Below are 57,671 nucleotides of genomic sequence, written 5' to 3'. Positions count from 1 at the left end.
GCCAGCAACAGGAGTGTTGTTCATTCCCTGTTACTGGAAATCTCTCTTTATCTAGGTATGCCAATACCTGTAAAAGGAAAGTATCGGAATTTCACTTTCCCAATCACATCATCCTCATGGATAAAGCCAAAGAACCGGCTGTCTTTACTGTTCATGCGATTATCCCCTAATACAAACAGATTTTGATCTGGAACACTGGATTGGCCAGTCATCTCTTCTAAGGTAAAATCTGTCTTCCTTGTGATAGGAGAATCTTCCTCTTCCTCCGATTCAGCTATATACGGTTCTTGGATTGCTTCTCCATTCACATAGAGCACTTCCTCATCTATTTCAATCGTATCACCTGGCAGACCGATAACTCTTTTGACATAATAATCATCGGCATCAGGTGCGTGGAATACTACCATATCAAAACGTTCAATATCTGATATTTTACTAATAACCAATCGATCATTATGTTCAAACGTTGGTGACATGGATTCCCCCATCACAACAGATGATGATAATAAGAAACTCCGAACGAGAACAACAATTAACAAGGCTAACAATACCGATTTAATCCAAGTATAAACCTCTGATTTAGTTTCTGTCTTGTTCATCTGTGTCCCTCTCCTCCTTATTTTTTTTGCCAACTTCAGGAACAGGGCTAATATCATTATACTATATATCATCACCCAGATAAAAGGAAACCAAGCTAAATCGATCAAGGTGGATCCATTCCAAACCATTAATACTTCTTGAGGATAAACAGCAGGTGAAATCAGCCATGTAACTGGTTGCAAGGCAGTATATCATGTATACCGATAGCTGCTATGGATAAGACAATAGTAAGAGCAAACCCTCCATAAGTATTTACAGGGCTAAGCCAGATTACCTTCTTGAATAGACTACCAACACATACACCTAGCGTAAATAACAATATATGATGGATAAACGATATCAAGCCAATCGAAAAAGAAACAGGCTCTGAAAACATGTCAAAAACGATCGGATATACAAAAGCAAAAACGCTGTCCCTTGTTCCTTTAATTCCTTGATGAGAAGCAACAATTCTTGTTGTGCGGAAAAATCTAAACCAGATACCGGTTCATCCATGATTAACAACTCTGGTTGCTGTAGCACAGCTTGAATAATAGCTACTTTCTGAATATTTCCTTTAGATAGTTTATGGATGCGTTGATTACTGTATTTGTCTAATTGAAAACGGGCTAAAAGTGCAGGAAGTCGCCGATATAGGCAGGAGGAAGCCATTCCATTTATTTTCCCCACGCTTAAGTATTCCATAGGTGTAAAGCGAATATCTTTTGGAAAACGATCCGGTATATAACCTACTCTTAACTTTTTACAGCTATATCGAACCTTACCGCTGTCCGGCCGTTCCAACCCCGGTTCCATTTCCACCTAAAATGGCCATTATTTCCTTAGAATGTATTGTTAATGAAACATTTTGAATAAATTGTTTTATTCGAAAATCTCTTAGTAATATTATAAAGCTCCAATAGTTTTGCCATCTGATCCCCCTGATATGTTTACTGATGCTTTATATTGTTTAGTTAGCTAGTTGACGATACTTTTTAAGCTAAACAACTTATCCCCTAATGTTAATACCTATCTAAAAATTATAACTAAACTCCAATGAAAAGTCATGTTAACATGTATATAATTCTCGTTAAGATTTTAATAAATCCCATATCGGTTTACAATCCCATCTTATACAGATATAAGAAAATACAAATGCCGTTTCTGCATAAAAGTATACTTATAATAAAAGTTGGGACAATTTTAATGTCTCCTTCTCATCCATTTATGTATACATAAACTAATGGAGCGGGCAAGCACTGGCCCCGCTCCATCTATATATGTCTTATTTTTGCTAATAATTTGGGGTTGTATCTGCCTTTCCTTCTAATAAATCGGCGTTGTATCGCTAGAAATATTCTCCAGGATCGCCTTCACATGAGACATAAATGCACCACAGATCACACCATCCAAGACGCGGTGGTCTAATGAAAGACAGAGATTGACCATATCACGTGCGGCAAACATATCATCGATAATGACCGGGCGCTTAACAATAGATTCTACTTGCAGGATAGCTGCTTGCGGATAGTTAATAACCCCCATGGATTCTACCGAACCAAAGGAACCTGTGTTATTAACCGTAAACGTGCCACCTTCCATATCCTCTTGTGTTAAGGAATTAGTTCTTGCCTTTTTCGATAATTGAGCAATTTCTTTGGCAATTCCTTTGATACTCTTTTCATCCACATTCTTGATAACTGGGACATATAACTCATGTTCATGAGCTACCGCAATCGACAAGTTAATATCATTGCGCTGAATAATCTTATCTCCAGCCCAACAGCTGTTCAGTTCTGGAAATTTCTTCAAGGCTTTGGCTACTGCATTCAAAAAGAAAGCAAAATAAGATAAATTATAACCTTCGTTCTCCCTGAAACTGTCTTTTTCTGCATTCCGATAAGCTACAAGGTTAGTCACATCGACCTCGATCATCATCCATGCATGCGGGATTTCCGTTTTAGAACGAACCATATTCTGGGCAATGGTTTTCCGAAGTCCTGTAACTGGAATTTCACGATCACCTGGATTGACTTTCACTTGTCGTCTTCTAATAATAGGCGGGGTGAACTCTTCCGCTTCAGCCGGTTCTGAATGGGAAGTTTCACTTGCAGACACTGGCTCACTAACTGGCTTTGCTTCTGATTGGCCTTTGGCAATATAAGCCTCGATATCTTTCCGTGTAATTCTTCCGCCTTTTCCTGTACCGTTTACTTTGTTTAAATCAACCTGATGTTCTTGAGCTAAGCGCATAACGACTGGGGAATAGCGTTTCTTCATATCGGCCGCTCCCTCTGGAGCTGTTACATTAGTCTCAGAAGCGGCTTGTTGTTCTACAGCAGGTTCCGCTGCCAATCCTTCCACTTCTATGTAACACATCAATTGTCCGACCTCAATCGTTTCTCCCTCTACTGCCACTAATTCCGTAATCGTACCAGAAAAAGAGGAAGGCACTTCGGCATTGACCTTATCTGTCATCACCTCTGCGATCGGATCATATTTCTCTACCTTATCACCAGCCTTTACAAGCCATGTGCTTATAGTACCCTCTGTCACACTTTCACCTAATTGAGGCATTTTTATTCGTTGGACTGCCACGTTTCTCACTCCTTCTTCTTTAAAATTCTGCTAATTCTCTAATGGCTTGTTCGATTTTATCGGCATTCACCAGAAAGGCCTTTTCCAAAGGTGCAGCAAAAGGAGTTGCCGGTGTATCAGGACCTGCTAAACGCTTGACTGGTGCATCCAAATCATATAAACAATGCTCACTAATAATGGCGGCTACTTCTCCAAGTATACTGCCTTCCTTATTATCTTCCGTTACTAACAACACTTTGCCTGTCTTAGAGGCCGCCTCGATAATGGCTTGTTGATCCAGCGGGTAAACTGTCCGCAAATCCAATATTTCGGTACTGATGCCTTCCTGTTCTAGCTTCTCTGCCGCTTGTTTAGCAAAATGAACACACAAACCATACGTAATAACCGTTACATCTTCCCCGCTACGCTTGGTTTCCGCCTTGCCGATTGGCAGGGTGTAATCTTCTTCTGGCACTTCTTCCTTCAACAATCGATACGCACGCTTATGTTCCAAAAACAGAACAGGGTCCTCATCACGAATAGCTGATTTGAGCAAGCCTTTTGCATCATATGGACTAGAAGGCATCACAATTTTTAATCCAGGTTGATTAGCAAAGATTGCTTCAATCGATTGGGAATGATAAAGTCCACCATGTACTCCCGCACCATACGGAGCTCTAATTGTAATCGGACAGTTCCAGTCATTATTTGAACGATAACGAATGCGAGCTGCTTCTGAAATAATCTGGTTAATGGCAGGCATAATAAAATCGGCAAACTGCATTTCGGCTACTGGCTTCATCCCATACATGGCTGCACCAATACCTACTCCGGCAATAGCTGATTCTGCTAATGGTGTATCCAACACTCGCTCTTCGCCAAACTGTTCATAAAGACCATCCGTAGCTAAGAATACACCACCGCGTTGTCCGACATCCTCACCTAAGATAAATACCTTCTCATCTCGTTCTAATTCTTCTCTTAAAGCCTGATTGACGGCCTGTATATATGTTAAGACAGCCACTATTATTCCCCTCCTTGTCCATAGACATGATCTGTCAATGTTGACACACCGGCATATGGTGCATTTTCTGCATAGTCGGTTGCTTCATTTATTTCTTGTTTGATCTTCTCTTCTATTTCTTGATCTTCTGCTTCCGTTAAATAACCTTGTTCGATTAACATATCACGGAATTGGGCAATACCGTCCAGTGTTCGATGATCGGCTACCTCATCTTTTGTACGGTAGGTCATATCATCATCATCACTGGAATGTGGTGTAAGACGGTAGGAAATCGTTTCAATTAAAGTTGGTCCTTCCCCATTTAGTGCCCGCTCATGAGCTTCTTTCACTACACGATAGATTTCTAATGCATCGTTACCATCCACAGTTACACCAGGTATCCCATAGCCAATAGCCCGATCAGAGATGTTCTCACAAGCTACTTGTCGACTCAGCGGCACACTAATCGCGTATTTATTATTCTCTACCATCACAATCATCGGCAATTTATGCACCGCTGCAAAGTTCAAGCCTTCGTGGAAATCTCCTTGATTGGAGGAGCCTTCACCTAACGTCACAAAGGAAACAACGTTGCGCTTTTCCATTTTAGACGCCAGGGCAAACCCTGCTGCATGTGGTACTTGGGTTGTAACAGGTGAAGAGCCGGTTACAATGCGATTCTTCTTCTGTCCATAGTGGCTAGGCATTTGCCGTCCGCCAGAATTAGGGTCTTCTGCTTTCCCATATGCCTGTAAGAAGACTTCTTTCACTGTCATTCCGAAATGAAGGACAACACCTAAATCACGATAATAAGGTAAAACAAAATCTTCATCTTTATTTAAGGCGTAAGAGGCTGCAATTTGTGCTACTTCCTGTCCTTGACAAGAGACAACGAACGGAATACTGCCGGCACGATTTAACAGCCACATACGTTCATCAATTCTTCTTGCCAAGAGCATCTCTTGATACATCGCCACCAGTGTATCCTTACTTAATTCTGCTTGTTTTGTTTGATTAACCATGTAATTTCCTCCCCTCAGCTGCTAGAGCTGCTTCTCCAATAATTTCATTTAAAGATGGATGCGGATAGATTACCTCAGATAACTCTTGGACAGAACTGTCAAAATATTTTGCTAAACTGGCCTGTCCAATTAGCTCGGTCACTTGATCGCCTACCATATGAATACCTAAAAGATCATTTGTTTTACGGTCTTTGATTAATTTCGTAAATCCGTGGACATCACCATTCACATGCGCCTTGCCGATTGCCAGGCCAGAAACCTTTGTCACGGCATAGTCTATCCTTTGTGCCTTCGCCTCCGCTTCCGTAAGGCCTATAACAGCAATTTCTGGATTACTGTAGATACAAGCAGGGATTTCATTTTCTGTCAGCTTACTTGTCGCACTTCCTGTGATATGAGCAATAGCCTGCCTTGCCTCATAGGTTGCAACATGAGCCAGCTGTTTTCCGCCGATCACATCACCGATTGCATAGATATGCGCTTCTTTGGTCTGATAGTGTTGATTTACTCGAACAAAACCTTTGTCATCTAATTCAATATCTGAATTTTCAATACCTATTTTATACGTGTTCGCTTTTCTGCCAATAGCAATGAGCACCTTATCTGCCGTCATTTGTTTTTGACTATTTTGATGCTGGTAGGTAACCGTTACTTGGTCAGTTATTTTCGCTTCTTGCAGGAGGGCTTGTTCCACCACTTGAATCCCTTTTTTCTTTAGGACTTGTTTCATATGTTTGACAACATCTTGATCAAATCCTGGTAATATCTGTTCTTGTGCTTCGATAATCGATACCTGAACTCCTACATCATGCAAAAAGGAAGCCCATTCTAACCCAATTACTCCGCCGCCGACAATAATGATCGACTCCGGTAATTGTTCCATCTGTATTAAATCATCTGATGTTGTAATAAATTGATGGTCTACCTCCATGTTTGGAAGCAAGCTCGGTACAGAACCAGTTGCAATCATCACATTCTTAGGGACGAGAATATCATTCTCCTTATCCCCTTCATATTCCACAGAAATCGAGCCAGCAATCGGTGAGAAAATCGATGGTCCTAAAATCCTGCCATAGCCTGTGTATAAATCAATTTTATTGGAGGGAATTAATTGTTTAACCCCGCTATATAAAGATTGAATAATCTGATTTTTGCGTTCCATTGCTGCCGTTAAATGAAAGGTCGGATCGGTAGTTTCTACACCAAAATCTGCTGCTTGTTTAACTTGTTGGAAGACGGCAGCACTTTTCAATAATGCCTTAGTTGGTATACAGCCTTTATGGAGGCAAGTACCGCCTAATTTATCCTTTTCGACGATAGCCGTCTTTAATCCTGCTTGTGCTGCTTGAATTGCAGCTACATAACCGCCTGTGCCGCCGCCTAGTATTACGAGATCATAATTGATTGCCATTCGCTACATTCCTCTCATTCTTGATATTGCTTCACATCTTCTATACCATTTAATACTCGAAGTGTTCCTTGTGCCAAGGCCAGCATAATATTCTCACCTGGATAGCAGTAAACATCAGCAATCCAGCTCACTTGTCTCAAAATTTGCTCATATAGATAATCATACTCAGCCAAATAACCTGTTAAAACAATTGCCCTGACATCCCCTGCTAAAACAGTACTCATCTTGCCAATTTCCTTTGCCACTTGATAGGCTAATATATCAAATACTTCTTTTACCTTGGCGGTATCTGTACGCCATAGTAAAAATAAATCATTCTTTCTTTCAATACCCAAGTATTCTTTCATACCACTCTTATAAATAATCTGCTGTAAAACCCCTTCCTTCGTTGCACTCGGTTCAAAGCATAGATGAACTAAATCTTTGTTTGGTATACTGCCTGCTCGTTCAAAAGAGAACGGCCCATCTCCATCAAAGCCATTATTGACATCGATGACTTTACCTTGCCGATGTGCCCCGACTGTAACACCGCCGCCCAGATGGGCTACCACAAAATTACATTCCTCATAACGAAGATCCAAGGATTCGGCTAATGAGCGTGCGGCCGATTTCTGATTCAAGGCATGAAAGATACTTTTACGTTCAATAGAGGGTATTCCTGTCTTCTTAGCGATAGCTAGCATTTCATCTACTACAACTGGATCGACAATATAGGCAGATTTATTCCAATCAGAAGCAATTGCAGAGGCCAACAGTGCACCAAGATTAGACACATGTGCACCATAAATGGCTGTCCTTAGATCATCTAACATTTTATCATTCACTAAGTAGGTCCCGCCCTCAATCGGCCGAAGTAATCCCCCGATACCACAAACCGCAGCAATACTGGCGATATCTATTCCTAATGAGTAAACAGACTCTAAAATCAGTTGTTTCCGTTCCTCTAGTTGATCATCTAACTCTTTCTGAATCAATGCTTCTGGTAAGGGAATATTCTTCTCGAACAGACAATCCTCCTGTTCAAATAATGCGATTTGAGTCGTTTCTACCATGGGATTAATCACTAAAATCCGCTGCACATCCTTTTTCTTCATATAACACCTCAATCCATCTGATACTTCTCCATTTTATAATAAAGGTTTCTAATCGATACTCCGAGCGCTTTCGCTGTTTTGGTTTTGTTAAATTGGTGCTTTTTGAGCATTTCATAGATATAGTTCTTCTCATATTGGTCCATAGCAGCTTGTAAAGATAAGGTTTCATCTGCTGTTACGGCAGGAAGATCAAGAGGTTCTTGCTGAATATGTTCTATCCGGACGACCTTCTCTGTGATACTCATCTGCCAAATGATATGCTCCAGTGTTTGCTGTAACTGAGCAATATTCCCCGGCCATTCTAAGCTTTTCCAATAATCAATAACTTGTGGATCAACGGATCGAATATCGCGTTGTAATTGTCTATTATATTGTGCCACTATATCTGCCACTAAGTCATCGAGATCTTCGAGGCGTTCTTTTAACGGTGGTAAGACAATCTGAAAAGTCTGCAAACTTTCATACAGTGGCAAATACCATTCCCTCGGTGACCATATGCTCTCTGTTCCAAACAGTAACCGCACTTGAGTAGTTTCCTTCAAAAAGCGATATAACTCTTTTTGTCGTTCTATATCAGGAATTTCATCCACCTGTAAATACACCGTACCGTCCTTTGCTTCTTGTGTTAACTCGATAAATGTTGCTTCATTTAATTTGGAAACAAAAAAAGGGATAAACGGATGAGCAAAACGATCACTTTGTTGATGGATAGCTTGAGCCAACATCTGTTTACCAGTTCCTTTATCGCCGCGAATAATAATCGAATCGCTCATCTTGGCATAAAGCTTGGCCTGTTCCCTTGCTATATTAATCATATGGCTTGAACCTACTATATCTTCTATAGTTTCTGTTTTTTCCAGTTTTCGTACCAATCGCTTCATCATTTGCAATTCTGTAACAGTATCATGTGATGAATCAATGATCAAATATTGCAGGCAGCCCAGCAGCTTTCCATTGTTTTGCAAAGGCCGGCTGACTAGTTGGACACGTTCAGCTGTCATCGAGTTTGCTGGCAATAAGACTTGACTTTTCTCTCTTCTCGACTTTAATACATCTTTCGCCTGTTGATCAGCCAAATCAGCAAAATATATACTTGTTTGCTGATTTACTTCCTGCCAATGCTCACTCACTAACCATTCCGTCTGATCAGGAAGCAGCACACGAAATTCATGTTGATAGTTGACGAGTAAATGCTGAAATACTTCCTTTTCCAAATCAGAATTGTTAATCATTCTTTCTTGTTCCTGCACATGATCTGTCGTTTCAAACGTTAACATCATCCCTTGTAAGGTACCATTTTCATGTAAGTATGGGGCATACTCGATAATGATCGACTGCTGTGTTTGTTTTATTTTATCAACACGCTCTATGTGTTTATGTAATTGCTTAACCTCTACCATGCAAGGTTCTTCTATTACATCTGCAATTGACATATTCTCTAGCTCATGTAACTTCAATAAAGACTTGGCTTCCTCATTTGCAAATTGTATAAGGCCATCCTTATTAGTGATAATAACACCTACCGTTAGTCTCTCTAGTACATCTTGGTATTTAAAAAATATGTTTGCAGTTATATTCATCACACCTTGCATTTTTTTTCATACTTAAAGAATAAATCACCTTGCAAATAATTGCAAGGAATAGTTCATTCCTTTTATCGACGGTTTTTGCTATAATTTAAGTATTTCCAAGATATCTAGGAGGAAAACCATTGAGATTAATTGCATTAATTATGCTAGTGTTACCTGCATTATTAGCCACTTACGGTATTAAGCTAATGCGTGATGCCTTCTTCGGCGAACTAACGCCGATTTTCTTTCACATTGTCATCCAATTTATTGTCGGGTTAGGACTGTTTGGCGGCGGCCTTTATTTTATCGGCGGCTTTATCTTACATCGAGACCGCAAACGAAAACTTACCAAAGGCGAAAAAAATAACAGGTACTCCTCCTCATAAGCGGAATACCTGTTATTTTTTATGTTAAGAAGTTATTCAAAAAAGTCCGGCCAAAATGATCGTCCAAACACGCCTTTTATTATTCTGATTCGAAGAATATTTTATAAAGCTCTCGCACACATTCCTTTACCTTATCTGCTTTGATTCCGAACATCATCGATACTTCGGAAGAACCTTGATTCATCATTTTAATACTCACGTTGGCATGGGCAAAGGCATGGGTTGCTTTATCAGCGAGACCGATTCCACTGTCCATCCCTTCTCCTACTACCATAATTAACGCCAAGTCTCGTTCAACTGTGACTGTGTCCGGATCTAGTTCTTCCTTAATCCGAGCAATCACTCGCTCTTCTTTTTCCTTGGTCAATCTTGATTCACGGATAATAACCGAAATATCGTCAATTCCTGTTGGTGTATGTTCAAAAGAGATCTCTTCATCTTCTAAGATGGTTAACAACTTACGGCCGAATCCCAGCTCACGGTTCATCAAGTATTTACTTACATAAATACTAATAAAACCTGTATCACTAGCAATACCAACAACTGGATTAGGCTGTGGTTCTTTCTTAGAGACAATAATGGTTCCCATTGCCTGCGGATTATTAGTGTTCTTGATACAAACAGGGATATCTGCTTTAAAAGCAGGGATTAATGCCTCATCATGAAATACTGAAAAGCCTGCATAAGAAAGTTCTCGCATTTCTTTATAGGTTAATGACGTAATTTCCTTTGGATTCTTAACTATCATCGGATTCACACAGTAAACCGAATCTACATCCGTAAAATTCTCATAAAGACTTGCCTTCACTCCCGCTGCTACAATTGAACCGGTAATATCAGATCCGCCTCTTGAAAAAGTGATCAGTTTCCCATCTTTAGAATAACCAAAGAAACCAGGAATTACTACAATTTCTTCGCGATCATGCAATTTGTACAGGTGATCATAGCTTTCTTCAAGAATTTGGGCATTGCCAGGTGTATCACTGACCAAAATACCTGCAGCCTTAGGATTCAGATAGATCGCATTTAGACCAAGCGATTGTAAATAAGCACTTAATACTTTAGCTAATGAATCTTCTCCAGTTGCCTTCAAGGCATCCATCTTTAATTCCGGACTATTATCTGAGCCAAAGATATTTTCTATTCCTGATCTAATCTCCTCAATAATTTTCTCAGAGATATTTAATTCCGTTGTAATCTCTCTAAAACGGTCTAAAATTACCTCTAACTGTTTTTGATAAGGCTCATTTTTTAAATAAACTTCCCCTAATCCGATCAATAAATCAGTGACTTTCACATCATCTGAAAATCGCTTGCCTGGGGCGGAAACTACAATTACTTTTCTCTCTTTATCAGCCTGAATAATATTTGCTACTTTTCGTAATTGTTCTGCATTCGCTACTGAACTTCCACCAAATTTTGCTACTTTCATCTCGTTAACCTCTCCAATTAAAATTATTATATCGACCTGACAATTCCGCAGCCTGCAAAATGCCTCAATAAATAAAAAAGAAGACGAATTTTGTCAGAAGATTACGAAATTGACTCCAATTAAAATATTAACACAATTTCTGTGCAATTGTTAAACAATAAATGGAATCTTCACTAAATTAAACGCCGACTGCCCAGACATGGTATAGAGAATGGCCAGTCTATTTTCTCACTTATGATATTTACCTTAAATCGTTGGAATATATATATTATCTATGCTATCATTTTATAGCACAAGGACAAGAAACATATCTTCGTCACTTAGCTTATCATTCCAAGCAGGAGGAAAGCAGCAACCCGCTAAGTGAATCAGCCATTAACGACGATTTACGGGCGGTTCACTTCGTATCAAAAACAAGAGAATTAACAGCAATGTGTGGAGTGGGAGGTTATTTATTTGAACTTGAAATTTTGGGAAAGTATAACCGTCGATGACTATATAAACCTAGGTATTAGTATCGCTATCATATTAATAGCAGTACTGTTTAGGAAAATTTTCATCAAATATGTTTTTTACTTATTTATACGATTAACGAATAATAAAAAAACGGAATTTCTGAACACTGCCTTAAAGGCTTTTGAAACACCTTTACGCTTTTTATTTGTCTTTCTTGGTATTTACATTGCCATGGCGTATTTTCCGTTTATTAATCAAAAAGGTGAACTCGTTTCTAAGTTCCTAAGTGTATCGATTATTATTACTATCACTTGGTGGTTATGCAATTTATCGTCAAGTTCTTCTTACTTTTTTAAAAAATTAGGCGATACACTTAATTTTGAAGTAGATCAAATCCTGCTGCCCTTTTTATCTAAGGCGGTTCGATTTGTCATTATCGCCATTAGTTTAACTATTATTGCACAAGAATTCGGCTACGATGTCAGCGGCTTTATTGCTGGTTTAGGGCTGGGCGGCTTGGCATTTGCCTTAGCTGCTCAAGAAGTAATCAAGAATTTATTTGGCGGGGTTGTTATTATTACGGAAAAGCCATTCTCCATTGGTGATTGGATTATGACACCTAGTATTGAAGGAACTGTAGAAGATATTAATTTCCGCAGTACGATCATTCGTACATTTGAAGATTCCTTGGTTACCATACCCAATTCCACTTTATCGAATGAACCGATTACGAACTGGAGCCAGATGAACAAACGCCGCATTTCCTTTGATTTACGGTTAACATATGATACAACTCGAGAAGAATTAGATAGAGTCTTAAAAAGTATTGAAAGTTATTTAGAGCAAAATGAAGCCATTCATCCTGAAACCATTTTTGTAAAGTTTAATGAGTACGGAGAAAGCAGTATCGATGTCATGCTTTATTTCTTTACGAAGACTACAGTCTGGGAAGAACACTTAAACGTCAAAGAAGAAGTAAACTTCAAAATTTTGGAGATCTTAGAACAAGCAAATGTATCCATTGCCTACCCTGCTCGTTCCGTATATATGAATGAGCCAAAATATGGGCAGGAACCCTTTGGAGATCAGGATTAATCCATTCATCAACACCCCTTAAAGGACGGCAGTATACTTAGTAATTGGAATAAAAATGCAGCATGGGGGGCTTGTCAAGCTTAAGCATGACAAGCCCCTTTAATATAAAGTAAACCTAACTATTTAGTCCTCTCTAGATATCAACGGATATTTTACCAAAAGGAAGTCGAACAAAAAAGAACGTATTTATCTACTACTTACAGGACAAAAAGAGTTAACGGTTGGGCAACGCAAGTTAGAGGAAAGACAAGATAAATTAGTGGATGGGCAAGAAGAATTATACAAAGAAGTTAGAAACCTAACAGAAGGACAAGCCGATCTGCGCAAAGAAGTACGAGAGGTTAGACGGGATGTGCCGATCACTTCGCCAATCTTGTCGGGGGTATACAGCAAAGGTGGATCGCAATCTTGAGATTATCCGAAGCTAGACCGCCAAAATCTCAGAAAAAGCATAAGAAAGAAAGTAAACAAAGGAATACGCACAGTACTATGCATACTAGCGGAAGAGTTCCACAAAAAGGACGTCTCCTAGCGATAGCTAAGAGGCGTCCTTTTTTAAATTGTTAAGTTATTTAACGAAGCGTGTTTTCGAAAATGATTAAATAGCTCTCCATCTAGGAAATCTAAGAAGATTTTCTCTGTTACTTTTACAGACCCGAATATTGATGTCTTAATCCATTCACGAATTTAATTACCTTGATTGGCACTATCTGCCATATAATCGTCAACTTTAATTAAAAATCAAACAAAAATCTTCCTCCTTTTTTCTTAAGCAACCAACAAAAAAGTTTATGGTTTACGAAAAGAAGCTTATAAGCCTGATTTCTAAGTCCATAGAGTTATCGCTGTCATTTTACGATAAACTTATCGCTAAATATACCTGCTTCGTATCAGTATTAACTAGCTCTATGCTCCAAGCGCAGACGGTCAGCAACCATTGCAATAAATTCGGAATTGGTTGGCTTTGCCTTCGATACACTTACCGTATAACCAAATAAAGAAGAGATCGAATCCATATTCCCTCTGCTCCACGCCACTTCAATTGCATGCCTGATTGCTCGTTCCACTCGAGAAGCAGTTGTCTTATACTTGGAAGCGATATCTGGATAAAGTACTTTCGTTATGGAGCCAAGCAACTCAATATCATTGTAAACCATCGTAATGGCCTCTCTTAAATACATATATCCCTTAATATGAGCTGGTACACCAATCTCATGAATAATATGTGTAATATTTGCTTCTAAATCAAATTTTTTCCTTTGAGTGCTAGAAGATGAAGAACTTTCTGCTTGAACGGATGCTTTCGTGCCATGAACCTGTTTAATCTGTTCGGCAAGATACTCCAAATCAAATGGCTTTAAAATAAAATACGAAGCACCTAAATTTACTGCCTTTTTTGTTACTTCTTCTTGACCAAATGCAGTCAACATAATCACATTAATATGCTTTGTATTATTGTTTTGCTTGATCTTAGACAGCACAGCTAAACCATCTATATGCGGCATTATGATATCCAATACAATCACATCGGGTTGAATGTCTTCTAATTTATCCAGGCATTCCTTTCCATTATAAGCCGTTGCAACTACTTCTAAGTCAGCTTGATCCTCTAAGTATTCCTCCATTAACTCCACAAGTTCACGATTATCATCCACTAACATAACCTTTGTATTTCCCACAAAAAATCCTCCTTCAAAATCTGTTCTAAACATTATTTTTGTCATAAATAATACTTTCGACAGTCATTAGAAAAATCCTTCTTTTATTGTAAAAAACTTACTTCCATTTTTCGACACATGTGTTTGTCGAAAATTCTTTAATATCTTTAGGGTAACAAATTTTGTTAATTTTTTCAACATCTTTCTCATCTAAAGTGAAAATTTTACAAACACAACAAAAAGCCCGTTTCTTCATTCGAAACGAGCTTATCCGTCATTTTATTAACTGGCTTGCTGCTTTTCTTGTTTATAGATATCAATTCCTGCTTCATTTAACATCCACTCAATGTGTACACCATACCCACTTGTCGGATCATTAACAAAAACATGTGTAACGGCCCCAACTATTTTATCATTTTGAATAATGGGACTTCCACTCATCCCTTGTACAATTCCACCTGTTTTCTCTAATAAGCGCTGGTCGGTAATCTCAATAATAAGACCTTTTGTTGCAGGGGCTGTTTGATTTAAACTATTCACAATTTCTACATCAAAAGCTTCCACTTCTTCTCCTTCAATTACTGTTAGTATTTGAGCTGGGCCTTCTTCCACTTCATTTGGTAATGCAATGGACATTGGTTTTGACCACTTACTTTCTGAAGGAGTTTCATTTAAGGTTCCAAAGATACCGAATGGGGAATTCTTGGTAATGTTCCCTAACTGAGAATCCCTTAGAACAAAATCGGCTTTCTTTTCGCCGGGGACTCCATGCTGGCCTTTTTTAATATCGGTTATTTCAGATCGTACAATTGTGCCATTATCTATTTCAACCGGTTTTCTCGTATCCATATCGGAAATAATATGTCCTAATGCACCGTATTTATTAGAAGCAGGGTCAAAAAATGTCATCGTCCCTATACCGGCAGCTGAATCACGAATATAAATTCCAATCCGATAATCCTTTTCTTTTTCATCATATGCCGGTTTTAATTCGGTTTCGATCACTTGATTGGAACGTTTAATGGTAACGGCTAAGCTTTTATTCGCTTCGCCTGCTTCTAATACTAATGGTTCTACTTCTTTCATGCTTTTTATTTCTTTATCATTAATCGAAAGAATGTTGTCGCCCACTTGAATATCTGCTTCTTCTCCGGGTGAGATTGTCCCATCTTTAGTGGATACTAAGTGGTGGCCAACAACTAAGACCCCTTGAGTATGGAGATTAATACCAACGGAATGTCCTCCAGGAATGATTTTAAAATCGTCATACACTTCCAAATTTGTCTTTTTAACTGGAACATCATTCAACGTGTAAATCAATTCATGATGATCATTTTCGTGTACTTCATACCCGTTTAAATCAGTAGCATACTGAGCCTGCTGGCCGGAAGAAGTGGAAACCGTGATATGCTCATCTAAAGCTTGCATTAGTTCTGATTGTGGTTGAGCTAAGGTTTTGACATGGGTGGGAATCGAAAGATATATCTGAAATGGTGTGTACCATGGAAGTAAACATAAGGTGACAAGGAGTAATAACCCTATCGCTTTTCTAAAAAAACTTCTCTTCACATTTTCACCCTCCTTGTAGTCCAGATAATTAATCTGTATCTTTAATTTGACCTTAAAGGGTGGATTTTAAACCCGTAAAACATAACAAAAACAAGGGAAGATTACCACTAAGAAAATTAGCATAAATGCTAAAACCAAAGGAGACTGATGGCAATTGGGATATTTCGCCACACTGCTGATTTTTTCGTTTGTCCTGAAATGAAATATAAACATGCTCGGATACACGTAAAAACCTAAGGCCGGATTCCCATACCTTAGGTTAACTGTCTTCGCCTCTTTGTTTTATTAGTGTCTTTGATGATTCATTTCAATTAATTCTTTGGCATGCGTCTTTGAAGCTTCTGTTAATTCATTTCCGGTGATCATTTTTCCAATTTCATCGACTCGCTCTTGGAATGATAATTCCTGAATTGTCGTATGTGTACGGTTATGGTCCACTACTTTTTCAATTTTTAGATGGGTGTCTGCAATCGAAGCTACCTGTGGTAAATGTGTGATGCAGAGCACTTGGGATCCTTTGGAGATGTTGTATATTTTCTCAGCCATAGCTTGGGCCACTCTGCCGCTTACACCGGTATCTACTTCATCAAAAATAACACTGGTAATTCCTTGATGCTTAGAGAAAATATTTTTTAAGGCCAGCATTATTCGTGACATCTCCCCTCCAGAAGCAATTTTAGCCAATTCTTTGACTGGTTCCCCAGGATTTGTTGAGATAAGGAAGTTCACTTGATCTAAGCCATGGCCGTGTGGCTGTACATCTTTTCCTTCAAAAAAGATGCCGCCAGCTTTAGCAGGGATAGAAACATCTATTGTGAATACTGCCTTTTCCAAATACAGATCCTGTAATTCTGCCAGTACAGCTTGCTCTAAATCGCTTGCAGTCTTTTTCCGTAAAGCATGTAACTCTTTGGCCTCTAGAAGCATATCATTGGTCAGTTCGCGTAATGTTTCGGAAAGATTGGCCAAATGCTGATCACGGTTTCTTATTTCTTCCAACTCTTCTTCCACTGTAGCACTATAGGTCATAATTTCTTCCACCGTTGGACCGTATTTACGCTTCAACTGATCAATTTCATGCAGCCTGGCTTCAATTTCTGCAAGCCGTGCAGGATCATAATCCATCGAATCAACAAATTGACGGATCGAATAAGAAATTTCTTCGATCATAAAATAATGATCGACATACTTTTGATGCATTTGCTGAATATCCTTATTATATTCTCCTGCTGTTTCCAAATTATTCGCTGCCATCGACAGCCAATCCAATGCTTTTTGCTCACCATGAAGAGAATTATAAGCCGTATTTAATGCCTGATGAGTTTGTTCAAAATGATGCAAATGATTTCGTTCTTCCGTCAGCATAATATCTTCATCCGGCTCTAACTCTGCCTGCTGGATTTCATTTAATTGGAACTCCAGTAAATCTAATCGCTGTGCTAATTCTCGCTCATTTTTATTGGTTGCTTCCAATTTGCTTGTTAATTCTTTGTATTGTGTATAGTAAGCTTGATATTCTTGTTTAAAGGCGGGGTGATTAGATTGAAGAAACTGATCAAGCAGTTCAATATGTTTTTCTTGGTTCAACAAGGCTTGTGTCTCATGCTGGCTATGGATATCCAATATCGATTGTCCAATCTCTTTTAAAATAGCCAAGGTCGTTAGTTTACCATTAATACGGCAAATACTCTTTCCACTTTCTGAAATCGTTCTTTGTAACACCAGCATCTGATCGTCTTTGATCTCAAAACCGAGCTCTTGTGTTTTATTGTAAACCGGATGCTTCGTGTCTTCTAATATAAATAAGCCTTCAATTTCTGCCTTTTTTTCACCATGACGCACATAGTCAACCGAACCTCTGCCTCCAACTAATAAGCCTAATGCATCAATAATAATCGACTTTCCAGCACCTGTTTCACCTGTTAAAACAGTCAACCCCTTATGAAAGGAAATCGACAATTGATCAATAATTGCAAAATTTTTGATGGATAATTCGGCTAACATCTATTCCACACCCTTACAACATATCTAGAAATTTTTCTTTTAATTCATTTGCTTCTTCTGTTGTTTTGCAGATGATCAAGATCGTATCATCTCCACATATAGAGCCAACAATTTCTTCCCAACCAAGATTATCGATCAGTGCCCCCATGGCCTGAGCATTACCTGGCAAAGTTTTCATTACAATAAAATGGGTGGCTGTATCTATACTGATAAAAGCATCCATAATAAAACGTCTTAATTTATTTAATGGATTAAATCTTTGATCTGCCGGCAAACTATACTTATATCTCCCATTACTACCAGGAACCTTTACTAAGTGTAATTCTTTAATATCACGAGAAATAGTAGCTTGTGTAATACCATACCCTCGGTTTCTTAATTCTGCCACTAGATCGTCTTGGGTTTCGATCTCATTCTCAGTAATAATTTCACGAATTTTAATTTGTCGTTGTGCTTTGTTCATCTACATGCTCCTCCAGCTTTGCGTATTGACAACTTTATGACGGTACAAACCACTTACAAGATCTCCCAACCCTGTCTGAAGACTAAATATTACATTACTGATGGCACTTCGTATTTATTGTTTAAGCTCCTTATGGGCCTGAGCAACCACTTGTCCAGCCAATAATGATATGTCTTCAGGTTCCATTTCCGGATCGGCTTTTTTAAGTAATGCCAGAAATTCGATATTGCCATCTCCTCCTGTTATAGGAGAGTAGGTCACATCAGTCACTTGAAATCCTGTTTCCTGCGCAAATATTAGTATCTTCTCAATAACTTGTTGATGGATGTCTGGGTCTCTTACAATCCCTTTCTTGCCTACTTGGTCTCTGCCTGCCTCAAATTGAGGCTTAATCAGGATAACAGCCATACTATTCTCCGTTAATAGTTGATATAACGGAGGCAAGATAAGTTTCAAGGAAATAAAAGAAACATCCACAGAAGCAAAGGTAGGTTCTTCCTCTGTTAACATGTCTGGAGTAACATGGCGAAAGTTCGTTCGTTCCATGACCACAACTCTTGGATCATTACGCAACTTCCATTCTAATTGATTGTAACCGACATCTATAGCATAACTTAGTTTCACACCATGCTGCAGGGCACAGTCGGTAAAACCGCCAGTAGACGAACCTACATCTACCATCACTTGACCTCGTAAATCCAATTTAAAATAGTTAATTGCTTGTTCTAATTTCAAGCCACCCCGCCCAACATACGGTATAACTTTGCCTTTAATCTCTAATGGTATGTCTTCTACTACCTTTGTGCCTGGTTTATCCAGACGCTGACCTTCTGAAAACACAAGGCCAGCCATTATTGTTCTTTTTGCTTTCTCTCTGGAATCGATCAGTCCTCGATCGACAATTAACTGATCTAAACGTTTTTTAGTCATTTATCATCATGCCCTTTTTTGCTTATCGTTACTCTCAGAAATAAGTTCTTTCATTTCTAAGATGATTTGTTCTTTTGTTAGGTGAACTTCATTTAGTAACTCTTTCACACTACCATGTTCAATAAAACGATCAGGCAGCCCCATACGACGGATAGATGGCTTATAATCGTGTTCCTCAGCAAATTCTAACACAGCACTTCCGAATCCGCCTTGAAGTACCGCTTCTTCCACTGTTAGAATTGGTAAATGCCTACCCATACGCTCATGCAACAAATTCTCATCCAATGGTTTAATAAATCTGGCATTGACGACCTCTACATGAATGCCTTGTTTCTTCAACAAATCACTTGCCTCCATGGCCATGCCTATCGTAGTACCAAACGTTAAGATAACAGCATCTGTTCCCTGCTTTAATACTTCCCAAGAACCAATTGGTAAACATTCGCGTTTTTCATCCATTTTTACTCCTAATCCGTTTCCTCGTGGAAAACGCAAGGCAATTGGACCATCATTATATGCCATCGCCGTATGAACCATGTGCTGGCATTCGTTCTCATCTTTCGGCATCATAAGAACCATGTTTGGTAAATGACGCAAAAAGGCAATATCAAATACCCCTTGATGTGTTTCTCCATCCGCCCCTACTAATCCAGCACGGTCAATTCCAAATGCAACATTTAAATTCTGACGACACACATCATGTACTAATTGGTCATACGCTCTTTGTAAAAAGGTGGAATAAATCGCCAAGAAAGGTTTCATACCTTGAGTAGCCATACCTGCAGACAATGTAACTGCATGTTGTTCGGCAATCCCCACATCATGTAAGCGGTCAGGAAATCTTGCTTGGAATTTCTCTAATTTGGAACCTAAAATCATTGCAGGTGTAATCACAGCAATCCGGTCATCATCAGCTGCTTCTAATTCTAACGCATCACTTACCACTTGGCTCCATGCTGGCGCTGCATCTACAGGCTTGATTTTTTCACCAGAATCAATTTTGTATGGGCCTACTCCGTGCCATTTATCTTTCTCATCTAATTCAGCAGGACTATACCCTTTTCCTTTTTGGGTAATCACATGGACAATAACAGGACCTTTCGTTTTGCTGGCATATTTTAAATTTTCTTCTAAATTTTTAAAATCATGACCATCAACTGGACCAAAATAGGTAAAACCGAACTCTTCGAACAACATGCCTGGAACCATAAAATATTTCATGCTATCCTTAATTCTCTCGGCCGTCTGGGCGATCTTACCACCTACAGCTGGTATCTTTTTTAATAGGAGTTCTAATTCATCTTTGACACGCTTATATTTACCGGCACTTCTCATTCTGCCTAGAGCATTGTGCAGTGCCCCTACATTACCAGCGATCGACATCTCATTATCGTTCAGAATAACGGTTATATCTCTTTTCTCATGTCCAATATGATTTAAAGCCTCTAGTGCCATTCCGCCTGTTAATGCACCGTCGCCAATGATTGGAATCACAGCATGATCTTCTTTTTTCATATCACGGGCAATGGCCATCCCCATCGCAGCAGACAAAGAGGTAGAACTATGTCCTGTTTCCCAGACATCATGTTCGCTTTCTATCATTTTCGGAAAACCGCATAACCCTTTGTATTGTCTTAACGTATCAAACTGATCTGTTCTTCCCGTCAATATTTTATGAATATAAGATTGGTGACCGACGTCAAATAAAAGCTTATCCGTTGGACTGTTGAAATGTTTGTGCAAGGCCAGTGTCAATTCCACCACACCTAGGTTAGCCCCTAGATGGCCACCCGTTACCGAAAGCTTTTCAATCAAAAATTGACGAATTTCTGCTGCTAATACTTCTAATTGTTCAGGTGTTAATTCTTTCAAGAAACTTGGATTTTGTATCTTGGTTAGATCCATAAAGGAATCCTCCCTATCTTTTTTCATAATTTGTTATTTCATCGATAATACTTTCATTTTAAGTTTTTCCTCAAGAAATGCAAAGATTTTATCAGCAAAAAATAATTTTTGTTGAGTAATTAATGTGCGTGTTCAGAAAGTTCGATAAAACGGGCCATCATTGGTTAAGTTCGCAACATCGTGTGCGTCGGCAGGCTAAAGCCATGACGTCCTGTCATAACGCCTGCACTAAGTTCAAGGCGGCGCCGTATTTTTATTGGATTTTTTGAAGAACCTCTTAATGGCAAAGAACTTACCTATTGCTCTACCCCCTGTTGTTAAAGCATCTACTGTAATAGTAACCGTAACATTAATAACTACAAAAGCAAAGGATCCCTGTTTGCTAATTGTAATACATCAATAGCAGAGGCGGTACCCACTTATTATACCAGAAATACCGCCAATTACATCATTACAAAAACTCGTAAACCGATCTGCATGTCGAACAATCAATAACCCTGCAATGGACTTGCTTTACTAAGCCGCTAGGAAAAACAATTGAAAAAATAGCCGCTAACACAAACGTGATAACGGCGATACGGAAACTAAATTTGACTGATCTTTTTAGTTGTTTTCTGTTCCTATATAAGTGGAATGGTCACCTAAAAGGTTAAAACTGTGACCTAAGTTCAGTAGGTTCCAGACAGGTACCGAGTGTCTGGCTGTTTCCTCTAAACACACTATAAGCTGGACCGGATTACCACTTCGTCCACATAATAATCCTTTTTAAACATCCTGTTCAAGTTTAGAACATGCACTATTATAACATGATCCGTATACTTGCTCAATATTACTGATTACGCTCACTAATGTATTGACAAACTCGAGCTAAATCACTATGCTCCAACTCTAGCTGTCTTAATGCCTCCATAGCCTGGGATACATATTGTTCTTTATGCTGTTTTGCCCCTTCCAGACCAAGAAGGCTAGTATAAGTGCTTTTATCGTTTACGGCGTCACTTCCGATTTGTTTACCTGTTATTGCTTGATCTCCTTCTACATCCAAAATATCATCCTGGATTTGGAAGATAAGTCCTACATAATCTCCAAACACCTTAATCTTCTGCATTTGAACAACAGATGCTTTTGCCAAAAATCCGCCGACCTCGATAGCAAATGAAATCAGTCTCCCTGTTTTCAAACGATGAATTTGCTCCAATTCAGCGATAGAAATTTCACGATTTTCAGCTTGCATATCTAAATATTGACCTGCAACCATTCCTTCCAAACCGCTTGCTTGAGCTAACATGGATACGATATAACTCTTTTCCCGATCAGAATAGCACTCTGCTTGAGTGATCAGCTGAAAGCTATTAGCTAACAATCCATCTCCTGCAAGAATGGCTGTTGCCTCATCGAATTTCTTATGATTAGTCAACTGTCCCCTGCGGAATTCGTCGTCATCCATTGCGGGAAGATCGTCGTGTATTAGTGAATACGTATGAACCATTTCTAACGCTATCGCTGCAGGATAAATTCGTTCCTCATCCCCATTTAAACCCTTGCACATCAACTTCATTAAAATAGGGCGAATTCGTTTCCCTCCTGCCCTAATAGAGTATAGAACAGATTCCTTTAAACGGTCTGGAGCAGAAAAGGTTTCAATACAGCTTATTAATGCATCTGTAAATTTTTGTTGTTCTGTCTCCAATAATTGATTAATTGCTATCTTCACCTACTCCTCCTCCTGTCCCTCAATCTGAAACAATTCGCGGCTTTCATCTTTATGTAGGATTTCTTTCATTTGCTTTTCGGCATTAGTAAGTTTATCATGACAAATTTTAGATAATTTAGCACCCTCTGTATAGTATTCCATCGCTTGCTCTAAAGGTACCTCTCCTTCCTCCATTTTGTTGACAATTGTTTCAAGCTTTTCCAATGCTTCTTCAAAGGACAATTTGTCATAATTTCCCTTCATTTTCTTCACCCTTTCTGACTTCTTTTACTATGGCAGATAACGCTCCATCTGAAATTTGAACAGTAATGGCTTCCTTTTCTTTGACAGAGGAGACGCTTTTAATAATCTGGTTGTGCTGATCATAAGCAATCGCATATCCTCTTCTCATGGTATGAATTGGATTCAACAGATCCAATTGTGTCAATTGATCATTGAATTTATTTGTTTTCCATTCTAGTTGCTGCTTTAGTACTCGATCCAGCTGTTTTAATTGATGATCTAATCGTTCTTTTTGCTGGTTTACTTGTTTAAGGAGATCAAAGCGTTTCAGACGAGTATCGATAAATTTCCAATAATCTCGTTTTGTTTGCAGTGTTCTTTGCATTTGTTTTATCAGTTTGTCGACATTATCGACCAATTGCTGTTCTTTCTCAAGTATTAACCGCTCTGGATACTTAAATACATAAGCATTGTCCATTAACTTCAATTTATCGTCTGCCAATCGTAATTTTGTATGCACTTGCTGCAGCAATGCTTGCTCCATCTGTTTCACCTTCTCCATTAAATCCAGCTGGGAAGGAACAGCTAATTCAGCTGCTGCTGTAGGTGTCGGTGCTCTAAGATCAGCAACCATATCACTGATAGTTGTGTCTGTCTCATGTCCAACAGCAGATATAACTGGTTTCTTCGATTGAAAAATGGCTCGTGCAACCGCCTCTTCATTAAAACTCCATAACTCTTCTAAGGAGCCTCCTCCTCGACCTGTAATAATAAGATCCACTTCTGGCAGGTCATTTGCTTTTTGGATACCTTCTACAATGGAGGCAGCTGCTTGATTACCTTGTACCAACACTGGAATAATTAATACACTTGCTATCGGAAAGCGTCTTTCCAATGTTGTCAGAATGTCCCTGATCGCAGCTCCAGTAGGAGAAGTTATCACAGCGATTTGCTGAGGATATTTCGGCAATGTTTGTTTATGTATGGGATCAAATAGTCCTTCTTTTGCTAATTTTTCTTTTAATTGTTCAAACGCTAAATAAAATGCCCCAATCCCATCAGGCTGCATTTCTTGAATATATAGCTGATACTGGCCTTGTGATTCAAATACACTAACAAAGCCCTTTATCAAGACAGACATACCATTTTCTGGAACAAAGGATAACCCACTGCTATGGCGGTTAAACATCACCGCCCTGATATTGGCATGGTCATCCTTGATCGTCATATACATATGACCTCTGGAATGGTGTTTAAAATTGGAGATCTCTCCTCTTAACCAAAGCTCATTTAAATGCTCATCTACATCGAACTTCTTCTTGATATATTTTGTTAATGCCGTAACAGATAAATATTGATCTTCCACCATCTCATTCCTTTGCCTGTAATTTGCGCATGTACAACTGGGATCAGACAGCACCATAAATTATTCATTCGTCACATACAGCTGATAACTGGTGCTCGGCCAAGAAATACACTTGGTATTATACTACTCAGCTAAGTTGGTACCCGTCCGGTCTTTCTATATTTTTTATCGTGGAACAAAAGGTCATTCTGTTTAAAGAATGACCTTCAGCTTTAAGTGTGTGTTCAATACCAACTGTCCTAATAGACGTCGCTACCCATGAAAAACTTTAGCCGCCTTCCTAATTTGGTCGATTCATGTGAATCATTGGATTTAGACGAATCACCAAATGCAACCAGTGGATCAGACTTTTTGAACAACCTATTTAATATAAATTATTTCATTCAGTACTTGTTTTAGAGGAGACCATTTGCTTTTTTCGCCGACTTGATCGTATTGTGCATAAGCATGGTAATTGTCATTGGTCCAACACCCCTCGGCACTGGGGTAATGAAGCTTGCTTTCTCCGCCGCGGAGTCAAAGTCTACATCACCTGTCAAGGACCCGTCTTCAATACGGTTGACACCGACATCAATCACCACAGCACCTTCTTTGATGTGATCTCCATTGACAAAATGCGCTTTGCCTACTGCAACAATCAAAATATCTGCCATAGCTATAAATTTTTCCATATCTTTCGTACGAGAATGACAATAAGTAACCGTAGCATTCTCCGCAAGCAGTAATTGTCCTACCGGTTTCCCAACAATATTGCTTCGCCCAATAATGACTGCATGCTTACCCTCGATCTCAATTTGTTTCGATTGCAGCATTTTTATAATTCCGTATGGTGTACACGGATAAAAAGTATCTTTACCAGTCATCATTCGCCCAATGCTGATAGGATGAAAACCATCGACATCTTTATCAGGAGATATCGCCTCAATAACGAGTTGTTCATCGATATGGTCAGGTAAAGGCAGCTGAACTAAAATACCATGGACAGAATCTTTAGTATTTAATTCATCGATTAAGCCTAGTAATTCTTCCTGAGTCGTTTCAGCTGGTAATTCAATTAACTCCGAGGCTACCCCTACATAATCGGAAGCTTTCTGTTTTCCTTTCACATAAGATTTTGATGCTGGATCATCACCAATTAACACAACCGTTAATCCAGGTATGATGCCTTTTGACCTTAATTCATTTACTTCTTCTTTCATCTCATCTCTTAATGATTGTGCAAGTTCATTACCATAAATAACTTCTGCCGTCACTTGACTTCCCCCTATTTCATCATTTTCGATAAAACACCATTAATAAATTTACCAGATTTATCATCACCAAATACATGCGCTAATTCAATCGCTTCGTTTATAATAACACTCTCTGGTGCATCTTTATAGTAAAATAATTCATAAGTAGCCATTCGCAGTAAGGTGCGTTCTACTGCTGCAATCCTTCCTAATGACCATTTCTCTAAATGTGATTTAATCTTCTCATCGATTTCACTTTTATGATCAACAACACCTTTTACAATCGCAAGTAAAAATGCGTCCGATTCTTCACCGTCTAAAATATGTTCCGTTGTAGCTTGTACATCATAACCTTCCGAGTCTAATGAAAATAAAATTTGTAATGCCTTCTCACGTGCTGTTCTTCGCTTCATTAACGTTCCCTACTCCTTATCACGATCTATTCTTCCTCATCAAATAATATCATGTTACGCAGCAGATTGCTACCGAATCCTGTTAATCCAATGAAAAAAACCGTAATGATTGTTTTGATTTGTCTTCTCACTTTATCCTTATCTTAACCACTTGTTCACATACACCCAAAGCAAATAGAAAATCGAGACAAGATGAAACGATAAGTCTAATTTTTCATGGTGGTATGAATTGAAGCTAATTTACAACAAAAGAAGGGCGATCCATGTTTATAGATCACCCTTTTTGTAGTATCTATTCGTTTTTGTCCTGTGCTTCAGCATAAAGGGAATACTTTCGCTCACTCTGTATCTTCAGCCTTCTGTCCTTCAGCAGCAGGGATAGTGTTCACCCCTACCACATGTACATTGACTTGTGATATGCGAATTCCCGTCATGGTCTCGATGGCTTGTTTCACGTGTTCTTGCAGCTGTTTCGCAATCGTTGGTATCGTGTAACCAAAAGTAATAACAATATATACCTCTATATCTACTGCTTTTTCTGATAATTCCAGCTTAATTCCTTTACCATGTGTCTTTTTGCCTAACCGTTCGGCTACATCCGACGCAAAGTTCCCTCTCATACTTGCTACACCCGGAACCTTCTCAGCAGCAATGCTGGCAATAACCTCTAACACCTCAGGAGCAATCTCTACTTTTCCCAGCGTTGATATATCACCAACACGTAATAATGCACCTTCTGACATGAGAATCCCTCCTTGTTTGAGTGGCTTATTCTTCTTCCATTATACTATATTTCTCTAAAAATCTCGTATTAAAGTCACCATCTACAAACACTGGATGTACCATCATTCTCCGATGGAAGGGAATGGTAGTGTGTATACCTTCCACAATAAATTCATCGAGAGCTCGTTTCATTCGATCAACTGCTTCTTTTCTAGTCGCGCCATATGTAATCAGTTTAGCAATCATCGAATCATAGTATGGAGGAATTTGGTATCCTGAATAAACAGCAGAATCAACTCTTACACCAAGTCCGCCTGGCGGTAAGTACATCTCAATTCTGCCTGGAGATGGCATAAAATCTTTGGCAGGGTTCTCTGCATTAATTCGGCACTCGATCGCCCAGCCATCAAATTTTACATCTTCTTGCTTGATACTTAGCGCCTCATTATTAGCGATTTTTAACTGCTCTTTAATCAAATCGATCCCTGTGACCATCTCTGTAACAGGATGCTCTACTTGAATACGTGTATTCATCTCCATAAAATAGAACTTGTTATCTGTCTGATCATAAATAAATTCAATCGTGCCTGCACCAGAATATTCAACGGCTTTTGCAGCCTGAACAGCAGCCTGTCCCATCTCGTCACGAGTAGCTTCATCAATGGCAGGTGAAGGAGTTTCTTCAATCAGCTTCTGCAAACGGCGTTGTACCGTACAGTCTCTTTCTCCTAAATGGATTACATTGCCATGATTATCTGCTAATACTTGAATCTCCACATGGCGGAAATCTTCAATGAATTTCTCCAGATATACACCCGGGTTGCCAAATGCCTTTTCTGCTTCATTTTGTGTCACTTGAATGCCTTTGATTAACTCTTCTTCTGTTCGCGCGACCCGGATTCCTTTACCGCCGCCACCAGCGGTTGCTTTAATAATAACTGGGTAGCCAATTTCTTGGGCCACTCGCATACCTTGTTCCGGATTTTCAATAATCCCATTAGATCCCGGCACTACTGGTACACCAGCTTCTTTCATTGTTTCTCTGGCAACATCTTTCGTTCCCATCTTCTGAATAGCGTAAGCACTCGGACCAACAAATGTTACATTACAGGCTGCACAAATTTCAGCAAAGTCGGCATTTTCTGATAAAAAGCCATAACCTGGATGAATGGCATCTGTATCTGTTAATGTGGCAACACTCATAATATTAGTAAAATTCAAATAGCTGTCTGAACTTGATTTAGGTCCTATACAATAAGCCTCATCCGCTAATTGAACATGGAGTGCCTCGCTGTCTGCTTCTGAATAAACTGCTACCGTCCGGATTCCCATTTCTTTTGCTGAACGAATAATTCGAACGGCAATCTCACCACGGTTCGCAATTAACAGTTTTTTTATCACAATGTCATCCCCTTACGCATTCTTGATTCGGAACAGTGGCTGACCGTATTCTACTAGCTCACCGTTTTCCACTAATATTTCTGTAATGGTTCCCTTTACATCTGCTTCGATCTCATTAAATAATTTCATCGCTTCTACAATACAAACAATGGTATCTTCTTTCACATGATCACCTTGTTGTACATAAGCAGGCTGGTCTGGTGATGGGGAACTATAGAATGTTCCAACCATTGGGGATACTATTTCATGATCATAATCAGCTGCGGCTGACTGTGGCTCTTCTTTCGCCTCTGGCTGACTATTTTGCCGTTCTTGTGTTAAAAGCTCTTCTGCTGGTGCTAGTTGTGGAGCCTCATTTACAGCAGCAGGAGCTTGAGGTGCGGCATTTACCACAGATACTTGTTTATTCTTTTTTACTTTGATTTTCTCTCCATTAACTTCATAAGTAAATTCATCAATAGATGATTGATCTAATTGTTCAATTAGTTGTTTAATTTCTTGTATTGTTAACATAATTGCACTCCTTCGTTATTTAATACAGTTAATATCAGGTGCTAAGATCTTCTTTTAACATTTTACGCAATCCTAAACTAAACTGCAACTATTGTTTTTAAGTTAGTCAAAAATCGAGTTATTTCCTGCTCCCTGACAGCCGCTCTTTCCCCAGATAAATCAATTTTTTATTCCACCTGTTTACACCGTATAAATGAAGGTAATCACACTAAAATAAAAAGAACCTGTCGTATGATTGCAACAGGTTCGGTTCAACTATACTGTTTCGTATCCTCTCAGGACAGCAGATAACGGTGACAGATATTTGGATAGCAGCGAAATACTCCCTTGCTCATTACTATTTATTGATACACCACATCAATCTTCACTTCACCAAATTCTTCTTTTGCTTGCTGGATAATATCATTGGCTTCTTCTGCTGTCATCTCTTCTGACTGCACAGTAATCACCACATTATCTTCCGACACATTACGCACTAATACCTCTTCATAACCGTTTAGTGACTTTAATTGCTCTTCTAATAATCCTTCTTTATTATCCATTGTTTCAATTTCTTTCATGGCTTCATAAGCTTGATTCTTCTCATCTGAAGTGCTTTCACTGGAAGCAACAATCGATTGGAGCCGTTCTTTCTCCATACTGCGCTGATTACTGATCTCCATTCGAACCGAAGCGAAGTATTCTTCCAAATCAGCTACTGTGCTTTCGCCTTCTGTACCTTCTTCATTAAGCCCCTCATCTGCCTGTTGAAGCAGCTCATCTATTTCTTCAGAGCTAAATGTCTGGTCTGTCATTTCGTCTACATTTTGTTCATCAAATAAAGCCAAATCTCCTTCTCTTGGGGCGTTCAAATAATACACACTTAATACAATCATTAAACTGACCATTGTCAATAACCAAATAGTTTGCTTTTTCCACATTATACATAACCTCCCATTATTCTTTTGGCATCACCGATACACGATGTACTGGCACATCTAACACCTTGGAAACAGCTTCATTTACTGATTTCTTGCGTTCTATGTTATCCACCCCATTAGCAACGACCAACACCCCCCTGACATTTGGTTTCTTTGTCTGTACCAAAAGCGGTACTTCCTTCTCTCCTTGACGGACAATTACGATAGTCTGCTCTCTTGTCTCATCATCAATTTTTCTATTGCCGCCATTTTGATCAGTTTCATTAGTTACTTGTGTACCTATTACCAGATTCTTTTGATAAACTTGTTCATTTGTTGCATCTAAATTAATCATCACTTCCACCGATGAGATACCCGCTATTTTCTCTAATAGTTGTGTTAGATCTTCCTCATACGCCTTTTCCAGCTCGGTAATCTCGGCAGTTGCGTTCGGTTCAGCCGTTTGCTTCCATGTCTCTTCATCTTCAGAGGCGCCAATTACATTAGGCGGCTCAATCGGAGGCTGAGTGTCCTGATTGTTTTGAAAAATATTGCTGACAATCAAGATGAGCACTGCCGCTAGTACGATAAGTGCAATATACTGTACTCTGGTCGGCTTTTTTCCATTTCCTTTTAAACGTGAAAAGATACCTTCCAGCCATTTTGTCACACTATTCCTCCTTCCATGTTAATATTATCGCAGCCTCCTCTACTCCCCATTTTTCTGCCAGAAACTTACGTACTTCTGCGTGATCATCAGGAGCAGATTCTGCCTGTTGGGGAGTATCACCAATCTCAATCTTCACCTCATTTACCATAGGGGTCGATTCTTCATGAGTAGTTAAAACCACAGCGATACTCTCTGGTTTGTAATCTTCCATACGCTGGGGGTTGTTCCAAGTTACCTGCAAATCTTCAATTTGATAAGCATATACGTCTTTTAATTCCTCCTCTGCTACATATTGCATTTGGACAACCATCTCCTCTAATATATATGCAGCTTGTATCTGTTCTATTTCATTTTTTTGATGATCTAACTGCATTTCTATCTGATCCTCCTCGCTTAACTGGTCATCTATAGTAAGTAATTGCTCTGCCATGGATGGTATATCTATCTTGAACAGTGTCAGGATCGGCTGGAGGATAACCAAAATGAGCAGTAACCCGATCACAAGTCTGGCATATTGCTTCAGCTGAGACGGAGGTAATAGTAAGTGCACCACCATCGCTAACAGCATATAAATAATGATTTGGATAATCCAACTGGTTAGAAACTCGATTGGCCTGTCCCCCTTTATCTCACCATCATGGTGATATTACTAGAAATAATCAGGATGACAATCGCAAAGAAAAACATAAATGTTACCAGTAATAAAGCGGCAAATAAATATAAAATATGTTTACCAATAATATCGAGGCATTCAATCACCGGACTGTCACCAATTGGCTGTAAAACCGCGGTTGCAATTTTATACATCAGTGCAATGACAAATATCTTGATAGCCGGGAACATCACAATCGCTATTAATAAAACAATGCCAACAATCCCTATTCCATTCTTAACTAATGTTGTTGCACTTAGCACTGTATCTGTTGCATCAGTGAAAATTCTCCCTATGACCGGGATAAAATTTCCGGTAACAAACTTGGCAGTCTTCATCGCAATTCCATCTTGGAGGGCACTTGCTGCACCTTGCACAGAAATAACCCCTAAAAAAACAGTTAAGAGGACACCCATGATACTGATCGCGATGTTTTTGATTAAATTGGCTAACTTTGTGGCTTTATACTCCGAACTGATGGTACTAACAATTTGCAGCATAGCTGAGAAGAAAAAGAATGGTATGACAACCTTTGATATCACAAATATACTGGTATGAATGAGAAAGATAATGATCGGGTGGAAGAAAGATATAGTGACTAGATTTCCTAATGTCGCTAAGATCCCTAATAATAATGGCAGTAACGCTATTACAAAGTCACCTGCCATATTGACCGTGTCCAGCACATAGCCTGATACCAGCTGAAAGCTTTGCAAAGCAATAAGAATTAACATGATGTACACTACGGCATAGGCTACTTTACTGACCAGTTGATTTTCAAAAGCATTTTGAATCGTTTGTAATACTAAACAAAATAAGGTGAGCAGCATTAATGTCGCTAGTAATTTGGCATTTTCTAAGATTTCGAATAATAAGTAATTCAAGAAGCCCTTGACCCAATCCCGCATTGTCAGCTTGCTGTCCCCTTTAATAAAACTCCATATACCTTCTTTGCTTAACTCCGGAAATGATTGTTGGTACTCATTGCTTATATACTCCCAATAGTCATTGATTTCACTGTCTTGTAGTAAATCTTGATAAGGGTCTATGGTGAGGTTTGGTTCCGCAGATACTACTTGGACGGGAAACAGAAAAAACACTAGTACAATAAGAAAAATGCTCCACCAATAACGCATGATCATCCACCCTCACTAAACTACTGGAAAAATTGATATGATGGTTTCAATTAACGATTTAAAAATCGGAATAGCCAAAAAGAGAATAATTAATTTCCCAGTCATTTCTATTTTTGCGGCAACAGATTCTAATCCAGCATCTTTGACAAGATTGGACCCCATTTCAGTAATATAAGCAATACCAATAATCTGCAAGATCGTTTTGATATAGACTTGATGAATATTAGCCTGTTCTCCTAAATAAACAATCAAGTTGATAATTTCTGTGACATATTGAATAGCTACAATAAACAAATAGAGAACCGTAATAATAATGATAAGAAAGGCGATCGCAGGCTGCTTGTCCTTCAACAACAAAAACAGGATCGTTGCAATAATCCCTATACTGATGATCTCTAACATTTCCATAGGCATTTATCCTTTGAGAAAAAATACGGCCCTAATCTGTTGAAATAAATCAGATATACTGTTTAACACAAATAACAAGACAATAATAAAACCAATTAAACTGACAAATTGCGCATATTCCTCTTTTCCCATTTGCTTTAAGATCGTATGAATCATAGCGACTATAATACCAATTCCTGCGATTTGAAAGAGGATACTAGTATCTCCAAGCATGGAATAACTCCTCTCTATAAATACATGTTCAAAAAGTTCGATAAAAAGGACCATTATCGGTTAAGTTCGCAACATCGTGTGCGTCGGCAGGCTAAAGTCATGACGTCCTGTCATAACACCTGCACTAGTACGTCCTGTACGTCGAAGTTCAAGGCGGCGCCGTTTTGAGCCACGGAGCATATGCTTTTAATACGTGAGTAGCGGGCTTGCACAGGAGGTGTTGACTTCTGTGTTGTCCACATGATGTGGATGGTTTTAGCAGAAGTTCCCCTATTGCCAACGCAGACATTCGCTGTGTCATTTTTATCGGGCTTTTGGAACAACCTCTATAACAAGAGTAGAACAATAAAAACCCCCACTAAAAACCCAATACTCCTTGACATATTGCCATAACGTAACTTTTGCTGATCTGCTTCTTCCAAACTTCGTTCTAAATGTTGAATAGCTAATCGAATATATTTTTGCTGCTGTATCACGTCATGTTGACCTAAGGTCCTCCCAAATTGCTGAAGAATGTCAATATCTTGATTATTTAACGCATATGAGCGGCCGAAAAGATCTAATTGCTCCTGCCAAATTGGATATAACTCTTCTTTATCAGGCTGTATATTATCAGCCACACATTGAAATAATTGATTAACAGGTGGCTCAATTTGATGATAAACCCGATACATTGCTTCTTTGATTGTTTCATGACTGTATACAATTTCTGCCTCTAATATTTGCAAGGCATGTTTCCATATCCGAATATATCTTGGCCGATTAGCCAATTTCATAGCATATTCATGTCCTAACCACGTCAAACTAGCCACAATAATGATAGAGAAAATCAACTTTAACATATGAACTCACGCTTGCGATACAACGATTGTCCATTCTCATCACATATCTCCACTACTTCTCCTGTTACTTCCTTATTCGATAAAATCACAAAGCGCTGAAAGATTTTTTTCTCTAGAATAGTCTGAATAGCCGGCCGTTTATTAATATCGGCCAATGATCTGCCGTGAACCGTGCTGATTAACTGCACACCGGCATGAATCACTTCATCAATCGCTTCTGCGTCTTGTTCACTGCCGATTTCATCAACAATGATGACCTCTGGGGACATCGAGCGAATCAACATCATCATGCCCTCTCCTTTCGGACAACGGTCAAGTACATCGATTCGAGGAGATAATAAGTGTTGTGGGATACCATTGATCGATCCGCAAATCTCGGACCTTTCATCTACTATGGCCGTCTTTAATGCCAAACGATCACTGGTGTTACTGGCACAATAGTTAGCCAAATCACGCAAGAAAGTAGTCTTACCTGCTTGTGGCGGTCCAATGATTAATGTATTGAAGATGGTATGATCGACCAAATAAGAAAGATACGGCTTGGCCACGCCAAACTGGGGATTTGCAATCCTAATATTAAAGGAACTAACATGGTGCACAGCCTTGACCCTTTTATTCTCGATAATGACAGCACCAGCTATTCCAATTCGGTGACCACCCTGGATCGTAATGTAGCCATTTCGCAATTCTTCTTCGAGACGATATAAAGAAAAATCACTGATTTTGTTTAAAAACCGCTGGGCATCTTCCGGACTGAAATAAGTAGCAGTTAACCATTTCACTTGTTTGCCATTATTGATTTCGATAGGTTGGTTCACACGTAGCCGAATCTCTTGCAGGTCGAATGGATTCTGTTCTAGAAACTGTCTTACCTGTTGTCCTATTTGTTTTGGAAGAATGTTCAGCACACTTTCCATACACTTCTCCTCATTTCTAATCATTGTCTATAAACATTCTATGCATGGAAGAATCAGATATAACCAAGAAGGAATAAACGAGATGAAAAGGCGAAGAGGATCAAAGTAGCGTCTGTTTTTGTAATGTGTCATCTATTTAAACAAACCTCTTGTATACTTGTCTCAAGGCAAGTATACAAGAGGTTTTTCGCTTTGATTGTTAACTTAAAAGAATTGAAAGGATTCTAAATTATATGTGGGAAAACAGCTATGTGATATGAGATTGATTCGCTTGCTTAAATGGTCTAATGCAGTTTGATTTAGATTATTTTCAAAGAAGCACTCTTTTGCTTTTGCAGAACCACACCAGATCGTTTTTAAATTAATGGCTCAGCCCGCTCAAGAAGCGAAAGAGCGGGAATTAGTGGCTTACCTGACACAAAAACATTTTGGCAAATCAAAATAGGCACTGATAATCGCTTGACTTGTTGCAGACAAAAAATACTACAACATAAATAAAAAGGATATGTTCCTTTTTAAAGTAAGGATTAGCATCCTACTGAATTTTTCATTCTAAAATAATTTAACCTAGATACTCTATTATCAAGATCACTTTAAATTCCTCGTACATTTCAAATGATTCTTTTAATACACCTTCCAGTTCATCATAATCTCTAAAAGCAGGCATTTTAATTTTATATTTTGGATCAATAGTTTAGAATAAACAGCCCAAGGGCTACCTAATCTCACCTCACCATTGCGCTCCACATCCCATATAAATTCTACTCTTCCTGAATGAAAAGCAATATGAATGGCAAATATTAATCCTTCCTGAATCACTTCTTGAATTTTTAAAAACTTCTCTTTTTTACTAATTGATACGGAGTAGCCTAAAGATTCAATCATGTCTATAACTACAACCATATCTACATCATCTAATATCTCCTCTTCTTTCATATTTTCATCACTATATTTATTTGATATTTTTTCATACCTGAATCGATTTCATAATTGACGTTTTTGAAAATGGGTTGAGTTACCCTACGATGTTTTTTAATGTTTTTTTAAAAAGGTATTGCGATTTAATCACGCTGTTTTTAACGAATGTTGCTCCATTTCTAGTCTGATCCGGTCTGCGGCTAATTTTGAGGCATTGTAAACAAGCGTCACCAATTGGAAGTGAAGCCTGGCTTTCTTACCGGTCCGATGACGGACATTATTGAGTCCAAAGAATTCCTTTAAGTACGCATTAACCCGTTCAACAGCTGTGCGTTCCTTGTAAAGTTCATTCCACTTTTTCGAACCTCTAGCTGGATGTGTGTACTTGCGGATATCCGTCGATTGCCTGATCTTAAAGGTCATTTGACAAAGGGAATCGAGTCGCAATGGGCAAACTGTACATTCTTTTGGACGTGTGTATTTCAGTGTCTTGTACTTCTGGTCGAAGCTGTCGTAACGATAAGAATGTTCCCGGACGCATGTAGGTGCGAAATGTTCATCGTATCCAACTACTTCCCTTTCATTGCGCTGGTTATATGGGATGACAGCCTGTAGATTCTGATTGATTAATTGCTGATATATGGGCTCATAATCATAACCTGCATCGAAAAGACCGGCGGTAAATAAAGCTGGAAGATCCCGATCAATTTTCTTCAATAATGGGATGGCTGCCTTCCCATCATTGAGATTTCCTGACGTCATTATACCCGTTAGAATGTATTGACTCTTTGTGCTGACGGCTAAATGTCCTTTATAACCAAACCAGAAGGTATTTTTCCCATCACTGTTTTTCTTGATTCCCCATTTTGGTTCGATGGGAGCTTCTTTATACAACGTTTCCACTGATTCGGATAGCTGGTGAACAATCTCTTTCTCATAAATCGGGCGTGCGTTTTCGGCAGCCTGTTTTTCCTTTAACCATTGCTCTCGTTCCACCTTCGGCTTGCGTCCGCGCTTTTTCGGTGTCTGCTTTTCTTTCTTTTTGGAGGCTTGCGCACGATCTCTTGCCTCAAAATGCGTGGCATCGAAGGCGATGTTTTCATCGCTGATATGCCCCTCGTTGATGGCAAGTAGAATCAGTTCATCATGGATATGTGTCATCACATTTGATTCGCTGATGACAGTAATCATCCTTGAATAGGAGGCTTCAGATGGAATTTGGTCCGAGTGAAGAAACCCACAGTCATATCGAAAAACCGGGTCACGTTTTAACCGTTTGATTAGGTCCTTGATTGTCACGATACGCTCCACCACACGAGCGATAAGTGAATAGACCATGGCACCATAATTCAGTTCTCTTGGGGCACCTACTTTTTTTGGTTTATCGAAAAGATTCCAAAAAGGATTCAGATCGATTGTCGAAAAAACAGCCTCAAAGTGGTGGGTAGGTTCCAACTCATATAATTCATGCATGTCAAATAGGCTTGGTTGACGTATAATGGACATAGGGCATCTCTCCAGTCTGTTATGTTTGTGTGGTAACTTACATTATACAGGATTTGGGGAGGTGCCTATTTTTTTACGTCTTGAAAGCCTTGAGCCCCAAGGGCTCGGGATTATGAAATTAACTCACCTTTCAATAAAATTCATATCAAGTAAAGTTTGTTTAATTTCTGGTTTTAATTCTCTTCTCATCTTATCAAGTTTGATATTGTGATTCTACTACAGGATCAGTATATTTTCCATTGGAGTCAAGACGCACGTTCCTCTTAACATTGGAGGCAGAATTACTTTTATTTTTATTGCTTGCATATTTTTGTAACGTAAATTCTTTCTTTTGATCCATCACGTTTTATATGATGAAAATGGACAACATAAAAAACTACCAAGCCGGTCTAGCTCAGTAGTTTTTGTGTAGGAACAGCTATGTGCGTCCTTAAGCTCTGGATACATATTTTCCATCAGATGTTGAGATGACTAACACATCACCTTCATTTACAAAGAACGGTACTTGCACCGTTAAGCCGGTTTCCAAAGTCGCCGGTTTTGTACCTCCACTTGCTGTATCACCTTTAATCCCTGGCTCTGTCTCTATTACTTTTAACTCTACATTATTAGGGAGGGAGACACCAATTGTTTCTCCGTTGTATTTCATAATACTAACTTCCATATTTTCTTTAATAAATTGTAATTCATGTTCAATTTGACTGCCTGGTAATTCTGTCTGTTCATAAGTATTGGTATCCATAAAGGTATGGCTGTCGCCTGAAGCATATAAATATTGCATCTTGTTGTTTTCGATATGGGCTCTGTTTACCTTCTCACCGCCGCGAAATGTCTTTTCTTGAATATTTCCATTACGCAAATTACGCAATTTGGAACGAACAAAGGCAGCACCTTTACCTGGCTTTACATGTTGAAACTCCAACACCTGCCAAATATCACCGTCTACTTCAATTGTTAATCCTGTTTTGAAATCATTTACTGAAATCATTTCTTCTCCTCCTCTAACGTCTTCAATGTTGTCTCATTTGGTACTAGTGCGTGTTCAAAAAGTTCGGTAAAAGGACCATCATCGGTTAAGTTCGTAACATCGTGTTGCAATACTGAAACTAGCAGATCGTGTGCGTAGGCAGGCTAAAGCCATGACGTCCATTCATAACGCCTGCGCTAGTACGTCCTGTACGTCGAAGTTCAAGTTGGCGCAGTTTTGAACCGCGGAACGTATGCTTTTCATCCGTGAGCAGCGGACTTGCACAGGTTGTGTTGACTTCTACGTTGTCCACACGATGTGGGTAATCTTAGTAGAAGTTCCTCTACTGCCAACTCCGACATTCGATGTGTTATTTTTTTTTGGACTTTTTGAACATTTTCTACTAAGAAACTGGTAAATAGATCAATTCTTTTGATGAGTGTGTCAAACGCTGATTTCCATTTGAAGTAATGACAATATCATCCTCAATTCGGCAGCCGCCAATTCCAGGCAGATAAATTCCAGGCTCAACGGTGACGACCATTCCTTCTGTCAAAGGTACTTGGGAACGAAAAGAAAGAGCAGGTGCTTCATGCACATCCATCCCTAGTCCATGTCCCGTAGAATGACCAAAATAGTCGCCATATCCTTTATCTTTAATATGATCCCTTGTTAATGCGTCCGCTTGAGCAGCCGTAATTCCTGGCTTGATTCCTTCCAAGCCTAATAACTGAGCTTCCAAAACAGTCTGATAAATCGTTTCTAATTGTTCCGAAATTTCACCAACGGCTACTGTACGTGTAATATCAGAGCTGTATCCTTGATACCAACAGCCGAAATCCAAGGTCACTAATTCAGCTACCTGGATTTTCTTATCGGAGGCAACTCCATGCGGTAAGGCAGACCGATAGCCAGAAGCAACAATCGTATCAAAGCTGGATGAGGTGGCACCTTTTTTTCTCATAAAAAATTCTAACTCATTCGCAATATCGATTTCTTTCACACCAGGTTTAATATACGACAAGATATGTTCAAAGGCTTGATCGGCAATTTTACAAGCTTCTTTTAATATATTAAGCTCATCCTCGTCTTTAATCAAGCGAATTTTTTCGATAAGACCATCTGAAGGAGTAAGTGAGACTTCCATTGCCTGTTGATAGGTCTCATATTGACCATAGGTTAGATCAAATTTCTCAAAACCAATCGAACGAACTGCCATGGCTTTCGCTAATTCTGCCACTTTTTCATGGATCGGCCCCCTATGCTCCACTATTTCATAATCTGTAACCTGTTGAGCGGCCTGTTCCATGTAGCGAAAATCTGTAATAAAATACGCTTTATCCTGTGATACCAGCACTACACCTGCTGTGCCTGTAAAACCTGTCATATACCTGCGGTTAACCGGACTTGTGATCAACAGGGCCTCTAACTCTTTCAGTTGCAATTGCTTTCTAAGCTTCACTAAACGACTCATGTTTTCTCCCCTTCCTTATTCCATCAATTATTTTTGCCAACGAGATGTTGCCTCTTTTCCCTACATAAGTATAACATTTTATGCCAGCTTCTATTCATCTATTTCTCGACATCATTTCTGTATGATACGTAACACTTATCATGTTTTGTGAAAGCTGAATGATGGAAAACATTCTGTGATGTTTAATCTTACACACTACTAAGAGACAAAATAGGTGGCAGCCAGCTGATAACCTTTTATACCTAAACCGACGATTTGCCCTTCACAGACAGGCGCCAGCATAGATACATGACGAAAACTTTCCCGTTTGTGCACATTAGAAATATGTACTTCGATAACTGGTACCGTAATCGAGCTAATGGCATCTCGGATTGCAATACTTGTATGGGTATACGCCCCTGGATTAAAAATGATTCCTTGAAATTCCCCTTCCGCTTCTTGAAGCCAGTCAATCAATTCGCCCTCATAATTAGATTGCTTGGCTACTAATTCAACATCATATGGCTCCAGGAACTGTTTTAAGCTATGTTCAATATCGGCTAATGTCTCATGTCCATAAATCTCTGGTTCTCTTTTGCCTAATCGATTCAAATTAGGTCCATTCAACAACAATAGTTTGCCCATCTGCTTCACTCCATCCCGTTACTTTTCCATACCATCTTAACATATTTATTTAGTTTTTTTCATTGATATGCTGATGATAAGCGAAAGAAATAGAATACCCTACAAACACGCTATAAAGTACAAATAGACAGACTGTCGTCAAAATTGTATCACTATCCAGCTGGTAGAATGGCTTGATATTATGGAATAACGCCTGAAGTAAACCAAAGACAATAAACCAGAGCACAACGCCTGTCACTACTCCCGGAAACACTCCTTCAAATTTCTTTAATACAGCATAGTAAATGAATGCCCAAATAATTGACACTATGCCGAGTAATAAAATAGAAATGACTTCTCCGATCCATTTATCCGTCCATTCCACCACTAACCAAGAACGTAAAAAGAAACTCTTAGGAGTCACAGAAGTAAAATTTAAAAAGCCGGCAATAGCCGCAACACTTCCCCAAATTAACCCGCCAAAGAAACCTGTACTTAAAGTTTTCAAAGCTAATTTATCCTTATCTTTGCCTTGCCCTTTATGCTGCACTCTTCTCATCAAAAATCACCTCATCATTAGACTATCCAATTCTCCATCTTTCATGCTATTCTTATATCATTGAGAGCAACTACAGCTGTGGCGAGAAAATCGAATAAGGATTGCCCGCACGGTGTAGATGGCACCAGTAGACATTGTCTGCCAATTCCGATATTCGCTGTGCCATTTTTAATTGGATTTTTTGAATAACCTTTTAAATTTATTTATTTCTAAATAAGAGTATAAAAACTAGTAAGATTTGGGTATACTAATAGAAAAGGAGGCGTATATACATGAAGCGTGATATGAAGAATATTATCATATACTCCCTCATTGGCTTAGCTGGAATTGGTCTTATTAATCTGCTTCTCACAGATACCTTTGGATTAATACGAAGCTTACTTATTACTCTAGTAATTGGAGCCGTCATATTTGGGGTACTATACTTCTTCTTAATCAGAAGACGAGGCGCCCCTACAGACGAATTAAAAAAATACCGCAAAGCAGCTAAACAGTCCAAACAACGTTATAAACAAGCTAATCCTTCTCCCATCAAATACTCTTCCAGCAGCCAAAAGAAACCTAGTCGGGCAAAACGGCTAAACAGAAAGAAAGCTTCCCATCTAACTGTGATTGAAGGTAATAAAGATAAGAAAAAGAACAGGGCTTCCTTATAAGGACGCTCTGTTCTTATGGCCAATTCTTGATAAAAGACTTGGTGCGCTGATAACCAAAATCAATCAATTCTAATTTCTTCTTATTAGATAACTGAAAATCAATCGCTTTTAGATCATCAACTGGAAAAAACAATATTTCTTTGGCGATATTCTCCGAGATATACTTGGTGTCGAAGGCATGCCGCATCGTTTCAATAGTTGCCTTCAGCATATCCACTGCATTATCGATGGCCTGCTTCTGTTTATGCTGATTGGGATCTGTCAGCTGCATACCCAAGATTGGCCTTACCCGTTGTTGACCTGGCTGGTCATAAATCCATAAAGGGAAATTGCTTAAGATCATCCCATCAATGAGATAACTCTTTTGTCTTGTCAAAGGATTAATCAGTTTGGACGGCCGAAAAAAATATGGTATCGAAATACTGCTTCTTACCGCCTTGGCAATCGGGAAGTAATTTTTTTCGATATGATAATGTTTCTTTAAATCGTCTGGAAAGATGACAATTTGGTTGAAGGTTAAATCTGCAGCAACAATCTTGAGTTTATTTGTAGGTAAATCAGAGAAGGTAATAACTCCTTTTGCGCGTAACTTATCACGTAACCATTCTTCAAAATAATTTCCGCGGTACAAACCCATCGTTCGATACAGTGTGAGCCACTTCAAAAAAGGAAATACTTTTCCTAAATAGGACTGATCAAGAAATTGCTCTAAGGAAACTTTCATGAATATATCTTTCAATTCTCGTGCTGTATAGCCTGCAGCCAAAAACGTAGCAAATAGAGCCCCTGCCGATGTGCCTGCTACACGTTCGAATTGAATATTTTTCTCTTCTAATGCCTCTAATGCACCGATAAAAACAAAGGCTTTCACACCGCCGCCAGAAAACACGCCATCAATTTTCATGTCATCACCCTATCAGCCTAGTTGTCTGTATTATGTATACACAACAGCTTCAGCGGATAGAACTATTTCTTATTACTATTACGTTTCGCTGCTTGGAATTTTTGGAGGTTTTCTTTTTGTTCTGGCTGTTCCAAAAATTCTACCAGTTCACCAATTCGATCGATCGAATCCCAGCTTAAGTGATGTTCAATCCCCTCGACTTCTTTATAAATATCTGATTGGGAGATACCAGCAATTTCCAAGAATTTCTCCAAAAGTTCATGACGGTATACTAATCGCTCACCAATTTTTTTTCCTTTATCTGTTAGGATCAACCCTTGGTATTTTTCATAATTTAAATAATCATCCCGATCAAGTTTTTGTACCATTTTCGTAACGGAGGAGGGCTGAACTTGTAATGCTTCGGCAATGGCAGATACCCTTGCATATCCCTTGGTTTTCATCAATATATATATTTGTTCGATATAGTCTTCCATAGTTGGTGTAGGCATAATAATCCCCCATAATCATTTATTCGTACTTACATAAAAGCATACAATATATTGAATAGGGACACAAGACATCTACCCTTATTACTGCACTGATCATTGATTAAAGACACAACTTATTCGAAATTCTTGATTTTTTTCTCTGTATTTACGGCTAATAAATGGTATAATCCTTTTTAGAGGTTTTAATAGAAAAATGGGGGATTAAGTATGGTAGAATTATACATTTTACTTGGGATATTGGTAGTCTTTCTTTTGTTTGCTGTATATCGTTACTTCAAACAAAAACGAATTCTTAAGGCCCTTTCTCAAGATGAATTTCGTGAAGGGTATCGCAAAGCTCAATTGATTGATGTCCGCGAACCGAAAGAATTCGATGGGGGTCATATCCTTGGGGCAAGGAATATTCCACTCACACAGCTAAAACAACGCCTAACCGAATTGCGTAAAGACCAGCCTGTTTATTTATATTGTCAAAGCGGTTCACGTTCTATGCGGGCTGCCCTTTTGTTGAACAAGCAAGGCTACAAACAACTTTACCACTTGCAAGGCGGTTATAAAAAATGGACAGGTAAAATCAAAAAAACCAAAAAAATAGAGTATTAAGCCATAAATAAACGGATAAAGAAAATACCCTTAATCTGATTGAGGTGCCAAGGTAATTCTTCATCCATTTACCTAAGTAAAATAGTCACTTTACAAGCATAGAGTAAGCCGAGAATCGAGGGCAGATCCATAAAAGGATAGGCCCCCGATTCTTTTCTGCAAATACAATCCTTTTCTACACATATGAAACCCGGTCACTTTCTCCAATCAGTCATTCTTTTCATTCAGCAAAAACAACATGTTCCAATTTCTACTTTGAAGTATGTATAAGACAATTTCTTTCCGCAAAGAATAGATAGTATTAGAGGTTGTTCAAAAAGTCCAATAAAAATGATAAGGCGAATTTCGGCGTTGGTGATAGAGGAACTTCTCCGATCACCCACATCGTGTGGGTAACGTAGAAGTCAACACTTCCTGTGCAAATCTGCTACTCACGTATGCAAATTATACGTTCCATGGCTCAAGGCGCGCGCCGCTTTGAACTTCAACGTACAGAACGTACTAGTGCAGGCTAAAGTCATGGCATGGCTCATGACTTTAGCCTGCCGACGCACACGACATGCTAGTATCGGTGTTGCATTATGATGTTGCGAACTTAACCAATGATGTCCTTTTTATCGAACTTTTGAACACGCACTATTATGATGGAAGGCAGGATTGGAAAAACATGAAAATCCCCATAGAACGTGATAATGATTTTATGACTAATTTTGAAGACTCATTAGCTGAGCCCTCTCACTTGGTGGATTGGCAGCTATTCCAACAATCCTATCAAATGGCAGAGACCATGAAAATCCCTAGTTTCACGGAACTAAGGGCGCCGTTCTTTCTACCTCATATGTCATTTCTGCCTCACCAGCTGCAATGCGCTGAGACAGTCGTTCAAACAATGAATGGCCGGGCTTTATTGGCGGATGAAGTTGGTTTAGGTAAAACCATTGAGGCAGGACTTATTCTTAAAGAATACATGCTACGAGGATTAGCGCAAAAAATCCTTATTTTAGTACCTGCTTCACTTGTTAACCAGTGGGCAATCGAATTAAACCAAAAATTCCTTATTCCGGCTTATCCTTCCGGTAAAAGAGTAGACTGGAAACATACCAATATTATTATTACTACTTTGGATACCGCCAAATCGGCTCGACACCGTCAGGCGATATTGGAACAAAACTACGACCTCGTCATTGTAGATGAGGCTCACAAACTTAAAAATCATAAAACAAAAAACTTTCAATTTGTGCAGGAATTAGCGAAGAAGTATTGTTTATTGCTAACCGCTACCCCTGTGCAAAATAAATTAAGTGATATCTTTAATCTGGTCAGTTTGTTAAAGCCGGGCTACTTAGGAACGTTGGAGGATTTTACCAAACAATATAAACATCAGCAGCTGGAAGATGATCCTTATCTCAAACAATTAATTAGCAAAGTTATGGTAAGGAATAGAAGAGCTGACACAGGAGTTCACTGGACAGAACGTCAAATCGAAACCATCTGGGTCTCATTAAAAGAAGAGGAACAACATGTTTACGAGAATTTACAGCGTTTTTTCAAATCACGTAAATCTGTGTCTGCTATGACTTATATCAGAGAATTTTGCAGTTCGCGCGAAGCTTGCTATCTCTCATTAAAAAAATGGCTGTCAGAACGTCCAGATCTTATGGAAACAACCGATTTATTGACACTGATTGAACAGCTGCCACATCATTCCAAGGCCTTAAAGCTTGTCGATCTAATCAAATCCATTGATTCCAAAGTCATCGTATTTACCGAATATCGAGCAACACAAATTTATTTACAATGGCTTCTGCAACAAGAGAATATACCAGCTGTTATCTATCGCGGCGGATTTAAAAAAGGGAAAAAAGATTGGATGCGCCAGCTTTTCCAACAACATGCCCAAGTAATGATTGCAACAGAAGCCGCTGGAGAAGGGATTAATTTGCAGTTTTGTCACCATCTGATTAATTATGACCTACCATGGAATCCGATGCGTTTGGAACAACGCATTGGCAGAATACACCGGTTTGGACAAGAAAACGATGTAAAAATCTACAATTTTGCCCTAAAAGAAACAGTAGAAGAACATATTATGAATCTTCTCTATGAAAAAATTCAATTGTTTGAATATGTGATTGGTGATTTGGAGAAAATATTAAGTGATTTAAAGGTAGACAGTTTTGAAAAAGAAATGGAGAAAATCTTTAATGAATCACAGTCTATCGGTGAATCCAAAATCAAACTGGACAATTTGACTGCAGTGATTCAATCCTATCAGCAAGTTGATCTAGACGAGGAGCAGTCAGTATGATAGATAATCTGCAAGAATTTTTATATCAATTTTTCTCAAGTAAGCAATGTCAAGTCACCAAAGTGAATCAAACGGAGTTATCTATTCAACTGACACGCGAACTAGATCAAGCATTAATGAACCGCCCTTTTTATTGGCATTATATGGATAAGATCGGCAGAACTGGTGAACCTATGTCCTTGCATTTAGATACAGGCACACAGCCGGAAAATAAAGAGAAAGAATGGATACACTATGGCAGTCCGCGATTGCAGCAAATCTTTCAATATCTTGGCCAAACCGCAAAATTTACTGTCTTATACGAAACAACAACTAGCGAACAAAGAAAAGCCTTATTACCTTGGCTCCTTGTCAATGTCCGGGTTCAATACTATGGCAAACAAACCAAAGAACAGCTACATTCTATCGGCCTTCAATTAATTAATGGACAGCTCGTTACCCAAATGATGGATCGCTTAGCAACTGTCACATGGGGCAGACGTATAGAGGATTATTGTTATACCATTTCCCCCTTAATTAAACCAAAGAGTGGTTTCCAGCGTGTATTTCAATATGTTGAAAATCAGCTGCTTGATCAAGATAATCAATGGATTCAAGAAGCTAATACTTCTTTAGAAGAGGAATTGCAGCTTCTGAGGTATTTTTTTGCAGAACGTGAAGAACAACTTGCCAAAGAAGAACAACAACTTCGCGAACGTCTCTCCCCTCGGATTCAACTCACTGTCCACAATGCAGGATTGTTTTATCTAACTGATAGCACAAGCAGCAATTTTTAATAAAATAATCGGAACCGATCCGTTTATGGATTAGTTCCGATTATTTTTTGCACGATTTTAATACAGACTTCAATGGTGTGGTGATAAACCATGTTTTTCATAAAAAAGCAAGTCTCATCTTTTTTATGAAGTGCTGTCTTTTCTTTTCCGTTTCCGTTCTATAACCATTAATCGAAAAGCAAATGGCAGGATGCCAAACCATTTATTAGAATAAGGAACTTCCACTTGTTTTTTTTCTTGCTTTAACTGCTTCCGCTGATCTTTAGGTGTATCAATATACTTGACCACTCTCTGTGTCATATATTTAATATACTCGTTATTTGGCATAACTTCTCACCCTTTTTACCATTAGCTTAACCTATTATCCAAACGGCTATTCATGGAGATGTGAGATAATTTCAGTTGCAATTTGTTCTGTTGTTTTTCCATCTGTTTCTACAATAATATCGGCAACCTCTATGTAATAAGGAAGGCGTGACACCAACAAGCTCTCTTTATCACGATCTTGGTTATTCCAAATTGGACGATTCTCATCGTCAACCAGCCTGCGCTTAATTTCTTCCCAAGATGTGGATAGGTAAATCACCTTGCCGTGCGTTTTTAGCCAGTTCCTGTTGTACTCTTTCTGGATTACACCACCACCTGTGGAGACTATGGTGTTTTCTTTTGTGGTTTGTTTCAATATTTCTGTTTCATATTGCCGAAAGGTTTCTTCCCCTTTCTCTTTAAAAACTTCTGGGATCGTTGTTTGATACGCTTGCTCGATTAAGGCATCCATATCTTCCACCAGCCAGCCTAATTTATGATGGAGTTCTGCGGCCACGCTCGTCTTTCCACTTCCCATAAACCCAACTAAATAAAGACTCTTCATAATGCCCTCCTTTTAATAATGATCTTGTTAACGGGCCAATCCATTTTTTTTGCAAATTTAAAAATGATTGCAGGATTATTGGATCGGCTGTCGAATATATGTATTGTACCACGAAAAAATAGGAGGTGAAATATATTTTGTCAAAGGCTGCCGACCTTTCTAATCAGCTTGTTCATACGGCGATTCATGCACATGCTTCAGATATTCACTTTGTCCCTGACCGCAACAAAATCTCGATTTATTTTCGTTGCAATGGAAATCGCCAATACCATACTTCCTTGTCCTGTCAACAGTATATGATGATACTTTCTTATTACAAATACATCGGCAATATGGACATTGGAGAAAGCAGGAAACCTCAGCAAGGTGCTATCTACTTGGAAAATCACGGCCAATCTTACTCTTTGCGTTTGTCAATCCTACCCACTCCGACCAACGAGAGCTTGGCGATTCGAATTCTTCCGCAGCAGCACACGCAAGACCTCCCCCATTTGTTTCTTTTCCCTTTTCAATTACAGCAAATTTATCAATGGCTAACCTATCGCTCAGGGTTAATTCTACTAACCGGAGCCACTGGAACTGGCAAAACGACACTACTGTATGCCCTGATCAAAGCCTATATGGAACAGAAGCAATACCAAACAATTACATTAGAGGACCCCATTGAAAAAAGGGTCGCCAATATCTTGCAGCTTCAAATCAATGACAAAGCGGGAATGACTTATGATGCCGGTCTCAAAGCCGCCTTGCGTCATGATCCGGATATCATTATGGTAGGGGAAATCAGGGATGCCCCAACAGCTCATTTTGCTTTTCGTGCTGCCAGCACCGGACATTTAGTGCTATCTACCTTACATGCAAGGGACGCTGTCGGCACGATTCACAGGCTTGAAGAAATGGGGGTTTCTTCAATTGAATTAGAACACAACCTGCTTTCTGTCGCTTCGATACAACTTCTATCGCTAGACACCTCTAATCAACACAATAAACGAAGGGCAATCATGGAATTTCTTGATCAGGAACAGATTCAACAGGTCTTAACACGACAGCCATTGTCTCGTCAAACTTCGTTTCAACAACTAAAAAGAAAGGCCTTTGCTTATGGATTTACGAGCCATCTATAGAAACAGAACCTCATTAAGTCTGCATGATCAACATTATATCCTTTATCGATTTCAACAGCTATTTAAAAGTGGTTACAGTTTGAATGATGTCTTAGAAATACTCATGTGGGATAAGAACTATCAGTCAGTCGCCTCTTCGATACAGCAGTCCTTGCAGAACGGGAACACCTTTGTAGAAAGTTTATCCAATGTTCACTTTAATAAAGAAGTCATCCAATTTTTAACACTTGCCTTACAGCATGATAATTTGGCTAAAGGATTGGAACATTGTTGTACCTTGCTTCAGCAACGGAAAGAATTTATCGACAAACTAAAAAAATTATCGCGTTACCCTTTACTTTTATTCAGTTTCTTTATTGTTATTTTGTTTTTTATGAAAACCTCGATTTTCCCCTCATTTGCCCAATTAATAGGCAACAACGCCAATGTTCAATTTATGTTTATCAGTGCTGAATTAGTCATCAATTTCCTTTTCTACGGAATAATTGGATGTATACTTCTCAGCGGTATAATGTTGGTTTGTGGTTACTCCATTCGCCAGATTCTCCCTTTAGAAAGAAAAATTGATATATGTAACCATCTTCCTATTTACAAACATTATAAACGAATGAACACGACCTATCTTTTTGCCATCCACCTCTCCAGCTTACTTACGAGCGGTTTAACTATTAATGAATGCCTGCAAATTATGAAAGCTGAAGATAAAGAAGATATCATCCCCTACTATGCCGCTATGATCAGTGAACACTTGGCCAAAGGATACAGCTATACCTCGATCTTACCTCAATGTCAATTATTAACCGATCAATTAGGTCACATTATGTCTAAAGATCGTAATCAATCCCAGTTAGAAAGTGATTTAAACCTTTATGCTGAACATTTAATTCGCTCATTAGAGAACTATGTAAAGAAATGGATGGGCTTTTTACAGCCTTTTTTACTTAGCGTGCTCGCATTATTTATTGTATTTGTTTATTTAGCTTTAATGCTTCCGATGTTTGATTATATGAACAGCCTATAAATTAAAGGAGGGTTTTCTATGCGTAACGAAAAAGGGTTCACATTAATCGAAATGTTAATCGTCCTTGCCGTAATCAGTATTTTGTTAATTTTATTCATTCCTAATCTAGCTAATAAAAGTGACAATATTAATACCAAGGGTTGTGAAGCTTTACTGCAGATGGCGGAGAACCAAGTGCTGGCTTATGAAATCGATCAAGGAAAAAAGCCAACCAACTTGGATGAACTTGTCAGAGAAGGCTATCTGGAAACCACTGAATGCAGTAATGGCAGTAAATATATTGGCTTTGATAATAATCAATTAAAAATTCTAAGTCGATGAAAAATCAGCAAGCTGGCTTTACATTAGTGGAACTTCTTTTTTCCTTAGCGATAATCAGCTTTCTGCTTATAATAAGCAGCTCTCTACTCCTCAGAGGTTTTGACTCCATTCAATATCAAAGCTTTCAGCAACAATTCCATCAAGACCTTCTATACCTGCAGCAATTATCACTCACACAGAAAGACAATGTTTATCTAGAAATGAACCCTCTGCAAAACAAATATACGATTCGTCAAAAAGGATGGGGGCGTATTTTGATCGAACGAAACCTGCCAAGTACATGGAAGATTCAAACCAACTCATTAGGCAGAATCATTGAATTCTCACGTACTGGCAACATTAGAAAACCTGGTGCTATGCGCATTACAACAAATCATAGCATTGTGACGATTACGTGTCCTTTTGGAAAAGGAGGATGTTATAGTGAAAAAAGATAAGCAATCGGGCTTCTATATGTTAGAAGCCTTAATTGCCATCTCAATTTTTTTAGGGAGTTGTTTCACACTGCTCCCCCTTCAGTATCATGTTCTTCTAGAACAAAAAGTCCTGACTGAGAGAGATTATGCCCTCTATTTTCTGTCTGAAAGGCTTCATGAGGCATGGCTCTCCAAGCAGTTTCCCATATATACGACCTATCATGAGATCACTAACCAACCATTGACACTTGAAATAACTGATTCTTCAGATTTATTAAAAGGGTGTGTGACTTGGCTAAATGAAAAAGATGATCAAACGACACAATGCCTATATTTACTATTACCGGAATAATCGTGGGTATATCTTGTTAGAAGTACTGTTATCCCTCCTTTTATTTATCGGTTTATTAGCATGGCTGACACAATTAATAGGACAATGGCAGCAAATAGACAACAAGCAGCGTTTGCAAATATATCACTTCCATCACCTTATCGAATTTGAATTACAGTTATCAATCTCTGTTCAAGTAAATAATAACCAGCTGCATTTTATACAGCACTCCGGCGATGTCGTTAGTATCTCGTTTGTCAATCAGAAGATTCGCAGGCAAGTCAATTATACAGGGCATGAAGAATTACTAAGAAATATTCGCGACTTTCATGTCGATGAACGAGATAAAGATATTGTCATAATGGTAAATACGAATAGTGGTGAATATTTTGAGAAAATACTTGCGAAAAAAATGGAATAATAATGGCGGTTATATATTTCCTACAACCAGCATAATTATTCTTTTGCTTCTCTTTATTACGTTTCATCAAATAAACCAGTACCAGATAGAAAGAGAACTGCAGCAATTGAATAAGGAACAGTATAAATTAGAGATGCTTTATCATAAGGGATATCAATTAACGATAATCAATCCCCCTGTCACTTCCGATCACTACCTATTTCCTGACGGAACCATTACTATTACACAAATGTCCTCTATTTCAACATATCCAACTTACCAACTAGAATTAGAAACAGATACCGGTGCTTCCCGCCTGTCCTATGTATATCTTATTGAATAAAGGTCAAACTATTTGTAATGACTTCCATGCATATGTAAGCTAATGCAGAGAGTCACCATGTATTTTTATTGTACTTTTTAAACATCCTCCTGAAGAATAATTTACTTTTGATGTGGAGTCGTTTATAATAAGGAGAGACTTCCGTCAGTGCCTTTGTGTAAACTGATGGATACTTTCCAATGCATTAACGAATAAGATGATCGCATGATCTGTTCTTCAAGGACACATTATGCCATTTAGTTTTATAAGGTTTAATGCGTTGTGAGAATGGATACATAGTGATTAAAAAGGAGGGGGAGCAATGGATCGGGTCTTCCGTATGCTTGCTTTTTGGACAGCAATCTTTACTGTTATGTTTTATGTTGGACATATGGAAACAATGGCATATCTATTCCTAGCCCAAACGGTGTTCTTCTTAGGTGTTGGATACTTAAAGTTATCGGAAAGAATGTATATGTATTTATTTGGAGCTTACTGTACTATCTTCTTTATTGGATTTACATTCTACACCAACTTTATTCTTGTTCCTGGATTCGGACACTAAAAACAAAAACGCTCTGGTCAATTATGACCAGAGCGTTTTTGTTTCTTTTTTTTCACAGGACTAACAAAGGTAAAAAGCTCTGTTATTGGCAGTCTTATTTTAGAATCATATAAATGGATTACTGTCTTGTTCTGACTTAATCGTTGTCTCTGGTCCGTGTCCCGGGTAAACAATATAATCATCTGGCAGAGAGTATAGTTGTTCCTTAATACTTGTTTCTAACTGTTCAAAGTCTCCGCCAAATAAATCTGTTCGCCCAATACCTCCAGCAAATAAACAGTCGCCTGACACAACAAAACGTCCTTCTTCAAAGATAAACGAGACTCCTCCTGGTGAATGCCCTGGTGTCTTCCGAATAGAAATCACGATATCACCAAAGCTAAGTTGTGGTTCAGAGAAAAAGTGGTCTGCTTCCCGAACAGCTACCTCTCCCATGCCGAATAAGGCAGACCCATTTCGTTCTGGGTCACCCAACCAGCCTCTCTCTGCTTTATCCAGATAAACCGGAATCTCAAATCGACTTCTCAGTTCCTCTAAAGCAACTATATGATCAAAATGAGCATGTGTCAGCAGAATAGCTTGCGGTTGTACCTGAAGTTCTTGTAAGGCTCTGATAATCGCTGTTGGCTCTCCAGAAGGATCAATAACAACTGCTTTATTTTTTTTTGCCACTATATAACAATTAGTGCCTAGTGGTCCTAATGATAATTGTCTGATTTCCATAAAAACTAACACTCCTTTGTAAGGTTTTGATAGACAAATTCTCTCTTATCATTTAAAATAATTATGAATTAGTTTTATATACATATTATAATGGTAAAAGGTAATCATGAAAAAGTATTTACTTTTAGTAACGTAAGGAGGGCACATCATGGAATTAGGTTTTATTATACTGGTTGTAACCGTTTTGTGTGTAATCGCTGTTGTTCGCGAGTTCAAATCACAAAATATGCTCGGAGCTGGCTTCGCTGCCATTTCAGCTCTTGTATTTGGTTTCTTCTCTATCGCAACCTTGTATTGGGAGTTGATTCACCCTTTCTTTGGAGACTGATCGATAAAAGGGTAGCTTTTGTGTCCTACCCATTAAATAAAAAGCCGTATGGCTTTTTTTTATGCACAAAATCTTATTCATGTGACTCATGTTTTCCATTGATAGCTCTGTAAGAAACTAAATTCGAAGCGGAAACCACATAATAAAAGGGATGAACAGATTTGATTGTTCATCCCTTTTTATATTTATTTTTCCTCTTTCTGTGCTTGTTCATCTTTGAAATCATAGAATCTGAATAGATCTCCAAAAATGATTTCATCCGAGTAATTCAATTCCTGTTCTACTTTTTCAATCATTGGTTCGCAACCAGTTTGTGGATCTTCAGGATCCGCTAACTCATCTTCTGGTGTAGGTTCAATCAGTTCACCTGTTTCTCGATTGAAACATTGTGACTTCGTGTAGACATAGTCATCCGTGATAAAGCTTCCGTCACGGAAGGCAATAAAGTCTTTGCGTTCATCGCTAAACAGATCTGTACCAAATGATAAGTCTTCTTCTGCATCCAGGCCAATTAAGTTAAGGATAGTTGGTTTTACATCAATTTGTCCGGCAACCTTAGAGACAACTCCACCCTCTTGACCAGGAATGTGAACGTAAAAAGGAACTCGTTGTAATTGTACATGTAAATAATCAGTATATTCTTCTTCATCTAAATATTGAAGCATAGCACGCTTGTGGAAATCACTAATACCATAGTGGTCTCCCATTAGAATAATAATAGAATCATCATAGACGCCGGATTCCTTCAAATACGTAAAAAATTCTTCTACAGCCTCATCCATATAACGTGCTGTTTGGAAATATTTATTTAGTGTATTTGAATTAGAATCATACTGATCAATCGTTGCATCTTCTTCATCCAAATCAAATGGATAGTGGTTTGTCAACGTGATAAACTTCGCATAAAACGGCTGGTCTATTTGCTCTAAATATTTGATCGATTGTTTAAAGAAATCTTTATCCTTTAACCCCCAACCAATAGAATTTTCTTCTGTAACCTCAAATGCATTCTCATCGTAGAAATGATCATAGCCAATATTGTCATACATCACATCTCGGTTCCAAAAACTTTTATTGTTAGAATGGAATACAGATGTATAATAATCTTGATTATTCAAAATTTCTGGCAAGGCGTGATAATCATTTTGTCCATGTGTAAAGTAAACAGCTCCCCTTGGAGAAGGATACAGTGAATTCTCTACAATAAACTCGGAGTCAGATGTTTTACCTTGTTCTGTTTGATGATAGAAATTCTCGAAATAATAACTGTCATCAATTAAATCATTTAAGAAAGGCGTTACCTCTTCCCCATTTACTGTATTGTTAATAACAAAGGTTTGCAAAGATTCTAAAGAGATAAAAATAACATTCTTCCCTTCTGCTATACCATGCATTTCCTCGCTGCCTGGGATGGTTGCCTCTTCCTTAATATAGTCTGCAATATCATTCAGCTCATTACCATCAGCAAATACACGCTGAGCCTTTGATTTCGAATGCAATACCGCATCATAGATATGATAATTGAATACGCCAATATTTTTTACTAAATATTCTCGGTCAAATGTTCTTTGTAACAATTGAGGTCGTTCAATTTCTGCAAGTACATAGTTCCCCACTAGACATGCAATAGAAATGGTAATAACCAAGCCTCTATAGCGTTTAGAAAAGCTAACTGCCAATTGGTCGCCGTATTTTTTTGCGATAAACCAAATGATGATCACGTCAGCAAATAATGTAATATCCCAGAATTTAATTAAATCAAGGACACTGCTTCCTAAGTCAGCAACATTACTACCTTGGAATAACACAGGAATGGTAATAAAGTCACTAAAATTTCGGTAGAAAACAATGTTGAAATACAAGATTAAACTACCTATCAATATACCATATTTAATAAATTTTAATTGTCTTCGCTCATTAAAGAACAAACTTAATGAGAAAAAGAACAATGCTGTCACAAATGGGTTGATCAGAAGTATAAACTCTTGCATATTGTTTTCCAGTGAAATATTAAATACAAATCGGTATACAATATATGTCTTAGCTCCGAACAACAATGCTGCGATTAAAAACAAAGGCATTTGCAGCTTCTTCTTAAACATATTTTTCCTCCTCAAAACATTTCGTCCCTAACCCCTACATCAGAGTACGGCAGCTTTCCCGTCAGTAATCTATTAAGAAAAACTGCTATTCATCTAGTTTATCTTTATATTATATATAGACGAATCAAAATAGACTTATGTTTCATTTATTTTTAAATAATTTAAAAATAAATCGACACCTTAAAGATTCTAACATATTTTAACTATTTTGCAACACTAAATATGCTCCGCCATAAACTCCAGCATCATTTCCTAATTGTGCTATTTCAAAATCACATGCTTCATTTGTTCGTGGTAATGTGTATTTCTCAAAGGCTTCTTTCAAAGGTTCTAAGATAATATCTCCAGCCTTGGAAACGCCACCTCCGATAACAATTTTAGCAGGGTTGGTAGTAATTGCCAGCATCGCCAATGTGGCCCCCAGCACATCACAAACATGTAATAACAACTCCTTGCAATCAGCATCGCCTGCTTCCGCTACTTCAAACACATCTTTTGCGGTTATAGCACCATTTTGTTCTTTACGCTGTTGCAATGGTTCTGCTTTCCCCACTTCCATTAACTCTTGCGCTTGGCGGACGATTCCTGTGGCAGAAGTTACTGTCTCCAGACAGCCATATCTGCCACAGTTACAATATGCTCCATCTTTCTCTACTGTGATATGACCGATTTCTGCACCAGTACCATTGGCACCACTTATTACTTGACCGTTTGCAATAATACCGCCTCCAACGCCAGTACCCAATGTAACGGCAATCATATTCTCCACTTGATTACCTGATCCCATCCAATTCTCACCTAAAGCTGCGATATTCGCATCATTTTCAACATAAACAGGCAGACCAGAAACCTTTTCCAAGATATCTTTCAGAGCAAAGTCTTGCCATCCAATATTTACTGCTATAGCTACTTTACCCGTTTCTGGCTCGATGAAACCTGGAGCACCTACTCCCATGCCAAAAAAGCGGTCTTTACTTATATCTAATTCTGTTAATTTGTTTTCTATAGAGGCCCATACATCATCCGGCACCCGTACACCCTGGTCCGATAAATCTGTATTAACCTCCCACTTCGCAATTAATTCCCCTTGTTTTGTAATAATGGCATTTTTTACTGTCGTGCCTCCAATGTCAATTCCAATTAATAAATCCTTCTCCATCAGGCTCACCCTTTAACTATTTTTTCTCTTTCTTTGTTAATAACTATTTTGGCTGTTAACCATTCCTCTTTTGTGATCATATTCACTTGATAAAGTTCAAGTAATTCATCTTCCATTAAGTCTAAATCTGCCGTACGGTCACCAGAGTAAATGACACTGCCAAACCGCAAAAGCATTTTTCGTACATCATACATATCCTTCATTTCTTATCACCTAAGATATTATAACAAAATCAAAGGTAAAAAGAAATAAAAATACCTACAAGATCCTAACCTCAAAAATCCTCTAGACTCATATCACTGTTTATGCTTTTACATAAAAAAATGGCGTTTGCACGCTTTAACACGGCAAAACACCATTAGCATATTTTAATTGAACGTAGGAAATAACCATCCATAATTGTTATTTATCGATCCGGATCTTTAGGATTTAAAAAGGCCGGTCGTTGGGAATTCTGAGTAACTGGCAGACGCAGCAGTACCTGTAAAAAGGCCTTACCATCAAACGGGATAAACGGCCAAAAATACCCAATATAAAAAGTCTTCAATTGTGTTAAGTACAAAATATAAAGTGTTGTGCCAAGAACAAATCCTTTCAAGCCAAACAGAGCCGTCACCACTAGCAATAACAAGCGAATGATACGGTTAGCTAGACTTAATTCATAACTAGGTGTTGCAAAGGTCCCCATCACCACTGCAGCCAGATAAAGGACTACTTCATTAGAAAACAATCCTACCTCAACGGCAATTTGTCCGATAATAATCGCAGAAACTAAACCCAGTGCTGTAGCCAGGGCAGACGGTGTATGAATAGCGGCCATTCGCAATACATCAATTCCAACCTCCGCTATGAGAAATTGTAATATTAAAGGTATCATGCCAATCTCATTAGGGCCAATAAAGATTAACTTCTCTGGAAGCAGATCTGCTTCTATCGATAAAAGATAGTAAAGCGGCAAAATAAAAATCGACGACCAAACAGCAATGAACCGAACCAATCGCAAATAGACCCCGATAAATGGTTTTTGCCGATACTCTTCCGCATGTTGCAAATGATGCCAAAAAGTGGATGGGGTAATCATCACACTTGGTGAACCATCCACCATCACAAGAATATGCCCTTCATACAAATGTTCAGCCGCCGTATCCGGCCGTTCCGTATACCTGATTGTCGGATACGGGTTCCACGTGTTCTCACTTAAATATTCTTCAATTGTCTTCTCTGCCATCGGTAATCCATCGGTATCAATTCGCTCCAGGTGATCTTGGAGCATTGTTACCTTCTTGGGGTCGGCAATATCGTCTAAGTAGCAGATACAAATATCTGTCTTTGAGCGTCTGCCAATTGTCATATACTCCATTCGTAATGAGCGATCGCGTACTTTCCGTCTTGTTAAAGCCGTATTAAAAACAATCGTTTCCACATAGCCATCTCTTGCCCCGCGAACTACCCGTTCCAAATCTGGTTCTTCCGGTCCTCGAACTGGGTACGTTCTAGCATCAATCATAATAATTTCGGCAATACCTTCCACCACAAGGGCAGTAGGACCGGACAGAACCAGATCTGCGGCTGTCTGTATATCTTTTTCTACATCTACTTCTACATAAGGTATATTGGACTTGATTAACCGTTCTAGCGGATCACTGCTTAAAGCCTCCTCATCCAGTTGAGCTAGGAACTGCATGAGATAAAGCAGGATATCATCTTTCACTAAACCGTCTACTAGAAATAAACTCATTCGTTTTCC

At 38.6% G+C, this 57,671-nt stretch carries 62 protein-coding genes (1 of these 62 only partly in view); 16 read left to right on the top strand and 46 right to left on the bottom strand.

All coding sequences use genetic code 11. The features are described from left to right. Nucleotides 1-47: 47 nt before the first annotated feature. The 8 genes from lepB to JOD18_RS00580 all read right to left on the bottom strand — a co-directional run bounded on the left by lepB (nucleotide 48) and on the right by JOD18_RS00580 (nucleotide 9,266). On the bottom strand, nucleotides 48-599 hold the full coding sequence (gene lepB / locus JOD18_RS00615; protein ID WP_204666947.1) for a signal peptidase I: 552 nt from the start codon (nucleotides 597-599) through the stop codon (nucleotides 48-50). Between the two features lie 340 nt (nucleotides 600-939). After that, nucleotides 940-1,395 (bottom strand): ATP-binding cassette domain-containing protein, encoded by a 456-nt coding sequence (locus JOD18_RS00610; protein ID WP_204666946.1) that lies wholly within the window; start codon nucleotides 1,393-1,395, stop codon nucleotides 940-942. Nucleotides 1,396-1,905: 510 nt separating this feature from the next. Next, nucleotides 1,906-3,156, bottom strand: a complete 1,251-nt coding sequence (locus tag JOD18_RS00605) for a dihydrolipoamide acetyltransferase family protein (RefSeq protein WP_239587853.1) — start codon at nucleotides 3,154-3,156, stop codon at nucleotides 1,906-1,908. A gap of 40 nt (nucleotides 3,157-3,196) precedes the next feature. Continuing rightward, entirely contained in the window at nucleotides 3,197-4,180 is a 984-nt protein-coding gene (locus JOD18_RS00600; RefSeq protein ID WP_204666944.1) for a pyruvate dehydrogenase complex E1 component subunit beta, read from the bottom strand. 2 nt (nucleotides 4,181-4,182) lie between these two features. After that, entirely contained in the window at nucleotides 4,183-5,181 is a 999-nt protein-coding gene (locus tag JOD18_RS00595; RefSeq protein WP_204666943.1) for a thiamine pyrophosphate-dependent dehydrogenase E1 component subunit alpha, read from the bottom strand. Next, nucleotides 5,174-6,592 carry a dihydrolipoyl dehydrogenase gene (lpdA, locus tag JOD18_RS00590; protein ID WP_204666942.1) on the bottom strand — a complete coding sequence of 473 codons (1,419 nt, stop codon included), beginning with the start codon at nucleotides 6,590-6,592 and terminating at the stop codon, nucleotides 5,174-5,176. Before lpdA ends, JOD18_RS00595 begins: the two co-directional genes overlap by 8 nt. A 14-nt stretch (nucleotides 6,593-6,606) precedes the next feature. Then, a complete protein-coding gene (gene buk / locus JOD18_RS00585; RefSeq protein WP_204666941.1) occupies nucleotides 6,607-7,686 on the bottom strand; it encodes a butyrate kinase in 1,080 nt (359 codons plus the stop codon). Nucleotides 7,687-7,694: 8 nt separating this feature from the next. After that, nucleotides 7,695-9,266 carry an AAA-type ATPase lid domain-containing protein gene (locus JOD18_RS00580; protein ID WP_204666940.1) on the bottom strand — a complete coding sequence of 524 codons (1,572 nt, stop codon included), beginning with the start codon at nucleotides 9,264-9,266 and terminating at the stop codon, nucleotides 7,695-7,697. Nucleotides 9,267-9,397: 131 nt separating this feature from the next. Between JOD18_RS00580 and JOD18_RS00575 the strand changes: the two genes are divergently transcribed. Beyond that, nucleotides 9,398-9,643 (top strand): DUF2627 domain-containing protein, encoded by a 246-nt coding sequence (locus tag JOD18_RS00575; protein ID WP_204666939.1) that lies wholly within the window; start codon nucleotides 9,398-9,400, stop codon nucleotides 9,641-9,643. A gap of 79 nt (nucleotides 9,644-9,722) precedes the next feature. On the opposite strand, the gene JOD18_RS00570 is transcribed toward JOD18_RS00575, so the two are convergent. Continuing rightward, nucleotides 9,723-11,075: an aspartate kinase gene (locus tag JOD18_RS00570; protein WP_204666938.1), complete on the bottom strand. Its 1,353-nt coding sequence runs from the start codon at nucleotides 11,073-11,075 to the stop codon at nucleotides 9,723-9,725. A 456-nt stretch (nucleotides 11,076-11,531) separates the two neighbouring features. On the opposite strand from JOD18_RS00570, the gene JOD18_RS00565 reads away from it, so the two are divergent. Together JOD18_RS00565 and JOD18_RS00560 are read left to right on the top strand one after the other, a co-directional pair. Continuing rightward, on the top strand, nucleotides 11,532-12,626 hold the full coding sequence (locus JOD18_RS00565) for a mechanosensitive ion channel family protein (RefSeq protein WP_204666937.1): 1,095 nt from the start codon (nucleotides 11,532-11,534) through the stop codon (nucleotides 12,624-12,626). A gap of 259 nt (nucleotides 12,627-12,885) precedes the next feature. Further along, nucleotides 12,886-13,038, top strand: coding sequence for a hypothetical protein (locus JOD18_RS00560; RefSeq protein ID WP_204666936.1), 153 nt, complete (start codon nucleotides 12,886-12,888; stop codon nucleotides 13,036-13,038). A 484-nt stretch (nucleotides 13,039-13,522) separates the two neighbouring features. Here the strand turns inward: JOD18_RS00560 and spo0A are convergent, their stop codons facing one another. From spo0A to JOD18_RS00420, 28 genes are all read right to left on the bottom strand, one after another. Beyond that, nucleotides 13,523-14,305 (bottom strand): sporulation transcription factor Spo0A, encoded by a 783-nt coding sequence (gene spo0A / locus JOD18_RS00555; RefSeq protein ID WP_204666935.1) that lies wholly within the window; start codon nucleotides 14,303-14,305, stop codon nucleotides 13,523-13,525. Nucleotides 14,306-14,566: 261 nt separating this feature from the next. Next, nucleotides 14,567-15,853 (bottom strand): SpoIVB peptidase, encoded by a 1,287-nt coding sequence (gene spoIVB, locus JOD18_RS00550; protein ID WP_204666934.1) that lies wholly within the window; start codon nucleotides 15,851-15,853, stop codon nucleotides 14,567-14,569. A gap of 285 nt (nucleotides 15,854-16,138) precedes the next feature. After that, entirely contained in the window at nucleotides 16,139-17,857 is a 1,719-nt protein-coding gene (recN, locus tag JOD18_RS00545) for a DNA repair protein RecN (RefSeq protein ID WP_204666933.1), read from the bottom strand. 13 nt (nucleotides 17,858-17,870) lie between these two features. Beyond that, nucleotides 17,871-18,320 (bottom strand): transcriptional regulator AhrC/ArgR, encoded by a 450-nt coding sequence (gene ahrC / locus JOD18_RS00540; RefSeq protein ID WP_204666932.1) that lies wholly within the window; start codon nucleotides 18,318-18,320, stop codon nucleotides 17,871-17,873. Between the two features lie 114 nt (nucleotides 18,321-18,434). Then, nucleotides 18,435-19,250 (bottom strand): TlyA family RNA methyltransferase, encoded by an 816-nt coding sequence (locus tag JOD18_RS00535; protein ID WP_204666931.1) that lies wholly within the window; start codon nucleotides 19,248-19,250, stop codon nucleotides 18,435-18,437. A gap of 6 nt (nucleotides 19,251-19,256) precedes the next feature. Continuing rightward, entirely contained in the window at nucleotides 19,257-21,155 is a 1,899-nt protein-coding gene (dxs, locus tag JOD18_RS00530) for a 1-deoxy-D-xylulose-5-phosphate synthase (RefSeq protein ID WP_204666930.1), read from the bottom strand. Between the two features lie 829 nt (nucleotides 21,156-21,984). Then, a complete protein-coding gene (locus JOD18_RS00525; RefSeq protein ID WP_204666929.1) occupies nucleotides 21,985-22,869 on the bottom strand; it encodes a farnesyl diphosphate synthase in 885 nt (294 codons plus the stop codon). Then, the gene (gene xseB, locus JOD18_RS00520; protein WP_204666928.1) at nucleotides 22,870-23,112 is read right to left on the bottom strand and encodes an exodeoxyribonuclease VII small subunit; all 243 of its coding nucleotides are present in this window, start codon (nucleotides 23,110-23,112) and stop codon (nucleotides 22,870-22,872) included. It abuts the gene before it with no gap. Continuing rightward, the gene (gene xseA, locus JOD18_RS00515) at nucleotides 23,096-24,457 is read right to left on the bottom strand and encodes an exodeoxyribonuclease VII large subunit (protein ID WP_204666927.1); all 1,362 of its coding nucleotides are present in this window, start codon (nucleotides 24,455-24,457) and stop codon (nucleotides 23,096-23,098) included. Before xseA ends, xseB begins: the two co-directional genes overlap by 17 nt. A 395-nt stretch (nucleotides 24,458-24,852) precedes the next feature. Beyond that, nucleotides 24,853-25,710 (bottom strand): bifunctional methylenetetrahydrofolate dehydrogenase/methenyltetrahydrofolate cyclohydrolase FolD, encoded by an 858-nt coding sequence (gene folD, locus JOD18_RS00510; protein WP_204666926.1) that lies wholly within the window; start codon nucleotides 25,708-25,710, stop codon nucleotides 24,853-24,855. 11 nt (nucleotides 25,711-25,721) lie between these two features. Continuing rightward, the gene (nusB, locus tag JOD18_RS00505) at nucleotides 25,722-26,102 is read right to left on the bottom strand and encodes a transcription antitermination factor NusB (RefSeq protein WP_204666925.1); all 381 of its coding nucleotides are present in this window, start codon (nucleotides 26,100-26,102) and stop codon (nucleotides 25,722-25,724) included. 338 nt (nucleotides 26,103-26,440) lie between these two features. Beyond that, complete coding sequence (locus tag JOD18_RS00500) at nucleotides 26,441-26,845, bottom strand: Asp23/Gls24 family envelope stress response protein (protein WP_204666924.1); 405 nt, start codon at nucleotides 26,843-26,845, stop codon at nucleotides 26,441-26,443. A 25-nt stretch (nucleotides 26,846-26,870) separates the two neighbouring features. Further along, nucleotides 26,871-28,226, bottom strand: coding sequence for an acetyl-CoA carboxylase biotin carboxylase subunit (gene accC / locus JOD18_RS00495; protein WP_204666923.1), 1,356 nt, complete (start codon nucleotides 28,224-28,226; stop codon nucleotides 26,871-26,873). Nucleotides 28,227-28,238: 12 nt separating this feature from the next. Beyond that, a complete protein-coding gene (gene accB, locus JOD18_RS00490; protein ID WP_204666922.1) occupies nucleotides 28,239-28,739 on the bottom strand; it encodes an acetyl-CoA carboxylase biotin carboxyl carrier protein in 501 nt (166 codons plus the stop codon). 341 nt (nucleotides 28,740-29,080) lie between these two features. Next, nucleotides 29,081-29,659, bottom strand: a complete 579-nt coding sequence (locus JOD18_RS00485) for a SpoIIIAH-like family protein (RefSeq protein WP_204666921.1) — start codon at nucleotides 29,657-29,659, stop codon at nucleotides 29,081-29,083. Between the two features lie 16 nt (nucleotides 29,660-29,675). Next, nucleotides 29,676-30,308 carry a stage III sporulation protein AG gene (gene spoIIIAG, locus JOD18_RS00480; protein ID WP_204666920.1) on the bottom strand — a complete coding sequence of 211 codons (633 nt, stop codon included), beginning with the start codon at nucleotides 30,306-30,308 and terminating at the stop codon, nucleotides 29,676-29,678. Between the two features lies 1 nt (nucleotide 30,309). After that, nucleotides 30,310-30,918, bottom strand: coding sequence for a stage III sporulation protein AF (gene spoIIIAF, locus JOD18_RS00475; RefSeq protein ID WP_338029474.1), 609 nt, complete (start codon nucleotides 30,916-30,918; stop codon nucleotides 30,310-30,312). Between the two features lie 14 nt (nucleotides 30,919-30,932). Then, the gene (gene spoIIIAE / locus JOD18_RS00470; RefSeq protein WP_204666918.1) at nucleotides 30,933-32,096 is read right to left on the bottom strand and encodes a stage III sporulation protein AE; all 1,164 of its coding nucleotides are present in this window, start codon (nucleotides 32,094-32,096) and stop codon (nucleotides 30,933-30,935) included. A gap of 15 nt (nucleotides 32,097-32,111) precedes the next feature. After that, the gene (spoIIIAD, locus tag JOD18_RS00465) at nucleotides 32,112-32,504 is read right to left on the bottom strand and encodes a stage III sporulation protein AD (protein ID WP_204666917.1); all 393 of its coding nucleotides are present in this window, start codon (nucleotides 32,502-32,504) and stop codon (nucleotides 32,112-32,114) included. 6 nt (nucleotides 32,505-32,510) lie between these two features. Further along, the gene (gene spoIIIAC, locus JOD18_RS00460; protein WP_204666916.1) at nucleotides 32,511-32,717 is read right to left on the bottom strand and encodes a stage III sporulation protein AC; all 207 of its coding nucleotides are present in this window, start codon (nucleotides 32,715-32,717) and stop codon (nucleotides 32,511-32,513) included. Nucleotides 32,718-33,043: 326 nt separating this feature from the next. Further along, nucleotides 33,044-33,559, bottom strand: a complete 516-nt coding sequence (gene spoIIIAB, locus JOD18_RS00455; RefSeq protein ID WP_204666915.1) for a stage III sporulation protein SpoIIIAB — start codon at nucleotides 33,557-33,559, stop codon at nucleotides 33,044-33,046. Beyond that, nucleotides 33,553-34,476 (bottom strand): stage III sporulation protein AA, encoded by a 924-nt coding sequence (gene spoIIIAA, locus JOD18_RS00450; protein WP_204666914.1) that lies wholly within the window; start codon nucleotides 34,474-34,476, stop codon nucleotides 33,553-33,555. Before spoIIIAA ends, spoIIIAB begins: the two co-directional genes overlap by 7 nt. 624 nt (nucleotides 34,477-35,100) lie before the next feature. Further along, complete coding sequence (locus JOD18_RS00445; RefSeq protein ID WP_204666913.1) at nucleotides 35,101-35,412, bottom strand: hypothetical protein; 312 nt, start codon at nucleotides 35,410-35,412, stop codon at nucleotides 35,101-35,103. Nucleotides 35,413-35,541: 129 nt separating this feature from the next. Further along, nucleotides 35,542-36,900 carry an IS1182 family transposase gene (locus JOD18_RS00440; protein ID WP_018705594.1) on the bottom strand — a complete coding sequence of 453 codons (1,359 nt, stop codon included), beginning with the start codon at nucleotides 36,898-36,900 and terminating at the stop codon, nucleotides 35,542-35,544. 430 nt (nucleotides 36,901-37,330) lie between these two features. After that, nucleotides 37,331-37,888 (bottom strand): elongation factor P, encoded by a 558-nt coding sequence (gene efp / locus JOD18_RS00435; protein ID WP_204666912.1) that lies wholly within the window; start codon nucleotides 37,886-37,888, stop codon nucleotides 37,331-37,333. A 382-nt stretch (nucleotides 37,889-38,270) separates the two neighbouring features. After that, the gene (locus JOD18_RS00430) at nucleotides 38,271-39,341 is read right to left on the bottom strand and encodes a M24 family metallopeptidase (protein WP_204666911.1); all 1,071 of its coding nucleotides are present in this window, start codon (nucleotides 39,339-39,341) and stop codon (nucleotides 38,271-38,273) included. Nucleotides 39,342-39,539: 198 nt separating this feature from the next. Next, a complete protein-coding gene (gene aroQ / locus JOD18_RS00425; protein ID WP_204666910.1) occupies nucleotides 39,540-39,965 on the bottom strand; it encodes a type II 3-dehydroquinate dehydratase in 426 nt (141 codons plus the stop codon). Between the two features lie 49 nt (nucleotides 39,966-40,014). After that, the gene (locus tag JOD18_RS00420) at nucleotides 40,015-40,503 is read right to left on the bottom strand and encodes a YqhR family membrane protein (RefSeq protein WP_204666909.1); all 489 of its coding nucleotides are present in this window, start codon (nucleotides 40,501-40,503) and stop codon (nucleotides 40,015-40,017) included. A 272-nt stretch (nucleotides 40,504-40,775) separates the two neighbouring features. On the opposite strand from JOD18_RS00420, the gene JOD18_RS00415 reads away from it, so the two are divergent. Continuing rightward, nucleotides 40,776-41,159 carry an SA1362 family protein gene (locus JOD18_RS00415; RefSeq protein WP_204666908.1) on the top strand — a complete coding sequence of 128 codons (384 nt, stop codon included), beginning with the start codon at nucleotides 40,776-40,778 and terminating at the stop codon, nucleotides 41,157-41,159. Nucleotides 41,160-41,172: 13 nt separating this feature from the next. Here JOD18_RS00415 and JOD18_RS00410 read toward each other — a convergent pair whose 3' ends face one another. Beyond that, nucleotides 41,173-42,063: a patatin-like phospholipase family protein gene (locus JOD18_RS00410; RefSeq protein ID WP_204666907.1), complete on the bottom strand. Its 891-nt coding sequence runs from the start codon at nucleotides 42,061-42,063 to the stop codon at nucleotides 41,173-41,175. Between the two features lie 62 nt (nucleotides 42,064-42,125). Continuing rightward, the gene (gene mntR, locus JOD18_RS00405) at nucleotides 42,126-42,554 is read right to left on the bottom strand and encodes a transcriptional regulator MntR (RefSeq protein ID WP_204666906.1); all 429 of its coding nucleotides are present in this window, start codon (nucleotides 42,552-42,554) and stop codon (nucleotides 42,126-42,128) included. 207 nt (nucleotides 42,555-42,761) lie between these two features. On the opposite strand from mntR, the gene JOD18_RS00400 reads away from it, so the two are divergent. The 3 genes from JOD18_RS00400 to JOD18_RS00390 all read left to right on the top strand — a co-directional run bounded on the left by JOD18_RS00400 (nucleotide 42,762) and on the right by JOD18_RS00390 (nucleotide 46,241). Continuing rightward, a complete protein-coding gene (locus JOD18_RS00400) occupies nucleotides 42,762-43,157 on the top strand; it encodes a rhodanese-like domain-containing protein (RefSeq protein WP_204666905.1) in 396 nt (131 codons plus the stop codon). 667 nt (nucleotides 43,158-43,824) lie between these two features. Further along, nucleotides 43,825-45,465: a DEAD/DEAH box helicase gene (locus tag JOD18_RS00395; RefSeq protein ID WP_204666904.1), complete on the top strand. Its 1,641-nt coding sequence runs from the start codon at nucleotides 43,825-43,827 to the stop codon at nucleotides 45,463-45,465. Continuing rightward, a complete protein-coding gene (locus JOD18_RS00390) occupies nucleotides 45,462-46,241 on the top strand; it encodes a YqhG family protein (RefSeq protein WP_204666903.1) in 780 nt (259 codons plus the stop codon). Before JOD18_RS00395 ends, JOD18_RS00390 begins: the two co-directional genes overlap by 4 nt. A gap of 123 nt (nucleotides 46,242-46,364) precedes the next feature. On the opposite strand, the gene JOD18_RS00385 is transcribed toward JOD18_RS00390, so the two are convergent. Together JOD18_RS00385 and JOD18_RS00380 are read right to left on the bottom strand one after the other, a co-directional pair. Continuing rightward, complete coding sequence (locus tag JOD18_RS00385; RefSeq protein WP_204666902.1) at nucleotides 46,365-46,568, bottom strand: YqzE family protein; 204 nt, start codon at nucleotides 46,566-46,568, stop codon at nucleotides 46,365-46,367. Nucleotides 46,569-46,614: 46 nt separating this feature from the next. Next, nucleotides 46,615-47,112, bottom strand: a complete 498-nt coding sequence (locus JOD18_RS00380) for a shikimate kinase (protein ID WP_204666901.1) — start codon at nucleotides 47,110-47,112, stop codon at nucleotides 46,615-46,617. Between the two features lie 137 nt (nucleotides 47,113-47,249). Here JOD18_RS00380 and comGA point away from each other — a divergent pair, with 137 nt between their 5' ends. The 8 genes from comGA (at nucleotide 47,250) to JOD18_RS00340 (ending at nucleotide 51,612) form a co-directional block, all read left to right on the top strand. After that, nucleotides 47,250-48,236 (top strand): competence type IV pilus ATPase ComGA, encoded by a 987-nt coding sequence (comGA, locus tag JOD18_RS00375; RefSeq protein WP_204666900.1) that lies wholly within the window; start codon nucleotides 47,250-47,252, stop codon nucleotides 48,234-48,236. Further along, nucleotides 48,214-49,257 carry a competence type IV pilus assembly protein ComGB gene (comGB, locus tag JOD18_RS00370; RefSeq protein WP_204666899.1) on the top strand — a complete coding sequence of 348 codons (1,044 nt, stop codon included), beginning with the start codon at nucleotides 48,214-48,216 and terminating at the stop codon, nucleotides 49,255-49,257. The genes comGA and comGB overlap by 23 nt, the downstream gene beginning before the upstream one ends. A gap of 18 nt (nucleotides 49,258-49,275) precedes the next feature. Continuing rightward, a complete protein-coding gene (gene comGC, locus JOD18_RS00365; RefSeq protein ID WP_204666898.1) occupies nucleotides 49,276-49,578 on the top strand; it encodes a competence type IV pilus major pilin ComGC in 303 nt (100 codons plus the stop codon). Continuing rightward, the gene (comGD, locus tag JOD18_RS00360) at nucleotides 49,575-50,015 is read left to right on the top strand and encodes a competence type IV pilus minor pilin ComGD (protein WP_204666897.1); all 441 of its coding nucleotides are present in this window, start codon (nucleotides 49,575-49,577) and stop codon (nucleotides 50,013-50,015) included. Before comGC ends, comGD begins: the two co-directional genes overlap by 4 nt. Next, nucleotides 50,002-50,346: a type II secretion system protein gene (locus tag JOD18_RS00355; protein WP_204666896.1), complete on the top strand. Its 345-nt coding sequence runs from the start codon at nucleotides 50,002-50,004 to the stop codon at nucleotides 50,344-50,346. Before comGD ends, JOD18_RS00355 begins: the two co-directional genes overlap by 14 nt. Next, the gene (locus JOD18_RS00350; protein ID WP_204666895.1) at nucleotides 50,294-50,746 is read left to right on the top strand and encodes a ComGF family competence protein; all 453 of its coding nucleotides are present in this window, start codon (nucleotides 50,294-50,296) and stop codon (nucleotides 50,744-50,746) included. The genes JOD18_RS00355 and JOD18_RS00350 overlap by 53 nt, the downstream gene beginning before the upstream one ends. Then, nucleotides 50,727-51,068: a hypothetical protein gene (locus JOD18_RS00345; protein WP_204666894.1), complete on the top strand. Its 342-nt coding sequence runs from the start codon at nucleotides 50,727-50,729 to the stop codon at nucleotides 51,066-51,068. Before JOD18_RS00350 ends, JOD18_RS00345 begins: the two co-directional genes overlap by 20 nt. Before the next feature lie 301 nt (nucleotides 51,069-51,369). After that, nucleotides 51,370-51,612 carry a DUF2626 domain-containing protein gene (locus JOD18_RS00340; RefSeq protein WP_204666893.1) on the top strand — a complete coding sequence of 81 codons (243 nt, stop codon included), beginning with the start codon at nucleotides 51,370-51,372 and terminating at the stop codon, nucleotides 51,610-51,612. A gap of 105 nt (nucleotides 51,613-51,717) precedes the next feature. Here JOD18_RS00340 and JOD18_RS00335 read toward each other — a convergent pair whose 3' ends face one another. After that, nucleotides 51,718-52,335 (bottom strand): MBL fold metallo-hydrolase, encoded by a 618-nt coding sequence (locus tag JOD18_RS00335; RefSeq protein WP_204666892.1) that lies wholly within the window; start codon nucleotides 52,333-52,335, stop codon nucleotides 51,718-51,720. 148 nt (nucleotides 52,336-52,483) lie between these two features. Between JOD18_RS00335 and JOD18_RS00330 the strand changes: the two genes are divergently transcribed. Then, nucleotides 52,484-52,663: a DUF2759 family protein gene (locus tag JOD18_RS00330; protein ID WP_204666891.1), complete on the top strand. Its 180-nt coding sequence runs from the start codon at nucleotides 52,484-52,486 to the stop codon at nucleotides 52,661-52,663. A gap of 185 nt (nucleotides 52,664-52,848) precedes the next feature. Here JOD18_RS00330 and JOD18_RS00325 read toward each other — a convergent pair whose 3' ends face one another. From JOD18_RS00325 to JOD18_RS00310, 4 genes are all read right to left on the bottom strand, one after another. Beyond that, nucleotides 52,849-54,765 carry an LTA synthase family protein gene (locus tag JOD18_RS00325; protein WP_204666890.1) on the bottom strand — a complete coding sequence of 639 codons (1,917 nt, stop codon included), beginning with the start codon at nucleotides 54,763-54,765 and terminating at the stop codon, nucleotides 52,849-52,851. A gap of 199 nt (nucleotides 54,766-54,964) precedes the next feature. Next, nucleotides 54,965-55,924, bottom strand: coding sequence for an ROK family glucokinase (locus tag JOD18_RS00320; RefSeq protein ID WP_204666889.1), 960 nt, complete (start codon nucleotides 55,922-55,924; stop codon nucleotides 54,965-54,967). 5 nt (nucleotides 55,925-55,929) lie between these two features. Then, nucleotides 55,930-56,127 (bottom strand): YqgQ family protein, encoded by a 198-nt coding sequence (locus tag JOD18_RS00315; RefSeq protein ID WP_204666888.1) that lies wholly within the window; start codon nucleotides 56,125-56,127, stop codon nucleotides 55,930-55,932. A gap of 203 nt (nucleotides 56,128-56,330) precedes the next feature. Next, nucleotides 56,331-57,671: the 3' portion of a spore germination protein gene (locus tag JOD18_RS00310; protein WP_204666887.1), read on the bottom strand. It continues 114 nt past the right edge of the window; 1,341 of the gene's 1,455 nt are visible here — the last part of the coding sequence; the start codon falls outside the window, past its right edge; it ends in the stop codon at nucleotides 56,331-56,333.

This window comes from Gracilibacillus alcaliphilus (assembly GCF_016909015.1).
Classification (GTDB): Bacteria; Bacillota; Bacilli; order Bacillales; family Amphibacillaceae; genus Gracilibacillus; species Gracilibacillus alcaliphilus.
Note: the sequence above shows the minus strand (reverse complement) of the source record. Positions and strands in the feature narration are given on the sequence as shown.

Bases quoted from the DNA above. Each gene is read 5' to 3' on its own strand.
- lepB (WP_204666947.1), bottom strand. From the start codon at position 599: ATGAACAAGACAGAAACTAAATCAGAGGTTTATACTTGGATTAAATCG.
- JOD18_RS00610 (WP_204666946.1), bottom strand. From the start codon at position 1,395: ATGGAACCGGGGTTGGAACGGCCGGACAGCGGTAAGGTTCGATATAGC.
- JOD18_RS00605 (WP_239587853.1), bottom strand. From the start codon at position 3,156: ATGCCTCAATTAGGTGAAAGTGTGACAGAGGGTACTATAAGCACATGG.
- JOD18_RS00595 (WP_204666943.1), bottom strand. From the start codon at position 5,181: ATGGTTAATCAAACAAAACAAGCAGAATTAAGTAAGGATACACTGGTG.
- lpdA (WP_204666942.1), bottom strand. From the start codon at position 6,592: ATGGCAATCAATTATGATCTCGTAATACTAGGCGGCGGCACAGGCGGT.
- buk (WP_204666941.1), bottom strand. From the start codon at position 7,686: ATGAAGAAAAAGGATGTGCAGCGGATTTTAGTGATTAATCCCATGGTA.
- JOD18_RS00580 (WP_204666940.1), bottom strand. From the start codon at position 9,266: ATGAATATAACTGCAAACATATTTTTTAAATACCAAGATGTACTAGAG.
- JOD18_RS00570 (WP_204666938.1), bottom strand. From the start codon at position 11,075: ATGAAAGTAGCAAAATTTGGTGGAAGTTCAGTAGCGAATGCAGAACAA.
- recN (WP_204666933.1), bottom strand. From the start codon at position 17,857: ATGTTAGCCGAATTATCCATCAAAAATTTTGCAATTATTGATCAATTG.
- ahrC (WP_204666932.1), bottom strand. From the start codon at position 18,320: ATGAACAAAGCACAACGACAAATTAAAATTCGTGAAATTATTACTGAG.
- JOD18_RS00535 (WP_204666931.1), bottom strand. From the start codon at position 19,250: ATGACTAAAAAACGTTTAGATCAGTTAATTGTCGATCGAGGACTGATC.
- dxs (WP_204666930.1), bottom strand. From the start codon at position 21,155: ATGGATCTAACCAAGATACAAAATCCAAGTTTCTTGAAAGAATTAACA.
- xseB (WP_204666928.1), bottom strand. From the start codon at position 23,112: ATGAAGGGAAATTATGACAAATTGTCCTTTGAAGAAGCATTGGAAAAG.
- nusB (WP_204666925.1), bottom strand. From the start codon at position 26,102: ATGAAGCGAAGAACAGCACGTGAGAAGGCATTACAAATTTTATTTTCA.
- JOD18_RS00500 (WP_204666924.1), bottom strand. From the start codon at position 26,845: ATGTCAGAAGGTGCATTATTACGTGTTGGTGATATATCAACGCTGGGA.
- accB (WP_204666922.1), bottom strand. From the start codon at position 28,739: ATGTTAACAATACAAGAAATTAAACAACTAATTGAACAATTAGATCAA.
- JOD18_RS00485 (WP_204666921.1), bottom strand. From the start codon at position 29,659: ATGTGGAAAAAGCAAACTATTTGGTTATTGACAATGGTCAGTTTAATG.
- spoIIIAE (WP_204666918.1), bottom strand. From the start codon at position 32,096: ATGCGTTATTGGTGGAGCATTTTTCTTATTGTACTAGTGTTTTTTCTG.
- spoIIIAD (WP_204666917.1), bottom strand. From the start codon at position 32,504: ATGGAAATGTTAGAGATCATCAGTATAGGGATTATTGCAACGATCCTG.
- spoIIIAC (WP_204666916.1), bottom strand. From the start codon at position 32,717: ATGCTTGGAGATACTAGTATCCTCTTTCAAATCGCAGGAATTGGTATT.
- spoIIIAB (WP_204666915.1), bottom strand. From the start codon at position 33,559: ATGTTAAAGTTGATTTTCTCTATCATTATTGTGGCTAGTTTGACGTGG.
- spoIIIAA (WP_204666914.1), bottom strand. From the start codon at position 34,476: ATGGAAAGTGTGCTGAACATTCTTCCAAAACAAATAGGACAACAGGTA.
- JOD18_RS00445 (WP_204666913.1), bottom strand. From the start codon at position 35,412: ATGAAAGAAGAGGAGATATTAGATGATGTAGATATGGTTGTAGTTATA.
- JOD18_RS00440 (WP_018705594.1), bottom strand. From the start codon at position 36,900: ATGTCCATTATACGTCAACCAAGCCTATTTGACATGCATGAATTATAT.
- efp (WP_204666912.1), bottom strand. From the start codon at position 37,888: ATGATTTCAGTAAATGATTTCAAAACAGGATTAACAATTGAAGTAGAC.
- JOD18_RS00430 (WP_204666911.1), bottom strand. From the start codon at position 39,341: ATGAGTCGTTTAGTGAAGCTTAGAAAGCAATTGCAACTGAAAGAGTTA.
- aroQ (WP_204666910.1), bottom strand. From the start codon at position 39,965: ATGGGCAAACTATTGTTGTTGAATGGACCTAATTTGAATCGATTAGGC.
- JOD18_RS00420 (WP_204666909.1), bottom strand. From the start codon at position 40,503: ATGAGAAGAGTGCAGCATAAAGGGCAAGGCAAAGATAAGGATAAATTA.
- JOD18_RS00415 (WP_204666908.1), top strand. From the start codon at position 40,776: ATGAAGCGTGATATGAAGAATATTATCATATACTCCCTCATTGGCTTA.
- JOD18_RS00410 (WP_204666907.1), bottom strand. From the start codon at position 42,063: ATGAAAATTGATGGCGTGTTTTCTGGCGGCGGTGTGAAAGCCTTTGTT.
- mntR (WP_204666906.1), bottom strand. From the start codon at position 42,554: ATGCCTACACCAACTATGGAAGACTATATCGAACAAATATATATATTG.
- JOD18_RS00400 (WP_204666905.1), top strand. From the start codon at position 42,762: ATGGTAGAATTATACATTTTACTTGGGATATTGGTAGTCTTTCTTTTG.
- JOD18_RS00395 (WP_204666904.1), top strand. From the start codon at position 43,825: ATGAAAATCCCCATAGAACGTGATAATGATTTTATGACTAATTTTGAA.
- JOD18_RS00390 (WP_204666903.1), top strand. From the start codon at position 45,462: ATGATAGATAATCTGCAAGAATTTTTATATCAATTTTTCTCAAGTAAG.
- JOD18_RS00385 (WP_204666902.1), bottom strand. From the start codon at position 46,568: ATGCCAAATAACGAGTATATTAAATATATGACACAGAGAGTGGTCAAG.
- JOD18_RS00380 (WP_204666901.1), bottom strand. From the start codon at position 47,112: ATGAAGAGTCTTTATTTAGTTGGGTTTATGGGAAGTGGAAAGACGAGC.
- comGB (WP_204666899.1), top strand. From the start codon at position 48,214: ATGGATTTACGAGCCATCTATAGAAACAGAACCTCATTAAGTCTGCAT.
- comGC (WP_204666898.1), top strand. From the start codon at position 49,276: ATGCGTAACGAAAAAGGGTTCACATTAATCGAAATGTTAATCGTCCTT.
- comGD (WP_204666897.1), top strand. From the start codon at position 49,575: ATGAAAAATCAGCAAGCTGGCTTTACATTAGTGGAACTTCTTTTTTCC.
- JOD18_RS00350 (WP_204666895.1), top strand. From the start codon at position 50,294: ATGAAAAAGATGATCAAACGACACAATGCCTATATTTACTATTACCGG.
- JOD18_RS00340 (WP_204666893.1), top strand. From the start codon at position 51,370: ATGGATCGGGTCTTCCGTATGCTTGCTTTTTGGACAGCAATCTTTACT.
- JOD18_RS00335 (WP_204666892.1), bottom strand. From the start codon at position 52,335: ATGGAAATCAGACAATTATCATTAGGACCACTAGGCACTAATTGTTAT.
- JOD18_RS00330 (WP_204666891.1), top strand. From the start codon at position 52,484: ATGGAATTAGGTTTTATTATACTGGTTGTAACCGTTTTGTGTGTAATC.
- JOD18_RS00325 (WP_204666890.1), bottom strand. From the start codon at position 54,765: ATGTTTAAGAAGAAGCTGCAAATGCCTTTGTTTTTAATCGCAGCATTG.
- JOD18_RS00320 (WP_204666889.1), bottom strand. From the start codon at position 55,924: ATGGAGAAGGATTTATTAATTGGAATTGACATTGGAGGCACGACAGTA.
- JOD18_RS00315 (WP_204666888.1), bottom strand. From the start codon at position 56,127: ATGAAGGATATGTATGATGTACGAAAAATGCTTTTGCGGTTTGGCAGT.